At 71.7% G+C, this 55,660-nt stretch carries 53 protein-coding genes, 4 tRNA genes and 2 pseudogenes (2 of these 59 running past the window's edge); 26 read left to right on the top strand and 33 right to left on the bottom strand.

Annotated features, from left to right (window positions below; all coding sequences use genetic code 11):
* The 5 genes from rplA to E4N62_RS29830 all read right to left on the bottom strand — a co-directional run.
* On the bottom strand, positions 1–104 hold the beginning of the coding sequence (gene rplA / locus E4N62_RS29850; RefSeq protein WP_184904681.1) for a 50S ribosomal protein L1. It extends 622 nt beyond the left edge of the window; only the first 104 of its 726 coding nucleotides appear in the window; its start codon is at positions 102–104; its stop codon lies off the left edge, out of view.
* A gap of 99 nt (positions 105–203) precedes the next feature.
* On the bottom strand, positions 204–638 hold the full coding sequence (gene rplK / locus E4N62_RS29845) for a 50S ribosomal protein L11 (RefSeq protein ID WP_033528316.1): 435 nt from the start codon (positions 636–638) through the stop codon (positions 204–206).
* Positions 639–823: 185 nt separating this feature from the next.
* Positions 824–1,687 carry a transcription termination/antitermination protein NusG gene (nusG, locus tag E4N62_RS29840; RefSeq protein ID WP_230219549.1) on the bottom strand — a complete coding sequence of 288 codons (864 nt, stop codon included), beginning with the start codon at positions 1,685–1,687 and terminating at the stop codon, positions 824–826.
* A gap of 76 nt (positions 1,688–1,763) precedes the next feature.
* The gene (gene secE / locus E4N62_RS29835; protein WP_230219548.1) at positions 1,764–2,051 is read right to left on the bottom strand and encodes a preprotein translocase subunit SecE; all 288 of its coding nucleotides are present in this window, start codon (positions 2,049–2,051) and stop codon (positions 1,764–1,766) included.
* A gap of 114 nt (positions 2,052–2,165) precedes the next feature.
* Positions 2,166–2,238, bottom strand: a tRNA-Trp gene (locus tag E4N62_RS29830).
* A gap of 251 nt (positions 2,239–2,489) precedes the next feature.
* Between E4N62_RS29830 and E4N62_RS29825 the strand changes: the two genes are divergently transcribed.
* Entirely contained in the window at positions 2,490–3,716 is a 1,227-nt protein-coding gene (locus tag E4N62_RS29825; protein WP_215448512.1) for a pyridoxal phosphate-dependent aminotransferase, read from the top strand.
* 132 nt (positions 3,717–3,848) lie between these two features.
* Entirely contained in the window at positions 3,849–4,928 is a 1,080-nt protein-coding gene (locus E4N62_RS29820; protein WP_230219546.1) for an adenosine deaminase, read from the top strand.
* An 85-nt stretch (positions 4,929–5,013) separates the two neighbouring features.
* Here the strand turns inward: E4N62_RS29820 and E4N62_RS29815 are convergent, their stop codons facing one another.
* From E4N62_RS29815 to E4N62_RS29785, 7 genes are all read right to left on the bottom strand, one after another.
* Complete coding sequence (locus E4N62_RS29815) at positions 5,014–6,291, bottom strand: IS701 family transposase (RefSeq protein WP_230213368.1); 1,278 nt, start codon at positions 6,289–6,291, stop codon at positions 5,014–5,016.
* A gap of 52 nt (positions 6,292–6,343) precedes the next feature.
* Positions 6,344–7,399, bottom strand: a complete 1,056-nt coding sequence (locus E4N62_RS29810; protein ID WP_230219544.1) for a UDP-N-acetylmuramate dehydrogenase — start codon at positions 7,397–7,399, stop codon at positions 6,344–6,346.
* A gap of 70 nt (positions 7,400–7,469) precedes the next feature.
* Positions 7,470–7,898: a MaoC family dehydratase gene (locus E4N62_RS29805; RefSeq protein WP_230219542.1), complete on the bottom strand. Its 429-nt coding sequence runs from the start codon at positions 7,896–7,898 to the stop codon at positions 7,470–7,472.
* A 7-nt stretch (positions 7,899–7,905) separates the two neighbouring features.
* Positions 7,906–8,358 (bottom strand): MaoC family dehydratase N-terminal domain-containing protein, encoded by a 453-nt coding sequence (locus tag E4N62_RS29800; RefSeq protein WP_230219540.1) that lies wholly within the window; start codon positions 8,356–8,358, stop codon positions 7,906–7,908.
* 133 nt (positions 8,359–8,491) lie between these two features.
* Complete coding sequence (gene rpmG / locus E4N62_RS29795) at positions 8,492–8,656, bottom strand: 50S ribosomal protein L33 (RefSeq protein WP_003948671.1); 165 nt, start codon at positions 8,654–8,656, stop codon at positions 8,492–8,494.
* A 90-nt stretch (positions 8,657–8,746) separates the two neighbouring features.
* Positions 8,747–8,819: transfer RNA gene (locus tag E4N62_RS29790), tRNA-Met, on the bottom strand.
* 46 nt (positions 8,820–8,865) lie between these two features.
* Positions 8,866–8,938 (bottom strand) — tRNA-Thr (locus E4N62_RS29785).
* A 336-nt stretch (positions 8,939–9,274) separates the two neighbouring features.
* Here E4N62_RS29785 and E4N62_RS29780 point away from each other — a divergent pair.
* The gene (locus E4N62_RS29780; RefSeq protein ID WP_230219539.1) at positions 9,275–10,552 is read left to right on the top strand and encodes an amidohydrolase family protein; all 1,278 of its coding nucleotides are present in this window, start codon (positions 9,275–9,277) and stop codon (positions 10,550–10,552) included.
* Positions 10,553–10,637: 85 nt separating this feature from the next.
* On the opposite strand, the gene E4N62_RS29775 is transcribed toward E4N62_RS29780, so the two are convergent.
* Positions 10,638–11,726: a hypothetical protein gene (locus E4N62_RS29775; protein WP_230219538.1), complete on the bottom strand. Its 1,089-nt coding sequence runs from the start codon at positions 11,724–11,726 to the stop codon at positions 10,638–10,640.
* Between the two features lie 121 nt (positions 11,727–11,847).
* Between E4N62_RS29775 and E4N62_RS29770 the strand changes: the two genes are divergently transcribed.
* Positions 11,848–12,504, top strand: coding sequence for an SDR family oxidoreductase (locus E4N62_RS29770; protein WP_230219537.1), 657 nt, complete (start codon positions 11,848–11,850; stop codon positions 12,502–12,504).
* A gap of 64 nt (positions 12,505–12,568) precedes the next feature.
* Here the strand turns inward: E4N62_RS29770 and E4N62_RS29765 are convergent, their stop codons facing one another.
* On the bottom strand, positions 12,569–12,775 hold the full coding sequence (locus E4N62_RS29765) for a hypothetical protein (protein WP_230219536.1): 207 nt from the start codon (positions 12,773–12,775) through the stop codon (positions 12,569–12,571).
* A 117-nt stretch (positions 12,776–12,892) separates the two neighbouring features.
* A tRNA-Tyr gene (locus E4N62_RS29760) sits at positions 12,893–12,974 on the bottom strand.
* Positions 12,975–13,140: 166 nt separating this feature from the next.
* Between E4N62_RS29760 and E4N62_RS29755 the strand changes: the two genes are divergently transcribed.
* Complete coding sequence (locus E4N62_RS29755) at positions 13,141–13,629, top strand: YajQ family cyclic di-GMP-binding protein (RefSeq protein ID WP_215448505.1); 489 nt, start codon at positions 13,141–13,143, stop codon at positions 13,627–13,629.
* Between the two features lie 98 nt (positions 13,630–13,727).
* Here E4N62_RS29755 and E4N62_RS29750 read toward each other — a convergent pair whose 3' ends face one another.
* Positions 13,728–13,994: a GlsB/YeaQ/YmgE family stress response membrane protein gene (locus E4N62_RS29750; RefSeq protein WP_060883639.1), complete on the bottom strand. Its 267-nt coding sequence runs from the start codon at positions 13,992–13,994 to the stop codon at positions 13,728–13,730.
* A gap of 159 nt (positions 13,995–14,153) precedes the next feature.
* Here E4N62_RS29750 and E4N62_RS29745 point away from each other — a divergent pair, with 159 nt between their 5' ends.
* Positions 14,154–15,395, top strand: a complete 1,242-nt coding sequence (locus E4N62_RS29745; protein WP_230219535.1) for an APC family permease — start codon at positions 14,154–14,156, stop codon at positions 15,393–15,395.
* A gap of 27 nt (positions 15,396–15,422) precedes the next feature.
* Here E4N62_RS29745 and E4N62_RS29740 read toward each other — a convergent pair whose 3' ends face one another.
* The 12 genes from E4N62_RS29740 to E4N62_RS29685 form a co-directional block, all read right to left on the bottom strand.
* The gene (locus tag E4N62_RS29740; protein WP_230219534.1) at positions 15,423–15,821 is read right to left on the bottom strand and encodes a YccF domain-containing protein; all 399 of its coding nucleotides are present in this window, start codon (positions 15,819–15,821) and stop codon (positions 15,423–15,425) included.
* Positions 15,818–16,681 (bottom strand): zinc metalloprotease HtpX, encoded by an 864-nt coding sequence (gene htpX / locus E4N62_RS29735; protein WP_230219533.1) that lies wholly within the window; start codon positions 16,679–16,681, stop codon positions 15,818–15,820. Before htpX ends, E4N62_RS29740 begins: the two co-directional genes overlap by 4 nt.
* A 213-nt stretch (positions 16,682–16,894) precedes the next feature.
* Entirely contained in the window at positions 16,895–18,466 is a 1,572-nt protein-coding gene (locus E4N62_RS29730; RefSeq protein WP_230220254.1) for an NADH-quinone oxidoreductase subunit N, read from the bottom strand.
* A gap of 11 nt (positions 18,467–18,477) precedes the next feature.
* The gene (locus tag E4N62_RS29725) at positions 18,478–20,109 is read right to left on the bottom strand and encodes a NuoM family protein (protein ID WP_230219531.1); all 1,632 of its coding nucleotides are present in this window, start codon (positions 20,107–20,109) and stop codon (positions 18,478–18,480) included.
* 6 nt (positions 20,110–20,115) lie between these two features.
* Positions 20,116–22,122, bottom strand: a complete 2,007-nt coding sequence (locus E4N62_RS29720; RefSeq protein ID WP_230219529.1) for an NADH-quinone oxidoreductase subunit L — start codon at positions 22,120–22,122, stop codon at positions 20,116–20,118.
* Positions 22,119–22,541 (bottom strand): NADH-quinone oxidoreductase subunit NuoK, encoded by a 423-nt coding sequence (gene nuoK, locus E4N62_RS29715; protein ID WP_230219527.1) that lies wholly within the window; start codon positions 22,539–22,541, stop codon positions 22,119–22,121. The genes E4N62_RS29720 and nuoK overlap by 4 nt, the downstream gene beginning before the upstream one ends.
* Positions 22,541–23,182 carry an NADH-quinone oxidoreductase subunit J gene (locus E4N62_RS29710; RefSeq protein WP_230219525.1) on the bottom strand — a complete coding sequence of 214 codons (642 nt, stop codon included), beginning with the start codon at positions 23,180–23,182 and terminating at the stop codon, positions 22,541–22,543. Before E4N62_RS29710 ends, nuoK begins: the two co-directional genes overlap by 1 nt.
* Complete coding sequence (locus E4N62_RS29705) at positions 23,179–23,739, bottom strand: NADH-quinone oxidoreductase subunit I (RefSeq protein ID WP_184904716.1); 561 nt, start codon at positions 23,737–23,739, stop codon at positions 23,179–23,181. The genes E4N62_RS29710 and E4N62_RS29705 overlap by 4 nt, the downstream gene beginning before the upstream one ends.
* Positions 23,739–24,707 (bottom strand): complex I subunit 1 family protein, encoded by a 969-nt coding sequence (locus E4N62_RS29700; RefSeq protein WP_230219524.1) that lies wholly within the window; start codon positions 24,705–24,707, stop codon positions 23,739–23,741. Before E4N62_RS29700 ends, E4N62_RS29705 begins: the two co-directional genes overlap by 1 nt.
* Positions 24,704–26,101 carry an NADH-quinone oxidoreductase subunit C gene (locus E4N62_RS29695; RefSeq protein WP_230219522.1) on the bottom strand — a complete coding sequence of 466 codons (1,398 nt, stop codon included), beginning with the start codon at positions 26,099–26,101 and terminating at the stop codon, positions 24,704–24,706. The genes E4N62_RS29700 and E4N62_RS29695 overlap by 4 nt, the downstream gene beginning before the upstream one ends.
* The gene (locus E4N62_RS29690) at positions 26,098–26,736 is read right to left on the bottom strand and encodes an NADH-quinone oxidoreductase subunit B (protein ID WP_230219520.1); all 639 of its coding nucleotides are present in this window, start codon (positions 26,734–26,736) and stop codon (positions 26,098–26,100) included. Before E4N62_RS29690 ends, E4N62_RS29695 begins: the two co-directional genes overlap by 4 nt.
* Entirely contained in the window at positions 26,727–27,146 is a 420-nt protein-coding gene (locus tag E4N62_RS29685) for an NADH-quinone oxidoreductase subunit A (RefSeq protein WP_230219518.1), read from the bottom strand. The genes E4N62_RS29690 and E4N62_RS29685 overlap by 10 nt, the downstream gene beginning before the upstream one ends.
* 262 nt (positions 27,147–27,408) lie before the next feature.
* Between E4N62_RS29685 and E4N62_RS29680 the strand changes: the two genes are divergently transcribed.
* The 5 genes and pseudogenes from E4N62_RS29680 (at position 27,409) to E4N62_RS29660 (ending at position 34,554) form a co-directional block, all read left to right on the top strand.
* Positions 27,409–28,635, top strand: coding sequence for a sensor domain-containing protein (locus E4N62_RS29680; RefSeq protein ID WP_230219516.1), 1,227 nt, complete (start codon positions 27,409–27,411; stop codon positions 28,633–28,635).
* Positions 28,636–28,867: 232 nt separating this feature from the next.
* Positions 28,868–30,198 (top strand): annotated as a pseudogene (locus E4N62_RS29675) (sensor histidine kinase).
* Positions 30,199–30,644: 446 nt separating this feature from the next.
* A pseudogene (locus tag E4N62_RS29670) lies at positions 30,645–31,356 on the top strand (LuxR C-terminal-related transcriptional regulator).
* Positions 31,357–31,526: 170 nt separating this feature from the next.
* Positions 31,527–33,464, top strand: a complete 1,938-nt coding sequence (locus E4N62_RS29665; protein ID WP_184904732.1) for a 2-oxoacid:acceptor oxidoreductase subunit alpha — start codon at positions 31,527–31,529, stop codon at positions 33,462–33,464.
* Positions 33,457–34,554, top strand: a complete 1,098-nt coding sequence (locus E4N62_RS29660) for a 2-oxoacid:ferredoxin oxidoreductase subunit beta (protein ID WP_230219514.1) — start codon at positions 33,457–33,459, stop codon at positions 34,552–34,554. Before E4N62_RS29665 ends, E4N62_RS29660 begins: the two co-directional genes overlap by 8 nt.
* Before the next feature lie 95 nt (positions 34,555–34,649).
* Here E4N62_RS29660 and E4N62_RS29655 read toward each other — a convergent pair whose 3' ends face one another.
* On the bottom strand, positions 34,650–35,048 hold the full coding sequence (locus tag E4N62_RS29655; RefSeq protein ID WP_230219512.1) for a helix-turn-helix domain-containing protein: 399 nt from the start codon (positions 35,046–35,048) through the stop codon (positions 34,650–34,652).
* 91 nt (positions 35,049–35,139) lie between these two features.
* Between E4N62_RS29655 and E4N62_RS29650 the strand changes: the two genes are divergently transcribed.
* From E4N62_RS29650 to E4N62_RS29640, 3 genes are all read left to right on the top strand, one after another.
* Positions 35,140–35,994 (top strand): SDR family oxidoreductase, encoded by an 855-nt coding sequence (locus tag E4N62_RS29650; protein WP_230219510.1) that lies wholly within the window; start codon positions 35,140–35,142, stop codon positions 35,992–35,994.
* Between the two features lie 627 nt (positions 35,995–36,621).
* Positions 36,622–37,581 carry an EamA family transporter RarD gene (rarD, locus tag E4N62_RS29645; protein WP_230219508.1) on the top strand — a complete coding sequence of 320 codons (960 nt, stop codon included), beginning with the start codon at positions 36,622–36,624 and terminating at the stop codon, positions 37,579–37,581.
* A 119-nt stretch (positions 37,582–37,700) separates the two neighbouring features.
* The gene (locus E4N62_RS29640; RefSeq protein ID WP_230219507.1) at positions 37,701–38,678 is read left to right on the top strand and encodes a M28 family metallopeptidase; all 978 of its coding nucleotides are present in this window, start codon (positions 37,701–37,703) and stop codon (positions 38,676–38,678) included.
* 805 nt (positions 38,679–39,483) lie between these two features.
* Here the strand turns inward: E4N62_RS29640 and E4N62_RS29635 are convergent.
* The 4 genes from E4N62_RS29635 to E4N62_RS29620 form a co-directional block, all read right to left on the bottom strand.
* Positions 39,484–40,671, bottom strand: a complete 1,188-nt coding sequence (locus E4N62_RS29635; RefSeq protein ID WP_230219506.1) for a tetratricopeptide repeat protein — start codon at positions 40,669–40,671, stop codon at positions 39,484–39,486.
* A gap of 92 nt (positions 40,672–40,763) precedes the next feature.
* Positions 40,764–41,678, bottom strand: coding sequence for a hypothetical protein (locus tag E4N62_RS29630; protein WP_230219505.1), 915 nt, complete (start codon positions 41,676–41,678; stop codon positions 40,764–40,766).
* A 7-nt stretch (positions 41,679–41,685) separates the two neighbouring features.
* Positions 41,686–42,447 (bottom strand): hypothetical protein, encoded by a 762-nt coding sequence (locus E4N62_RS29625; RefSeq protein ID WP_230219504.1) that lies wholly within the window; start codon positions 42,445–42,447, stop codon positions 41,686–41,688.
* Between the two features lie 110 nt (positions 42,448–42,557).
* A complete protein-coding gene (locus E4N62_RS29620) occupies positions 42,558–43,592 on the bottom strand; it encodes a peptidoglycan DD-metalloendopeptidase family protein (protein WP_230219503.1) in 1,035 nt (344 codons plus the stop codon).
* A 388-nt stretch (positions 43,593–43,980) separates the two neighbouring features.
* Between E4N62_RS29620 and E4N62_RS29615 the strand changes: the two genes are divergently transcribed.
* The 12 genes from E4N62_RS29615 to E4N62_RS29560 all read left to right on the top strand — a co-directional run.
* Complete coding sequence (locus tag E4N62_RS29615) at positions 43,981–44,523, top strand: DUF6668 family protein (protein ID WP_230219502.1); 543 nt, start codon at positions 43,981–43,983, stop codon at positions 44,521–44,523.
* Positions 44,520–44,780, top strand: a complete 261-nt coding sequence (locus E4N62_RS29610) for a hypothetical protein (RefSeq protein WP_230219500.1) — start codon at positions 44,520–44,522, stop codon at positions 44,778–44,780. The genes E4N62_RS29615 and E4N62_RS29610 overlap by 4 nt, the downstream gene beginning before the upstream one ends.
* A 624-nt stretch (positions 44,781–45,404) precedes the next feature.
* A complete protein-coding gene (locus E4N62_RS29605; protein ID WP_045559387.1) occupies positions 45,405–45,701 on the top strand; it encodes a hypothetical protein in 297 nt (98 codons plus the stop codon).
* A gap of 31 nt (positions 45,702–45,732) precedes the next feature.
* Complete coding sequence (locus E4N62_RS29600; RefSeq protein WP_230219498.1) at positions 45,733–46,533, top strand: hypothetical protein; 801 nt, start codon at positions 45,733–45,735, stop codon at positions 46,531–46,533.
* Position 46,534: 1 nt separating this feature from the next.
* A complete protein-coding gene (locus E4N62_RS29595) occupies positions 46,535–47,728 on the top strand; it encodes a hypothetical protein (protein WP_230219496.1) in 1,194 nt (397 codons plus the stop codon).
* 204 nt (positions 47,729–47,932) lie between these two features.
* Complete coding sequence (locus E4N62_RS29590; RefSeq protein ID WP_184904757.1) at positions 47,933–49,426, top strand: SCO6880 family protein; 1,494 nt, start codon at positions 47,933–47,935, stop codon at positions 49,424–49,426.
* On the top strand, positions 49,423–50,931 hold the full coding sequence (locus E4N62_RS29585) for an ATP/GTP-binding protein (RefSeq protein ID WP_230219495.1): 1,509 nt from the start codon (positions 49,423–49,425) through the stop codon (positions 50,929–50,931). Before E4N62_RS29590 ends, E4N62_RS29585 begins: the two co-directional genes overlap by 4 nt.
* 257 nt (positions 50,932–51,188) lie before the next feature.
* Positions 51,189–52,940, top strand: coding sequence for a type IV secretory system conjugative DNA transfer family protein (locus E4N62_RS29580; protein WP_230219494.1), 1,752 nt, complete (start codon positions 51,189–51,191; stop codon positions 52,938–52,940).
* Positions 52,937–53,353: a DUF4913 domain-containing protein gene (locus E4N62_RS29575; protein WP_230219493.1), complete on the top strand. Its 417-nt coding sequence runs from the start codon at positions 52,937–52,939 to the stop codon at positions 53,351–53,353. Before E4N62_RS29580 ends, E4N62_RS29575 begins: the two co-directional genes overlap by 4 nt.
* A 133-nt stretch (positions 53,354–53,486) precedes the next feature.
* Positions 53,487–53,945, top strand: coding sequence for a hypothetical protein (locus E4N62_RS29570; RefSeq protein ID WP_184904763.1), 459 nt, complete (start codon positions 53,487–53,489; stop codon positions 53,943–53,945).
* 8 nt (positions 53,946–53,953) lie between these two features.
* A complete protein-coding gene (locus tag E4N62_RS29565; RefSeq protein WP_230219492.1) occupies positions 53,954–55,285 on the top strand; it encodes a tetrahydrofolate dehydrogenase/cyclohydrolase catalytic domain-containing protein in 1,332 nt (443 codons plus the stop codon).
* 250 nt (positions 55,286–55,535) lie between these two features.
* On the top strand, positions 55,536–55,660 hold the start of the coding sequence (locus tag E4N62_RS29560) for an amidase (RefSeq protein ID WP_230219491.1). It continues 1,249 nt past the right edge of the window; only the first 125 of its 1,374 coding nucleotides appear in the window; the start codon lies at positions 55,536–55,538; its stop codon lies off the right edge, out of view.

The following is a 55,660-nucleotide window of genomic DNA, read 5'->3' as shown; positions in this document are numbered from 1 at the left end:
GTGGAGGTCTCCTTGGCGAGACGGACGGCCTCGAGCGGGGCGTAGAGCTTGTCCCGGTCGACCTTGGCGTCCGCAGCGCGGAGAGCCTTGCTGCGCTTGCTCACAACTGCTCCTGTGTGTTCTGAAAGGAGTCGTGGTGTACGGGCCGAGCAGGCCCTACCACGTGCGGCTCCGTGAGCCGCATGGTTCTACGAAGGTGGGGTTCAGCCCTCGACCGTGACGCCCATGGAACGCGCGGTACCGGCGATGATCTTCGCGGCGGCGTCCAGGTCGTTGGCGTTGAGGTCGGGCATCTTCGTCGTGGCGATCTCGCGGACCTGCGCCTCGGTGATCTTGGCGACCTTGGTCTTGTGCGGCTCGCCGGAGCCCTTCTCGATACCCGCGGCCTTGAGGATCATCTTGGCGGCCGGGGGCGTCTTGGTGACGAAGGTGAAGGAGCGGTCCTCGTAGACCGTGATCTCCACCGGGATGACCCACCCGCGCTGCGACTCGGTCGCGGCGTTGTAGGCCTTGCAGAACTCCATGATGTTGACGCCGTGCTGACCGAGCGCGGGGCCGACCGGCGGAGCCGGGTTGGCCGCGCCGGCCTGGATCTGGAGCTTGATGAGCCCCGTGACCTTCTTCTTCTTGGGAGGCATTACTCTCCGGGTCCTTTCGGTTCGAGTGCGCCCTCATCCGGTTCGCGGCCAGATGAAGGCATACCGCACAACGATAGCGGGTACAGATGCGCGGCCAAAAACCGAGCAGGTCAGACAAGCTGCGGACAGCTCGCCTGACCTGGTCGGAAGCGTGGGTTGCTGCGCTCCGAAGAACTCAGCGGAACTCAGTTCTTCTGGATCTGGTCGAACGACAGCTCGACCGGAGTCTCGCGGCCGAAGATCTCCACGAGACCCTTGACCTTCTTCGAGTCCGCGTTGATCTCGTTGATCGTCGCCTGCAGCGTGGCGAACGGGCCGTCCGTGACGGTGACCGAGTCGCCGACCTCGAAGTCCAGCACCTGGACCTCGACCTTGCGGGCGGGCGCCGGCTTGCCCTCGGCCTCGGCCGCCTCACGGGCGGCCTTCTCCTCGGCCTCCGGCGCGAGCATCTTGACGATCTCGTCCAGGGTCAGCGGGTACGGGTCGTAGGCGTTGCCCACGAAGCCTGTGACGCCGGGGGTGTTGCGGACGACGCCCCAGGACTCGTTCGTCAGGTCCATGCGGACCAGGACGTATCCGGGAAGCTTGTTCTGGCGGATCGTCTTGCGCTCGCCGTTCTTGATCTGCGCGACCTCTTCCTGCGGCACCTCGGCCTGGAAGATGAAGTCCTCGACGTTCAGCGAGACGGCACGCTGTTCGAGGTTGGTCTTCACGCGGTTCTCGTAACCGGCGTACGTGTGGATGACGTACCACTCGCCGGGCAGGGTCCGCAGTTCCTCGCGGAGGGCCTCGACGGGGTCGACCGGCTCGGGCTCCTCCTCGGCGACCTCCTCGGTCGCCTCGTCCTCGTCGGCCTCCGCGTCGGCGGAGTCGTCCTCGACGTGCAGGGCTTCTTCCTCGGCCGGCTCCCCCGCCTCGGCCTCGGCAGCCTCGAACTCGTCGACGCCGTCCTCGGAGTCTGCTCCCTCGACGATGTCGAGTTCGTCGTCCACGGACTCGGCACCTTCACCGCGAGGCTCCATGGCGTCCTTCAGGTTCGGGTCAGACACGTGGCTGCTTCTTCCTGGATCATGGGGGTGGAACACGCGAAAGGGGCGCCAGGTAACGGCGCCCTTCGCTCTCGGCTCAGCCGAAGACGTACTTGGCGGCCTTGTCGAGGCCGAAGTCAATCACGGTGACAAAACCGATCATGATGACGACGAAGACGATGACCACCATGGTGTAGGTCGTCAGCTGGGAGCGGGTCGGCCAGACGACCTTCCGCAGCTCCGCGACGATCTGGCGGTAGAAGAGCGCGAGGCGCTTCAGCGGGCCCTTCTTGGCACGCTTGCCGCCCTTGCGGGTCTTCTTCTTGTCCTCGGGCACCTCGTCCTGGGCATCAGGCGTGTCGATGGAGCCCACGGCGTCCGTCATTCATCCTCACCTGATTCCGGTCCGGGTCGTGGCCGTGCCGCGCCCGGTCTGAGCCGCACGGCGGAACATTGCTGTACGTACATGCGCACACATCCTGGCGTGAGGAGTGTGTAGCAGGGCCGGAGGGACTTGAACCCCCAACCGCTGGTTTTGGAGACCAGTGCTCTACCAATTGAGCTACGACCCTTTGCGGTTCTCCCCCAACGTACCGCATCCGACCGAGTGCTCGGTGTGCACCTGGTGGGCGCGGCCGGTGAAGGCCAACGAGGAGAGAGCATACGTGGTCCGAGGCCTGTCGTCGAACAGAAAGCGTCCGCAGGGGCGTTGCTCGTCGAAGATCGACTGTTTCCGGCCGCGGATACGGACGGTTGTTCCGTGCCTGTTCAGTCTGTGAAACCCGCGTGCCCGGCGCGTTTCCTGTCTGAAACGATGGGGTCCATGAGCCCTGCAACCCCTCCCACCGAGCGCCGGGTCTCCGCGCGCATCGGCGCGATCTCCGAGTCCGCCACCCTCGCCGTGGACGCCAAGGCCAAGGCACTCAAGGCCGCCGGGCGCCCGGTGATCGGCTTCGGCGCCGGTGAGCCCGACTTCCCGACCCCGGACTACATCGTCGAGGCGGCCGTCGAGGCCTGCAAGAACCCGAAGTACCACCGCTACACGCCGGCGGGTGGTCTGCCGGAGCTGAAGGCCGCGATCGCCGCGAAGACCCTGCGCGACTCCGGCTACGAGGTCGACGCCTCGCAGGTCCTCGTCACCAACGGCGGCAAGCAGGCCATCTACGAGGCGTTCGCCGCGATCCTCGACCCGGGCGACGAGGTCATCGTCCCCGCGCCGTACTGGACGACGTACCCGGAGTCCATCCGTCTCGCCGGCGGTGTCCCGGTCGAGGTCGTCGCCGACGAGACCACGGGTTACCGGGTCTCGGTCGAGCAGTTGGAGGCGGCCCGCACGGAGAACACGAAGGTCCTCCTCTTCGTCTCCCCGTCCAACCCGACCGGCGCGGTCTACACGCGCGCGCAGGTCGAGGAGATCGGCCGCTGGGCCGCCGAGAAGGGCCTGTGGGTCCTGACCGACGAGATCTACGAGCACCTGGTCTACGGCGACGCGGAGTTCCACTCGCTGCCGGTGGTCGTGCCCGAGCTGGCCGACAAGACCATCGTGGTCAACGGTGTCGCGAAGACGTACGCGATGACGGGCTGGCGCGTGGGCTGGGTCATCGGCCCGAAGGACGTCGTCAAGGCCGCGACCAACCTCCAGTCGCACGCCACGTCGAACGTCTCCAACGTGGCGCAGGTGGCCGCGCTGGCCGCCGTCTCCGGCGACCTGTCGGCCGTGGAGAAGATGAAGGAGGCCTTCGACCGCCGCCGCAAGACGATCGTGCGGATGCTCAACGAGATCGACGGCGTGTTCTGCCCGGAGCCCGAGGGCGCGTTCTACGCCTACCCGTCGGTGAAGGAGCTGATCGGCAAGGAGATCCGCGGCAAGCGCCCCCAGGACACGGTCGAGCTGGCCGCGCTGATCCTGGAGGAGGCCGAGGTCGCGGTCGTCCCCGGTGAGGCCTTCGGCACTCCCGGCTATCTGCGTCTGTCGTACGCCCTGGGTGACGAGGATCTCGTCGAGGGCGTCTCCCGCGTGCAGAAGCTGCTGGCGGAGGCGACGGACTGACGTCCTGAGCTGAGATTCCTTGGGGACCACATACGGATTTCCGTATGTGGTCCTCTCTTTCATGTGTGCGAGCCAGACCACGTTCGAGGATTCCGCTTCCGGGACGGCGTGGGCGTACGGCAGGATCGGGCGATGGAGCGTGTACGTGATCTCTCTGAACTGCCCAAGGCCCATCTGCATCTGCACTTCACCGGATCGATGCGGCCCACGACCGTGCTGGAACTGGCCGACAAGTACGGGGTCCGGCTCCCCGAGGCGCTGACGGAGGCGCTGACCAGCGGGGAACCGCCGAGACTGCGGGCGACGGACGAGCGTGGGTGGTTCCGTTTCCAGCGGCTGTACGACGCGGCGCGCTCGTGCGTCAGGGAGCCCGAGGACATCCAGCGGCTGGTGCGGGAGGCCGCGGAGGAGGATGTCCGGGACGGTTCGGGCTGGCTGGAGATCCAGGTGGACCCGACGTCGTACGCGCCCCGGCTGGGCGGGCTGATCCCGGCGCTGGAGGTGATCCTGGACGCGGTCGACACGACGGCGCGGGAGACCGGGCTCGGGATGCGGGTGCTGGTGGCGGCGAACCGTATGAAGCACCCGTTGGACGCGCGCACGCTGGCCCGGCTCGCGGTGCGGTACGCCGACCGGGGTGTGGTCGGGTTCGGGCTCTCCAACGACGAACGCCGGGGGATGGCGCGGGACTTCGACCGGGCGTTCGCGATCGCCCGGGAGGGGGGCCTGCTGTCGGCGCCGCACGGTGGTGAGCTGACCGGTCCGTCGTCGGTGCGGGACTGTCTGGACGACCTGAACGCGAACCGGGTGGGTCACGGGGTGCGGGCGGCGGAGCACCCGCGCCTGTTGCAGCGGCTGGCCGAGCAGCAGATCACCTGTGAGGTCTGCCCGGCCTCGAACGTGGCGCTCGGCGTCTACGAGAAACCCGAGGACGTCCCCCTGCGGACGCTGTTCGACGCCGGGGTGCCGATGGCGCTCGGCGCGGACGACCCGCTGCTGTTCGGTTCGCGTCTCGCGGCCCAGTACGAGATCGCCCGCCGGCACCACGACTTCACGGACGAGGAGTTGGCGGAGCTGGCCCGGCAGTCGATCCGGGGTTCGGCGGCCCCGGAGGAGGAGCGGAAGAAGCTGCTGGCCGGCGTGGACGACTGGCTCGCCGGGCCGGGCCGGGCGCGGGGGCGGGGCGGGGGTGTCCTAGTAGGGCTCCGTTAGGTTGCTCTGGCTCTTGTGCTTGGGCTGGTGGTGGATGTTCTGGGCAGGGGGCGGTGGCAGGTGGTGCAGGTGCCGGTCCAGCAGTTCAGCAGGTCCTGGATGGCGTCGAGGATCTGGTAGAGGGTGAGTCCGCTGTATCGGCTTTTGGGGACAGGCGCTGTTCGGTGAGGAAGGCGTGGGCGGCGGTGACCAGGGTGACGTGGTGGTGCCAGCCGTTCCAGGAGCGGCCCTCGAAGTGGTCCAGGCCGAGGCCGTGCTTGAGTTCCCGGTAATCGTGCTCGATGCGCCAGCGGATCTTGGACAGGCGGACCAGTTCGGTGATCGGTGTGTCGGCGGGCAGGTTGGACAGCCAGTAGTCGGTGGGTGCTTCGGCGTCCTGGGGCCATTCGACCAGCAGCGTCACCTCGGGCAGGACACCGTCCCAGTGGCCGTGCTCGGCAGTGGCGGCGGCTTGGGCCAGACGGCGGGCCCTCACCCCGGCCGGCCGCACCCGCAGCGCCAGAAAGCGTGAGTGCATCGGCCCGCGGGAGCCTTCACGCCAGGTCACCTCGGTGAACGCCTGCCGTCCGTGCTCCTGAGCCAGCGCTGCCACCGAGGACGGCTTGTCCCGGTAGCGGGGCTGCGGCCTGCGACCGTTCCCGGACCAGGCCGGGGCGGTGGGCCGCACGTCGTGCGGGTGGACCGTCACGTCCGAACGGACCGCCACGACATAGCCGATGCCCCGCTCGCTCAGACCGTCGCGGAAGTCGGCGTTCTGCCCGTAGCCGGCGTCGGCCACCACCACCGGCGGCACCAGACCCCACCCGGCCAGCTCATCGAGGATGTCCAGGGCCAGACGCCACTTCTCCCGGTGCCCGACCTCCTGCGGTATCCCGGTCTTCTGCCGCCGCACCGCATCGTCCGCCCACTCCTCGGGCACGAACATCCGCCACTGCAGCGGACAGGACGCGGTGTCGGAGACCGCGTGCACACTCACCGCGACCTGGCAGTTGGCCCGCTTGCCCAGCGCCCCGCAGTACTGGCGCGCGACCGCCACCGACATCTTCCCGTCCTTGGGGAACGACACGTCATCGACCGCCCACGCCTCCGGGCCGATTCTCGGCACCATCCGCTGGGCGATCCGCCGCCGCACCGGCACCGGATCCCACGTCGACTGGTTCACGAACTGCTGCAGGTTCTGCTCGTTGCCGTCGGGCAGCCGTTCCGCCATCGGCTGGATCGACTTCCGCCGTCCGTCCAGCATCAGTCCCCGCAGGTAGCAGTCGCCCTTCGCCCGCTGATCCTTGCGCGGCACCGACGCGAACACGTCAGCGACGAATAACGCCAACGTCGCCCGAGCACGGTTCACTTCATGTGCGTCCACACCTTCAGCGTTCCCCCAAACAGGACCGACAGACAGACGTAACGGAGCCCTACTAGAGGCTGACGCCGACCGTCACCGGCTCGTTGACCAGGGTGATGCCGAAGGCGTCCCGGACTCCGGTGACGACCTCGCGGGCCAGGGCGAGCAGGTCCTCGGTGGTGGCGGCGCCCCGGTTGGTGAGGGCCAGGGTGTGCTTGGTGGAGATCCGGGCGGGCCCGGTGCCGTATCCCTTGGTGAAGCCGGCCTTGTCGATCAGCCAGGCGGCGGAGGTCTTGGTGTGGCCGTCGCCGGCGGCGTAGGCGGGCGGGGTGACGTCGTCCCCGAGGCGCTCGCGCACGCGCGCGTGGAAGGCGGCGTACTGCTCGTCGGTGAGGATCGGGTTGGTGAAGAACGATCCGGCGGACCAGGTGTCGTGGTCCTCGGGGTCGAGCACCATGCCCTTCCCGGCGCGCAGCTTCAGCACGGTCTCGCGGGCCTCGGCGAGGGGCACCCGGTCGCCGGGTTCGACGCCGAGCGTGCGGGCCGTCTCGACGTACTTGATCGGACCCGACAGGCCGCCCGCGTCCTCCAGTTCGAACCGGACCCGCAGGACGACATAGCGCTCCGGCTCGTCCTTGAAGCGGCTGTGGCGGTAGGAGAAGGCGCACTCGGTGTTCGGGACGGTGACGGTCTCGCGGGTGCGGCGGTCGTAGGCGACGACCTCGGTGATGGTGGAGGCGACCTCCTGGCCGTACGCGCCCACGTTCTGGATCGGTGTGGCGCCCGCGGAGCCGGGGATGCCGGCCAGGCACTCGATCCCGGCGAGCCCGGCCTCGACGGCGCGGGCGACCGCGTCGGTCCACACCTCGCCGGCGGCCAGCTCCAGCCGTGTCCCGTCGAGCACGAAGCCCTTGGTGGCGATGACCAGCGCGGTTCCGGCGAAGCCCTGGTCCCCGATCACCAGGTTGGAGCCACCGCCGATGAGCAGCAGCGGCGTACCGGTGTCGTCGGCCTCGCGGACGGCGGCGACGACCTCGTCGTCGGTGGTCGCGGTGATCAGCCGGCGCGCGGGCCCGCCCAGCCGGAAGGTGGTCAGCGGGGCGAGGGGGGCGTCGTGGAGTTCCTGCACGGGCTCAAGAGTACGAGACCCCGCACCGGGAGGGGCGGGGACCGTGGGGTGCGGCCGTGCGGCGGGGCCGTCAGGCCAGTCGGACGACCGCGCGGGACATGCCCAGGACCTTCTGGCCGCCGCTCATGGCCGTCAGGTCGACGCGGACGGTGTTGTCGTCGAGCTTGGCGCCGATCTTGGCGCTGACCTCGATGGTGGCGCCCTCGTCGTCGTTGGGGACGACCACGGGCTTGGTGAAGCGGACGCCGTACTCGAGGACCGAGCCCGGGTCGCCGGTCCAGTCGGTGACGACACGGATCGCCTCGGCCATGGTGAACATGCCATGCGCGATGACGTCCGGGAGGCCGACCTCCTTGGCGAACCTCTCGTTCCAGTGGATCGGGTTGAAGTCGCCGGAGGCACCCGCGTACCGGACGAGGGTGGCGCGGGTCACGCCGAAGCTCTGGGCGGGCAGTTCGGTGCCGACCTCGACGTCGTCGTAGGAGATCTTCGCGGTCATCGGGTTCTCACGCCTCCTCGGCCGCGCGGGCCACGAGCTTGGTCCAGGCGGTCACGACGTGCTCGCCGGACTCGTCGTGGACCTCGCCGCGGATGTCCAGGATGTCGTTGCCCGCGAGGGACTTGATCGCCTCGATGGTCGAGGTGACGGTGAGGCGGTCACCGGCGCGCACCGGGCGCTTGTAGGCGAACTTCTGGTCGCCGTGCACGACGCGGCTGTAGTCGAGGCCGAGCTGCGGGTCCTGGACGACCTGGTCGGCCGCCTTGAAAGTGATCGAGAACACGAAGGTCGGCGGGGCGATCACATCGGCGTACCCGAGCGCCTTGGCCGCCTCGGGGTCCGTGTAGGCAGGGTTGGTGTCCCCCACGGCCTCCGCGAACTCGCGGATCTTCTCCCGGCCGACCTCGTAGGGGTCGGTGGGCGGGTAGGTACGCCCCACGAAGGACTGGTCGAGCGCCATGGGCTCGGCACCTCCTGGTTGCTGCGGATACGGCGGTACTGACCGGCACCGGCGGTACTGACCGGTACTGGTCGGTGTAACGACGCGAGGCCGCCCCCGATCACTCGGGGACGGCCTCGTGTACGAGCCTGATTTATCGCGTTTCGCGGTGCGCGGTGTGCGCGTTGCAACGCGGGCAGTGCTTCTTCATCTCCAGTCGGTCCGGGTTGTTACGCCGGTTCTTCTTGGTGATGTAGTTCCGCTCCTTGCACTCCACGCAGGCCAGCGTGATCTTCGGGCGGACGTCGGTGGCAGCCACGTGAGTGCTCCTTGACGAACGGATGGGATTGGTTTAACGCAAGAAAGAGTAGCCGATCGAAGGACCGACCCCGCAATCGGCTACTGTCAGTAGCGGTGACCGGACTTGAACCGGTGACACAGCGATTATGAGCCGCTTGCTCTACCGACTGAGCTACACCGCTGTGATGCGATCGGATCCCGCCTTGCGACGGGAACCTTTCACACCAGAGCCCCAATACGGAATCGAACCGTAGACCTTCTCCTTACCATGGAGACGCTCTGCCGACTGAGCTATTGGGGCGAGCGATGAAGACATTACACGCCCCACCGCCGATCGCCCAAATCCGTTTCCCGTCCCGCATCCATGGGTCGCCCGGGCGCCGTCCGCGGGTCGTCCACGGAGGTTCCCGGAGCCGCCGGGGAGCTGTCGCCCGTCCCGTTTCCGCAGGCCGCGCGGGCCCCACGCACACCACCGCCCCCGGCTCTCCCGGCAGTCCCCGCCTCCCACCGGCCGTCGCCGTCACCTCTCCCGGCAGGTGAACCGCTCCGGTACGACTATTGCGCTCCTCCGCGACGAGGGCGGGTGGCCCGCCTAGGCTCGACTCACTCTGCGTGATCTTGTAGCCCCAGGAGCGCGATGCCCGACAGCCAGCCGCAGCCGTCCCCCTCCTCCTCCGGCCCGCCCTCGGGCCCGGACGAGACCGGCGCCCTGCTGCTGTGCGGGGCGCGACTGACCGACGGCCGGATGGTGGACGTCCGCCTGGGCGGCGGGCGGATCGAGGCGGTCGGCACGGCGGGCAGTCTGGGCCCCGGGCCCGCCCCGTCCGGGGTGTCCGCCACCCGGGTGGACCTCCGCGGCCATCTGCTCCTGCCGGCCCCCGTCGAGCCGCACGCGCACGGCGACACGGCCCTGTCGGCCGATTTCGCGGGGCCCGTCCCGTACGACGCCCTGGATGTCCAGCGGCGGGCCACCGAGGCCGCGCTGCTGCAACTCGGGCACGGGGCCACGGCGTTGCGCTCGCACGTCCACGTGGGCGGTGTGCAGGGTCTGGGGGCGCTGGCGGCGGTGCACGCCGCGCGGCAGGCACTGCGCGGCCTCGTCGAGGTGCGGACGGTGGCGATGCCCCGGGTGCTGACCGGGGTGGCGGGGGCGGACGGGCTCGCGATCCTGCGGGACGCGGTGAAGATGGGCGCCTCCGTGGTCGGCGGCTGCCCGGACCTGGACCCCGATCCCACCGGGTACGTGGAGGCGGTCCTGGAGATCGCCTCCGAGCACGACTGCCCGGTCGACCTGCACACCGACGGCGACGACCCCGCCCGGCTCGCGCGGCTCGCGGCCATGGCGGGCGGTCTGCGGCCCGGTGTGACGCTCGGCCCGTGCGGCGGTCTCGCCCGCCTTCCCTCCCAGGCCGCCGCCCGCGCCGCCGACCAGCTCGCGGCGGCCGGGGTGACCGTCGTCTGTCTCCCGCAGGGCGGCTGCGGCACCGTGGACCGCCGGGGCACGGCGCCCGTACGGCTGCTGCGCGCGGCCGGTGTGCGTGTCGCGGCGGGCAGCGGGGCGCTGCGGGACGTGTCGAACCCGGTCGGCCGCGGGGACCCCCTGGAAGCGGCGTTCCTGCTGGCGTCCCGGTACGGACTGCGGCCCGAGGAGGCGTACGACGCCGTCAGCGGGGCGGCGCGTGCCGCCCTGGGGCTGCCCGAGGTGCGCGTCGAGGCCGGTTTCCCCGCCGAGCTGCTCGCGGTGCGAGGCACGCGGCTCTCGGGGGTCCTGTCGCTGGCGTACAGCCGGATCGTCGTGCACCGGGGGCGTGTGGTGGCGCGCACCAGCGCGGTACGCGAGTACTGCGGCACGGCGACGAGCACGGCGCCGGAACTGCCTCGGCAGGGGCGGCAAGGGCGGGGGGAGCCGTCGTGATCCGGGGTCGCGGCACGCGCGCGTGGGGCGATTTCGTGCTCCACGCGCGCGTGCTCGGTCCGGAGAGCGGGCGCCCCCGTGTCGGTCAGACGGGGAACATCCCGCTGCCCAGCGGGCCGCCGAACTCCTCGACCGGGATCTCGGACGCGCCCTTGGGGGCGCTGATGTCGCCGGCCTTGCCGAAGGTGAGGACGAGCGGGGCCTTGACGCCCTTCGCGTCGTCGGCGAGGACCGCGAGGTCGGTCTCGATGCGGGTGAGATCGCCGTTCTTGAGGGTGAAGTCGACCGCGACCTTCTTGTTCGGGGCGTCCTTCATGTCCTCGCCCGTGGGGAGTTCGGCCCCCGCCGGGAGGTCGCCCTCGATGGGCTGGAGCTTGTCGACGATCCCGGTGAGCAGGTCGCGGAAGTTGGCCTTGGCGGTGATGACCTCGGTGCCGTCCCCGCCGTTCTTGGTCTTGAAGTCGACCTCGCGGGCGACGACTCCGCGGACGGCGGAGAGGATCTTCTTCTGGGTCTTGGCGTCGAGTTCGTCGGAGCCGCCCGAGTCGGCGCCGGCGCCCGCGTCCTCGGCGGCGTCCTGCAGGTCGGCCGTGTTGACCTTGACCCAGTCGCCCTCCAGGAGCGGCCGCATGTGCTGCTCCTCCTCGGGGAGTTCGTCGAGCTCGTCGGCCGTCGGGAAGGGCATGCCCATCGCGTCGCCCATGGCCTGCATGTCGGCGCGGTAGTACGTGTAGTCGCCGACGAGCCGGTACTCGGCGAACACGCCCTCCTCGCCCGAGATCTTCATGCCCATGCCGGTGACGTCCTTCTCACCGGACGCGGCGAGCGGCTTCTTCGAGGTGACCGACACGTCGACGCGCAGCCCGGTGAAGAACTCCGCCATCTCCGGCGGCACTTCCTCGCTGTCCTCGCCCATCAGCGCGACGAGGTCGTCCGGGTCGGCGTCGAGCCGGATCCCGAAGGCCAGCGACTTCTGCTCGCCCAGCCGCTCGACGGCGTTGTCGACCTTCTGGCCCGCGGTCAGATTCTGCACGGTCCCGCAGGCGGCCACCGTGACGAGGACGGCCGCGGCGCAGCCGACCCCGGTGAAGGCCCGGCGGGCCACGGGCGCCCCCGCAGCGGATGCGCGCTTCATGGACGTACGTACGACGGTCGTGGACATGGCGTTACGCATGACGGTGATGGGTCCCCCCGTGAATTCCTGCGCTCGCCGGTACGGCGAACATGATGGAGACCCTCGGGACGGCCGAATGGTTGCGCGGCAAACGCGTCGGGTCGGGCGTACGGTCGGAAACATGCGCATTGTCATCGCTGGAGGTCATGGTCAGATCGCGCTGCGGCTGGAGCGGTTGCTCGCCGCGCGCGGTGACGAGGCGGCGGGGATCGTCCGCCGGCCCGAACAGGCGGACGATCTGCGCGCGGCCGGTGCCGAACCGGTGCTGTGCGATCTGGAGTCGGCGTCGGTGGAGGAGGTCGCCGCGCATCTGCAGGGCGCGGACGCGGCCGTGTTCGCGGCGGGCGCGGGTCCGGGCAGTGGAACGGCACGCAAGGACACGGTCGACCGCGGGGCGGCGGTCCTGTTCGCGGACGCCGCGGTGCGCACGGGCGTACGACGTCACCTGGTCGTCTCGTCCATGGGGGCGGATCCGGACCACGAGGGCGACGACGTCTTCGACGTGTACCTTCGGGCCAAGGGCCAGGCCGACGCCTATGTGCGCGGCCTGGACGCGCTGGACTGGACGATCCTGCGGCCCGGCATGCTGACCGACGACGCCGGCACGGGCCTCGTCCGTCTGGAGGCGTCCACCGGGCGCGGTCCGGTCCCCCGTGACGACGTGGCCGCGACGCTCTTCGAACTCCTCGACACCCCTGCGACGGCCGGTCTCACCCTGGAGCTGATCAGCGGTTCGACGCCGGTGTCGGTGGCGGTGAAGTCGGTGGCGGGCAACTGAGGGGCGGGCAGTTGAGGGCGGGGCGCCCGCCGACCGCTGACTGGCCCCTGGAGTCCCCCTGGAGTCAGAAGAGGGGCAGCTGACCGGGGAACTCGGGGACGACGAAACCGTCGAGCGCGGGCTGGGCCGCCCCCAGCTGGGCCGGCCTGCGCGACCCGGGACACGACACGAGTTCCCCGCTCGCCCCCGGCGGATCGTGCCGCGCGAACCGCCCCGCCACGACGGCGATCTCACGACGGCACTCGGGGCAGTTCCTGCGACGCGATGACATGCAGTCAGTGTGCCTGGCCACTTGGAGCCCTGACCGGATCCGCACACGCACCCACACCGTGCACACGAAAAAGCCCCTCCACACTGCTTGCACAGTACGGAGGGGCTTCTCTCCACGTGGCGGCGCCAGGATTCGAACCTGGGTAGGCTAAGCCGACGGATTTACAGTCCGCTCCCATTGGCCACTCGGGCACACCGCCTGGGATTTGTCGTCCTTGGAACCGCTTTTCGGCGGCGCTCCGTGGCGACGTCGTAAACGATACCTGATGCTCGGGGGTGCTTCGCCACCCGATTGATCAGTGCGCGCGGGGGCGGGGTGGCTAGGCTTGTCGCCTCCCGTTTCACCGATGCAAGGAGCCACAGGACATGGCCGACTCCAGTTTCGACATCGTCTCGAAGGTCGAGCGGCAGGAGGTCGACAACGCCCTCAACCAGGCCGCCAAGGAGATCTCCCAGCGCTACGACTTCAAGGGCGTCGGCGCCTCGATCTCGTGGTCCGGCGAGAAGATCCTCATGGAGGCGAACTCCGAGGACCGGGTGAAGGCCATCCTCGACGTCTTCCAGTCCAAGCTGATCAAGCGCGGGATCTCCCTGAAGTCGCTGGACGCGGGTGAGCCCCAGCTGTCCGGCAAGGAGTACAAGATCTTCGCCTCGATCGAGGAGGGCATCTCCCAGGAGAACGCCAAGAAGGTGGCGAAGATCATTCGCGACGAGGGTCCCAAGGGCGTCAAGGCCCAGGTCCAGGGTGACGAACTCCGCGTCAGCTCCAAGAGCCGCGACGACCTCCAGGCCGTGATCGCCCTGCTCAAGGGCAAGGACTTCGACTTCGCGGTGCAGTTCGTCAACTACCGGTGACGAGCGGCGCGTAGCGCCCGTAGGTACGAGGAAGGGCGGGCTGCACGGTTCGCCGTGCAGCCCGCCCTTTCGTGTGTGTCCCCGGCGTGGTCGCGCGGTCAGCGGCGGGAGTGGCCGAACAGGATGCGGTAGGCGATCAGCAGGACCAGGGAGCCGCCGATCGCCGCCGCCCAGGTCGCGCCGTCGTAGAAGTTCTCGGAGATCGGGTGGTCCAGCCAGCGGGCGGAGATCCAGCCGCCGATGAAGGCGCCCGCGACGCCGATGAGGGTCGTGCCGATGAAGCCGCCCGGGTCGCGGCCCGGCAGCAGGAACTTGGCGATGGCTCCGGCCAACAGCCCCAAGACGATCCAGCCGATGATGCTCATGCCGTGCACCTGCCCTTTCGTGCCGTACCTGTGCGGTACCCGTGCTGTGTTTCCCCCCACAGCGGCCGGCGCCCGGCCGCTCCTGGTGTCCTGCCCTTGTTGTCCGGGAGGACGCCTCCCCGGCATCCCGTGGTTGCGCTGGTCAGTAGGGTGCGGCACATGACACAAGCCGGATCGGGCGCTGAGCTGCGCCGCACGCTCGGCGTCGGGGACGCGGTGGTCGTCGGGCTCGGGGCGATGGTCGGCGCGGGGATCTTCGCCGCGCTGGGGCCGGCGGCGCGCGCCGCCGGGTCGGGGCTGCTGCTCGGGCTCGGGATCGCGGCGGTGGTCGCGTACTGCAACGCCATGTCGTCGGCGCGGCTGGCGGCCCTGTACCCGGAGTCGGGCGGCACTTATGTGTACGGGCGGGAGCGGCTCGGGGAGTTCTGGGGGTACCTGGCCGGCTGGTCGTTCGTCGTCGGCAAGACGGCCTCGTGCGCGGCGATGGCGCTGACCGTGGGCGCGTACGTGTGGCCGGGGCAGGCGCACGCCGTCGCGGTGGCGGCCGTGGTGGCGCTGACGGCCGTGAACTACGGCGGGGTGCAGAAGTCGGCCTGGCTGACGCGGGCGATCGTGGCGGTGGTGCTGGCGGTCCTCGCCGCCGTGGTGGTCGTGTGCCTGGGGTCCGGCGCGGCCGACGCCGGGCGGCTGGACATCGGGGCGTCGGGGGGCGTGGGCGGCGTGCTCCAGGCGGCCGGGCTGCTGTTCTTCGCGTTCGCCGGGTACGCCCGGATCGCGACCCTGGGTGAGGAGGTACGGGATCCGGCGCGCACCATCCCGCGCGCGATCCCGCTCGCGCTGGGTGTCGCGCTGGTCGTGTACGCGGCCGTGGCGGTCGCCGCGCTCGCCGTGCTGGGCTCCGGTGGGCTGGCGCAGGCCTCGGCTCCGCTGGCCGACGCGGTGCGGGCGGCCGGGGTGCCGGGGCTGGTGCCCGTGGTGCGGGTGGGGGCCGCCGTGGCCGCGCTCGGGTCGCTGCTGGCGCTCATCCTGGGGGTCTCGCGCACGACCCTGGCGATGGCCCGGGACCGGCACCTGCCCGGGGCGCTCGCCGCCGTGCACCCCCGTTTCCAGGTGCCGCACCGGGCCGAGCTGGCCGTCGGAGCCGTGGTCGCGGTGCTGGCCGCCACGGTCGACGTGCGCGGCGCGATCGGGTTCTCGTCGTTCGGGGTCCTCGCGTACTACGCGGTCGCCAACGCGTCCGCCTGGACGCTGAGCTCGGCGCCCCTGTCCCGGGTGGTGCCGGTGGTCGGCCTCGTCGGGTGCACCGTACTGGCGTTCTCGCTGCCCTCGTCGTCGGTGGCCGTGGGCGCGGTCGTGCTGGGCGTGGGGGCGGCCGTGTACGGCCTGCGGCGGCGCCGCTGAGGCGTGCGTACGGGCCGCCCCGTCACGTCACCAGCGCTGCTGGGCGAACGGCTGGTCGGAGCGGACGATCTCGCGGCCCAGGGGCATCAGCGAGACCGGGACGAGCTTGAAGTTGGCGATGCCGAAGGGGATGCCGATGATCGTCACGCACAGGACGAGGCCGGTGAAGATGTGGGTCAACGCCAGCCACCAGCCCGCCAGGAGCAGCCACAGGATGTTGCCCAGGCAGGAGGGCGCGCCCGCGTCACGGCGCTCCACGGCGCTGTACCCGAAGGGCCACAGGGCGTAGATCCCGATGCGGAACGACGCGATGCCGAACGGGATACCGATGATGGTGATGCACAGAAGCAACCCTGCGAACAGGTAGCCGAGGAAGAGCCAGAAGCCGCTGAGGATCAGCCAGATGATGTTCAGTACGGTCTTCACTGCGGGGGACCTGCCATCTTCTCGAGTCGGGCGATGCGTTCCGCCATGGGCGGGTGTGTCGAGAACATCTTGGAGAATCCCCGGCCCGGCCGGAAGGGGTTCGCGATCATCATGTGGCTCGCGGTCTCGATCCGGGGCTCTGGGGGCAGCGGGAGCTGCTTGGTACCCGTTTCCAGTTTGCGAAGGGCACTGGCGAGAGCAAGTGGATCACCGGTGAGCTGGGCGCCGGAGGCGTCCGCCTCGTACTCGCGGGAGCGGCTGATCGCGAGCTGGATGAGGGACGCGGCGAGCGGCCCCAGGATCATGATCAGCAGCATGCCGAGGAGGCCGGGGCCGTCGTCGTCGTCCGAGCGGCCGATGGGGATCAGCCAGGCGAAGTTGACCAGGAACATGATCACGGAGGCGAGGGCGCCGGCGACCGACGAGATGAGGATGTCGCGGTTGTAGACATGGCTCAGCTCGTGGCCGATGACACCGCGCAGCTCGCGCTCGTCGAGCAGACGGAGGATGCCGTCGGTGCAGCACACGGCCGCGTTGCGCGGGTTCCGGCCGGTCGCGAACGCGTTCGGGGCGTCCGTCGGGGAGATGTACAGGCGCGGCATCGGCTGGCGGGCCTGCATGGAGAGCTCGCGGACCATGCGGTAGAGCGCCGGGGCCTCGAACTCGCTGACCGGGCGGGCGCGCATCGCGCGTAGAGCCAGCTTGTCGCTGTTCCAGTACGCGTACGCGTTCGTGCCGAGGGCGACGACGATCGCGATGATCAGGCCCGTACGGCCGAAGAGGCTTCCGATGACGATGATGAGTGCGGACAGTCCCCCGAGGAGAACGGCGGTCCTGAGCCCGTTGTGCCGGCGGTGCACGGTACGCCCTCCAGGTCGTGCGGCAGGGGAACCCTTTGCTCGCTGTAGCTGTTGATTCCACTTCTCAGTGGACCCTCCCGAACTGGTCAACGCCAGGCGGGGATGACGAGTTCCCTGGTGCGCGCGGCCCGGCCGGTGGGCCGGGCGGGTGAGGGCGGGCCGCCGCCTCGCCGAGGGGGTCGCGGATTCGGCGACGGCGGGACGGCGGCTTCGTCAGAAGAGGCCGATGTCGGCGAAGCGCAGGACGAGCTGGGGTGCGCCGGACAGGGCGACGCCGATGATTCCGGTGAGGGCGAGGGCCAGGGTGAGCGGGGCGGGCACGCGGTGCGGCCGGGGCGCGGCCGCGGTGTCGCCCTCGGGGGCGCGGAACAGCAGGGCCGTCCACTGGAGGTAGTAGAAGAGGGCGATCACCACGTTGACGGCCATCACGACGGCGAGCCAGCCGAGGCCCGCGTCGACGGCCGCCGAGAAGACGGTGACCTTGGCGAACAGGCCGATGATGCCCGGCGGCAGTCCGGCGAGGCAGAGCAGGAAGAAGGCCAGGAGCAGGGCGGAGAGGGGGCTGGAGGCGTAGAGGCCCCGGTAGTCGCTGAGGCGGTTCAGGGGCTTCGTGCGGCCGACGAGGGCGGCCACGGCGAAGGCGCCGAGGTTCACGGCGGCGTACATCAGGGCGTAGGCGACGGTGGAGCCGACCGCCTTCTCGGCGTCTGCGGTGTCGTCGGCGTAGGCGGCCGCCGCGATCGGGACGAGGAGGTAGCCGGCCTGGCCGACGGAGGACCAGGCGAGCAGCCGGACCGCGCTGTACGCGCGCGTGGCGCCCTGTCTCAGGGCGCCGAGGTTGCCGACGGTCATGGTGAGGGCGGCCAGCACGGCGAGGGCGGGGCCCCAGACGTCGGCGTACGACGGGAGCGCGACGACGGTGACGAGGATCAGGCCGGAGAAGCCGACCGCCTTGCCGACCACGGAGAGGTAGGCGGCGACGGGCAGGGGGGCGCCCGCGTAGGTGTCCGGGACCCAGAAGTGGAAGGGGACGGCGGCCGTCTTGAAGGCGAAGCCGATGAGGGTGAGGACGACGCCGGCCTGGGTGAGGGTGTGCAGCTGGCCGTCGACGTTCTCGACGCGGTCGGCGATCTGGGTGAGGTAGAGGGTGCCTGTCGTGGCGTAGACGAAGCTGATGCCCAGGAGGCTGACGGCGGTCGCGGTGACGGACGACAGGAAGAACTTCAGGGCCGCCTCGGAGGACCGTCGGTCGCCGTGCCGGATGCCGACGAGGGCGAAGGCGGGCAGGGAGGCGACCTCCAGGGCGACGACGAGGGTCGCGAGGTCACGGGCGGCGGGCAGGAGGGCGGCGCCGGCGGCGGACGACAGCAGCAGGAACCAGAACTCCCCTTCGGGGAGGTTCTTCCGGTCGTCCTTGAGGGCCGTCATGGACAGCAGGGCGGCGAGGAGGGCACCGCCGAGGACGAGGAACTGGATGACGAGGGTGAACCGGTCGGCGGTGTAGCTGCAGACGTCCGGGGCGCCGGTCAGGCAGAAGGTGGCGCGGTCGGCGTCCAGGAGGGGCAGTAGGGCCAGCAGGGAGACGGCGAGGCCCGTGACGGAGACCCAGCCGAGCAGGGCCTTCCTGCGGTCGTCCGTGAAGAGGTCGGCGACGAGCACGGCGAGGCCGACGACCGCGGCGACGGTGGGTGGCGCGATCGCGAGCCAGTCCACGGACTGGACGACCGACTCGGCCAGGGTCTGGGCGGCCTGGGCGGACTGGGCCGGGACCGGCGGCTGGGCCAGGGTGCTCGGGCTCAACGGGTGCCTCCTGCGAGGAGCTGCTGCACGGCCGGGTCGGTCAGACCGAGGAGGGCCGCGGGCCAGAGGCCGGCGAGGACGGTGAGGGCCACGAGCGGGGTCCAGGCCGCGAACTCGTACGTCTGCACGTCCGCGAGGGCGTACGTCTGTTCGTCCGTGCGGCGTGGTCCCTCCGCCTGTTCCTTCGGGACGGCGCCCATGCACACGCGGCGGACCACGATCAGCAGGTAGGCGGCGGTGAGGAGCGTGCCGAAGGCGGCGATCGTCATGAAGGTGAGGAAGGCCGGGCGGCTGAGACCCTCGGCGGGCTCGAACGCGCCGAACAGGGCCAGCATCTCGCCCCAGAACCCGGCGAGTCCGGGCAGGCCCAGGGATGCGACGGCGGCGAAGGCGAGGAGGCCGCCGAGGCGGGGGGCCCTGCCGTAGAGGGCGGCGCCGGTCTCCTGCGCGAGGGTGTCGAGGTCGGTGGTGCCGGTGCGGTCCTTCAGGGCGCCGACCAGGAAGAACAGCAGGCCGGTGATGAGGCCGTGGGCGATGTTGGCGAAGAGCGCGCCGTTCACGCCGGTCGGGGTCATCGTGGCGATCCCGAGGAGCACGAAGCCCATGTGGCCCACGGAGGAGTAGGCGATCAGGCGTTTGAGGTCGCCCTTGGCGCCCTGTCGGGCGAGCGCGAGGCAGGCGAGGGAGCCGTAGATGATGCCGACGACCGCGAAGGCGGCGAGGTACGGCGCGAAGACGCGGAACCCGTCGGGGGTGATCGGCAGCAGGATGCGCACGAACCCGTAGGTGCCCATCTTCAGCAGGACGCCGGCCAGCAGGACCGAGCCGACGGTCGGGGCGGCGGTGTGGGCGTCCGGCAGCCAGCTGTGCAGCGGCCACATCGGGGTCTTGACCGCGAGCCCGATCCCGATCGACAAAGCGGCGATGACCTGCACGGATGCGGTCAGTTCGGGGTGACTGTCAGTGGCGAGTGCCACCATGTCGAATGTGCCCGCCCTGATTCCGATCAGGAGCAGGCCCAGCAGCATGACCACGGAACCGAGCAGGGTGTAGAGGATGAACTTCCAAGCGGCTTGCGTGCGTTGCTCACCGCCCCAGCGGGCGATGAGGAAGTACATCGGGATGAGCACCATCTCGAACGCGAGGAAGAACAGCAGCAGGTCGAGCACGGCGAACGTGGCGAGGGTGCCGGACTCCAGGACGAGCAGGAGAGCGACGAACGCCTTCGGGGAGGGCCCCGTGGCCCGCGGCGTCAGCCGCTGATGTTGCTGCTTGAAGTAGGAGTAGAGCGCGCAGAGGAAGGTCAGCAGCGCGGTCAGGACCAGAAGGGGGAGGGAGATGCCGTCGATGCCGAGGTGGATGCGTACGTCGAGTGCCGGGATCCAGCTGATGTCCGTGCTGGCCTGCATCTTCGACGGCTGGTCGTGGTCGAAGCCGAGCGCGAGGACGATCGCGGCGACGAGGACCGCGCCGGTCACGGTGATCCCGTGGCGGAGCACGGCCTGCTCGGGTGACTTCCCCTTCAGCCCGGGCGGGGCCGGGAGGAGAGCGGCGGCGGCGCCGAGGAGCGGGCCGACGACGATCAACGCCAGAAGGACCTGCATCACGGACTCGTTGATATCGATCACGCCTGCTCACGCTCCCGTGGCGACGACGAGGGCGGCCACCACCAGGACGACGGTGCCGGCGAGCAGCGCGCTCACATAGGTCTGGACGTTGCCGGTCTGGGCCTTGCGGACGGCCGCGCCCAGCAGGCGGGGCAGGGCGCCCGCGCCGCTCACATAGGTGTCGACGACCTCGCGGTCGAGGAACCGGACGAGGCTCGCGCCGGCCCGGACCGGGCGGACGAAGAGTGCCGAGTACACGGCGTCGAGGTGGAAGCCGACGGCGGCGTGACGGTGCAGCGGGCCGAGCAGGAGGCGGCCCGGGTCGGCCGGGTCGGGTGCCGAGGCCACGTCCCCGTAGGCGGGGGTGTGGCTGGCGATGGCCTCCGCCTCGACGGTGCCGGGGTCCGCGTCGGGGTGGGCCGCGACCGCGCCCAGCGGCGGGTGGGCCACGGCCGTGGTGTACCGCCAGGCCGCGTACATCGCCAGGGCGCCGATCAGGGCGGCGCCCGTGCCGAGGACGGACGTGGTGAGGGTGGGGGCCAGGTCGTCGCCGTCGAACCAGTCGGGGAGCCTGCCGTAGGCGAGTCCGCCGAGGGCGAGGGACGGGACGGCCAGCACCCACAGCACCACGGTCATCGCGTGGGGCTGACGGCCGTGGTCGGGCGCCTCGGTGCCCTGGCCGCGGAAGGCGAGCAGCCACAGTCGGGCGGCGTACGCGGCGGTGAGCAGGGCCGTGAGGACACCGGCGACCAGGACGGTCCAGCCGGCGGCGGCCGGGACGTGCTCGACGGGGCCGGTGAGGGTGTGGCCGGTGGCGGCGTGCTCGGCGGCGCCGAGGACGGACTCCTTGGAGAAGAAGCCGCTGAAGGGCGGGATCGCGGCCAGGGCGAGCAGCGCCACGGTCATCGTCCAGAAGGCGTCGGGCACGCGGGCGCGCAGATGGCTCATGCGGGACATGGCGGCCAGGGAGTTGGTGCCGGACGCGTGGATGATCACGCCGGCGGCGAGGAACAGCAGCGCCTTGAAGGCACCGTGCGAGAGGAGGTGGAAGACGGCGGCGCCGCGGTCGCCGACGGCGAGGGCGCCGGTCATGTAGCCGAGCTGGCCGATCGTCGAGTAGGCGAGGACGCGCTTGATGTCGTCCTGGGCGAGGGCGGCGAGCCCCGAACCGGCCATGGTGAGCGCGGCCATTGCGGCGAGGACGACCAGCGCCGCCGAGGAGGCGGCGAAGACCGGGAGGAGACGGGCGACGAAGTAGACACCGGCGGCGACCATCGTCGCCGCGTGGATCAGGGCGGAGACGGGCGTGGGGCCCGCCATCGCGTCGGGGAGCCAGGTGTGGAGGGGGAACTGGGCCGACTTGCCGGCGACTCCGGCGAGGAGCAGGAGCGCGACGAGGGTGGGATGGTCGAGGCCGCCGTCGGCGACGGTGGCGAGGATCCGCGTGATGCGGAACGACCCGGCGTCCGTGGCGAGGGCGAACAGACCGATCAGGAAGGGGACGTCGCCGAGCTTGGTGACCAGGAAGGCCTTCAAGGAGGCGGCGCGGGCCTCCGGGGTCTCCCAGTAGTGGCCGACCAGGAAGTACGAGCAGATGCCCATGATCTCCCAGCCGACCAGGAGCACCATCAGGTCGCCGGAGTAGACGACGAGCAGCATCGCGGAGGTGAAGAGGGAGACGAGGGCGGCGTAGGAGGGGTAGCGCGGGTCGTCGCGGAGGTAGCCGGTCGAGTAGATCTGCACACAGGTGGCGACGAGGCCGACCAGGACGGCGACGAGGGCGGCGAAGCCGTCGATGTGCAGGGCGAGGTCGATCGGGACCGAGCCGGTCGGGGTGAGCTGGGTGGCCGCGTCGAGGGTCCGCTCGCCGCCCTGGCGTACGGCGACCAGGACGGCCAGGGCGAAGGCCGTCAGGGTGGGCAGTACGGCGAGAGGGCGGACGAAGCCGGGGGCGGTGCGGCCGAGGAGCAGGCCTGCGGCGGCGCCGAGGAACGGGAGGAGGGGGACGAGGACGGCGAGGGTGGTCGTGGTCACGCGGTGGCCTCAGCCTTCTCGCTCCGCTCGGGGCGGCCGGGCAGGCCGGGCTCGCGGGTGTCGTCGACGTCGGGGCCGGGAGCTTCGTCGGGGTCGTCGGGGTGCTCGGCGGTGTCGCGGAGCTTGTCGATGTCGGCGGTGCCCCGGTTGCGGTGGACCGCGAGGACGATCGCCAGGCCGATGCCGATCTCGGCAGCGGCGATGGTGATCGTGAACAGGGTCAGGGCCTGGCCGGAGTGCAGGGTCTCCTCGGCGGTCCTGCTGAGCCAGACGTCGAAGGCGACGAGGTTGAGGTTGACCGCGTTGAGCATCAGCTCGACGGACATCAGGACGAGGATCGCGTTGCGGCGGGCGAGGACGCCGTACAGGCCCGTGCAGAAGAGGAGGGCGGAGAGCACGACGGGATAGGCGAGGTGCATCAGCGGGCACCTCCCTCGGCGGAGTCGGCCGACTCGGCCGACTCGGGTCCGGTGGGGGCCTTCGGCTGGGCCTGCTGGGTCCTGGGCGCAGTGGGGGGCGCGTCCGCTTTCGCCTTGCGGGAGAGGACGATCGCGCCGACCAGGGCGGCCAGCAGGAGGACGGATAGGGCCTCGAAGGGGAGGACCCAGTTCTGGAAGAGGCTCTCGCCGGTGGCCTCGGTGGAGCCGGCGGCCGGGCCGTCGAGGTCGATCCAGGTGGTGCGGAAGGCGTCGACGACGACCCAGACGAGGGCGGCGGCGGAGGCGACGGCCACGGTGAGGGCGGCCCAGCGGTTGCCGGAGTCGGCGTCCGGGGAGCGGCCGATGGGGGCCTTGGTGAGCATCAGTCCGAAGAGGAGGAGGACGACGACGGAGCCGACGTAGATCAGGACCTGCACCCAGGCGATGAACTCGGCGGTGAGCAGGAGGTATTCGACGGCGAGACCGCCGAGCGCCACGACCAGCCACAGGGCGGCGTGCACCAGCTGCCGGGTGGTGACGGAGACGATCGCGGCGCCGAAGGTGACGAGGCCGACGAGCACGAAGGCGATCTCCACACCCGTCGGGGAGAGGAAGCCCTGCGGTGCCTGGGTGAGGGTCATGTGGGTTCTCCCTCGGTGCCGGCCGGCTCGGCCCGGGAGGCCGCCAGTTTCTCGGCGGTCTTGCGGGCGGCGGCCAGTTCCTTGGGTTCCTCGGCGGCGGGGTCGAGGGCCGGGGGCGAGGGGACGGTCCACATCCACTCGCGGAGCTTGTCGCGCTCGTGGGTGAGTTCGTGGATGTCGGTCTCCGCGTACTCGAACTCCGGGGACCAGAAGAGGGCGTCGAAGGGGCAGACCTCGATGCAGATACCGCAGTACATGCAGAGGGCGAAGTCGATGGCGAAGCGGTCCAGGACGTTGCGGCTGCGCTCGCGGCCGCCGGGGGCGGCGGGCGGGACCGTCTCCTTGTGGGAGTCGATGTAGATGCACCAGTCCGGGCACTCGCGGGCGCACAGCATGCAGACCGTGCAGTTCTCCTCGAAGAGCCCGATGACACCACGGGTGCGGGGCGGCAGCTCCGGCTGGACGTCCGGGTACTGCTCGGTGACGGTCCTGCGCGTCATCGTGCGAAGGGTGACGGCCAGGCCCTTGGCGAGGCCCGAGCCGGGGATGGGGGCCATTAGAGGAACACCACCTTGATGGTGCCGGTGAGGGCGATCTGGACGAGGGAGAGGGGGACGAGGAGGGTCCAGGAGAGTTTCTGGAGCTGGTCCTCGCGCAGGCGGGGGTAGGTCACGCGGAGCCAGATGACGACGAAGGCGAGGACGGCGGTCTTCAGGAGGGTCCAGACCCAGCCCAGGCCTTCGTCGCCCCACGGGCCGTGCCAGCCTCCGAGGAAGAGGACGGTCGTCAGACCGCACAGGACGACGATGCCGGCGTACTCGGCGAGGAGGAACAGGGCGAAGCGGAGGCCGGTGTACTCGGTGTAGGCACCGAAGATGATCTCGGAGTCGGCGACGGGCATGTCGAAGGGCGGGCGCTGGAGTTCGGCGAGGCCGGCGACGAAGAAGACGATCGCGCCGACGATCTGCCAGGGCAGCCACCACCACTCGAAGGCGTCGAGGATGCCGACGAGGGAGACCGTGCCGGCCGCCATCGCGACGGAGGCCGCCGTGAGCAGCATCGGGAGTTCGTAGGCGAGGAGCTGGGCGGCGGTGCGCAGACCGCCGAGGAGGGAGAACTTGTTGGCGGAGGCCCAGCCCGCCATCAGCGAGCCGAGGACGCCCACGCCCATCACGGCGAGGACGAAGAAGACGCCCGCGTCGATGACCTCGCCGACGGCGCCCTCGCCCGGGCCGATCGGGATGGCGAGGAGGACGAGGAGGTACGGGAGGAGGGCGACGGCCGGGGCGAGTTGGAAGACCCGGCGGTCCGCGCCGGCCGGGACGATGTCTTCCTTCTGGGCGAACTTGACGCCGTCGGCGACGAGTTGGGCCCAGCCGTGGAAGCCGCCGGCGTACATGGGGCCGAGGCGGCCCTGCATGTGGGCCATGACCTTGTGTTCGGTCTGGCCGATGATCAAGGGGAACGTCAGGAAGACGACGAAGACGATGAGGAGTCGCAGGGCGACGTCCAGAGCGTCGTTCACTGCGCGCCTCCTGTGGGGGTTCCGGGGGGTGTCGTCGGGGGCGGGGTGCCGGGGCCCTGTCGGGGTCGGTGGGGTCCCGTTGTCGTCGGGGTCGCTGGGCGGCGTGGGCGCGGCTTCGGGCTCCGCACCCGCCTCCGGCTCGGGCGTCGGCTTCGGCGCGGGCTCGGGCGTCGGCCCCGCTTCCGGCTCGGGCTTCGGCTGCGGCTGCGGCTCCGGATCAGGCTGCGGCTGCGGCTGCGGCTCCGGATCAGGCTGAGGCTCGGTCGGCGGGTGTCGAAAGCCGGGCGGGCGTGGTGCCAGGGGCGTCCGGGCTGCCTGCGGTGCGGTGCGGCTGGGGCGAGTCGGCGGGGTGGCGCGCTGACTGGCCGAGCCCGCGACGCGGTGCGGGAGCGGCGCGGTGGCGCGGATGCGGGCGGGCCGCCGGGAGCCTCCCGGGCCGGGCCGGTGGCCGTCTGGCTCGCCGAGCCTTCCGATGCCGAGCGCGAGCGGCGCGGAGGTGTGGACGTGGGCGGGCCGCCGGGAGCCTCCCGGGCCGGGCCGGTGGCCGTCTGGCTCGCCGAGCCTTCCGATGCCGAGCGCGAGCGGCGCGGAGGTGTGGACGTGGGCGGGCCGCCGGGAGCCTCCGGGGCCGGGCCGGTGGCCGTCTGGCTCGCCGAGCCTTCCGATGCCGAGAGCGGCGCGGGGTGTGGACGTGGGCGGGGCGGCCGGTGCCTCGGGGGCGGGGTCTGGCTTGCCGAGCCCTCGGTGGTCGAGCGGGTTCGGCGGGGCGGGCGGTCGGCCGGGGTGCGGGGCGCCGTGGCTCGGGCGGGCGGGACGGGGCCGGGGAGCTGGCCCTTGAGGGGCCCCATTCGTTGGGGTCGGGGACCGGGCGGGAGCATCTGGCGGCGCTTCGGGGCGCCGTGTGCACCGGTCGCGGACTCCCCCGGCTCCTTCGCGCCGGGCCAGGCCTTGGCCACCCGGGCGGCCAGGACGAAGTCCTTGCGCAGGGGGTGGCCCTCGAAGTTCTCCGGGAGGAGGAGGTGGTCCAGGCCGGGGTGGCCCTCGAAGCGGACGCCGAACATCTCGTGCGTCTCGCGCTCGTGCCAGGCCGCGCCTGCGTAGATGTCGACGGCGGTCGGCAGGAGCGGGGCGACGTGGGGGACCGTCGTGCGCAGCAGGAGGCGTCGGACGGGGGCCAGGGCCACCACGTGGGCCGAGACGCGGAACCCGGTGCCCGGCTCGTCGACCGCGCTCAGCCAGTCGAAGTACGTGCAGCCCAGGGTGGTGCGGGCCGTGCGCAGCGCCTCGGTCCAGGAGGCGGGCGGGACGTCCACGGTGAGGACGTCGTAGGACTCCTCGGCCGTGGCCTCGGGGCCGAAGAGCTCCTCGACGGGGGTGGGCAGCCAGCCGGTCACTTGTCCCCCGATTCGGCCGGTCCGGCCTCGGTCGTCGGCGGCTTCACCAGCGTGCTCTGCAGCGCCGCCGCCGACGGGCGAGGGGTGGTGCCGTAGCGCTCGCCCAGGGATTCGCGGGCGATCTTCTCCTGGAGTTTCAGGATGCCCTGGAGGAGGGCCTCGGGACGGGGCGGGCAGCCGGGGACGTAGACGTCGACCGGGATGATCTGGTCGACGCCCTTGGTGACGGAGTAGGAGTCCCAGTAGGGGCCGCCGCAGTTGGAGCAGGCGCCGAAGGAGATGACGTACTTCGGCTCGGGCATCTGCTCGTACAGGCGCTTCACGGCCGGGGCCATCTTGTCCGTCACCGTGCCGGAGACGACCATGAGGTCGGCCTGCCGGGGGCCGGGCGCGAACGGGATGACGCCGAGGCGGATGAAGTCGTGGCGGGCCATGGACGCGGCGATGAACTCGATCGCGCAGCAGGCGAGGCCGAAGTTGAAGACCCAGAGCGAGTAGCGGCGGCCCCAGTTCAGGATGACCTTCATCGGCTCGGGGGCGAGGCGGGCGAGCGCGCCCAGCCGTTTGGGCTCCGGGAGGAGGACGGGCTGCGCGGCCCCCGGCTCCGGCGGGTTCACTTCTGGCGTCACGTCCATGCCAGGACGCCCTTCTTGTATGCGTAGAGCAGGCCCACGGCGAGGAATCCGAGGAAGACGAACATCTCGACGAGGGTGGTGGCCCCGTAGCCGGGATCGGCGAAGACCGTCGCCCAGGGGAAGAGGAAGATCGAGTCGATGGCGAAGATGACGTAGAGGAAGGCGTAGACGTAGTAGCGGACCTGGGTGTGGGCCCAGCCCTCGCCGACGGGGTCGACGCCGCACTCGTACGTCAGGAGCTTCTCCTGGGTGGGGACCTCGGGGCGCAGCAGCCGTCCCGCGCCGAAGGCGACGGCCACGAAGAGCACGCCCACGGCGGCGAGCAGTCCGACCACCGAGTAGGACTGGAAGTAGTCCGCCGCGACGACGACGCTCGGCTGCGCCGCTGCGGCGACGGTCGGTTCCGGCACGTCCGTCCCTCGCTCCCTGGCCTGGCGATACGTACGTACGGGATGCGGACGCCGTACGTACGTCGCTGTTCGACGATCTGTACGCACGGGAGTCTAGGCCCTGCTAAAGAGAGCGTAAGCAGCCCGTCACAGGTCGGCATGCCCGAGTGCCGCCGTGATCGGGCCGGGAGGGGAGGTATGGGACGGGGTGGGGTTTTCCCCAGGGTGGCCGGGGCGGTCCGCCTCATGGCGCGGGCCGGGAGGGGCGGGCAGGCTGGTGGGCATGACCGAACCCCTCTCCTCCCCGACCGGCTCCGGGCGGCCGTACGGTCGTCCGCTGCCGTCCAGTCACACACCCTCGGACCCGCTGCCGCCCGCGACGTTCGCGTTCGGGGGGCAGACCTGGCGGGAGATCGCGCATCTGCTGGCCAATCTGCCGTTCGCGTTGCTCGGGTTCGTGTATGTGACGACGGTGCTGTTCACCAGCGCGTTCCTGACGTTGACGGTGATCGGCTTTCCGCTGCTGGCCGCCGCGCTGATGGGGGCGCGCCAGTTGGCGCGGCTGGAGCGGATGCGGGCGCGGGCGCTACTGCGGGTGCGGGTGGACGAACCGAGTCCGCTGCCGTTCCGCGGGAACGGGCGGCGGGCGGACGAGGGCTTCTTCGCGCAGGTGTGGATGAGCGTGAAGGATCCGGTCGGCTGGCGGTCGATGCTGTACGAGCTGATCCGGATGCCGTGGGCCGTCACGACGTTCGTCATCACCCTGACGGGGTTGTTCGTGGCGTGGCCGGTGCTGCCGTACATCGTGCGGGGGCTGACGAACGTGGACCGGGTGATGGTGCGGTCGCTGTTGTCGCCGTCCGACGAGTTGGAGCGGCGGATCGCCGAACTGGAGTCCGACCGGGGGATCGTCGTCGACACTGCCGCGGCCGATCTGCGGCGGATCGAGCGGGACCTGCACGACGGGGCGCAGGCCCGGCTGGTGAATCTGGCGATGGGGCTCGGGCTCGCCAAGGAGAAGTTGCTGGAGGATCCCGACGCGGCCGCCACGATGGTGGAGGAGGCGCACGGTGAGGTGAAGCTGGCGCTCCAGGAGCTGCGGGATCTGGCGCGGGGGATCCATCCGGCGGTGCTGACCGACCGAGGGCTGGACGCGGCGCTGTCGGCGGTGGCCTCTCGGTGCACGGCGCCGGTGAAGGTGACCGTGGATCTGGCCGTGCGGCCCGCCGCGGCGATCGAGGGGATCGCGTACTTCACGGTCTCCGAGCTGCTGCAGAACATCAGCAAGCACAGTGGGGCGAAGGCGGCGTCGGTGGATGTGTGGCGGTCCGACGACCGGCTGCTGATCCAGGTGTGGGACGACGGGTGTGGGGGTGCGCGGCTCGACGGGGGGAGCGGGATCGCCGGGCTGGCGGAGCGGCTGGACGCGGTGGACGGGTTGTTCGTGATCGAGTCGCCGGTGGGTGGGCCTACGACGGTGACTGCGGAGTTGCCCTGGCGAGGGCGGTAGGTCCACTGCGGGGGTGTGAGGGGCGCCTGCTCGGTGTGGGCGCCCCTTCTGCGTGTGCGAGTGCGGGTCCGGTGGAGCTTCTCGCGCAGTTCCCCGCGCCCCTTCGGGGCGCGGGTGGTGGGGAAAACCCCCCTCTCCAGACGCCGACCCGCTCCATGGTTCCGGCAGCCGGGGGACAGCAAGGTGGAGGTACGACATCGGGAGTGCGGGACAGCGGAGGCGGGCGACGGTGATGGCCATGGAGTACGGGGACGAGTACGGGAGTTGGGGCGAGGAGCGGCGGCGTCGGGTGCCGGCCGGGTTGCGGGCGCCGTTCGAGGCGCGCAGCTGGCGGGAGTTCGGGTACGTGCTGCTGGGGCTGCCGATCGGGATCCTGCTCTTCACGTACGCCATCACGATGGTGTCCGTCGGTGCCGGGCTGCTGATCACGTTCCTCGGGGTGCCGGTGCTGGCGGCGGGGCTGGCCGGGTGCCGGGCGTTCGGCGCGCTGGAGCGGGCGCGGGCGCGCGTGCTGCTCGGGGTGGACGTGGCCGCGCCGGAGCCGCTGCGGATGCGGGGGCGCGGGGCGATGGCGTGGATGGGCGCGGTGCTGCGCAGCGGCTCGTCGTGGCGGCAGCTGTTGTACGCGTTCGTGCAGTTCCCGTGGTCGGTGTTCTCGTTCGTGGTGGCCGTGACCTTCTGGACGTACGGGTGGGCGCTGCTGACGTATCCGCTGTGGTTCTGGGTGTTCCCCGTGTGGGCCGGGCAGGACGGGTTGCAGCTGTACGGGGACGAGACGCACTCCGTGTATCTGGACAACCCGTTCGAGGTGACCGTGACCGCGCTGGTCGGGCTGCTCTTCACGATGGCCACGCCGTGGATCGTGCGGGGTCTGACGATGGTCGACCGGGGCATGGTGGTGACGCTGCTGGGGCCGTCGCGGCTGGGTGCGCGGGTCGTCGAGCTGGAGTCGGACCGGGGGGTCGTGGTCGACACGGCGGCGGCCGATCTGCGGCGGATCGAGCGGGATCTGCACGACGGTGCGCAGGCCCGGCTGGTGGCGCTGGCGATGGATCTGGGGCTGGCGAAGGAGAAGCTGGCGGAGGACCCCCGGGCGGCTGCGGTGATGGTCGACTCGGCGCACGGTGAGGTGAAGACCGCGCTGCAGGAGCTGCGGGATCTGGCGCGGGGGATCCATCCTGCGGTGCTGACCGACCGGGGGCTCGACGCGGCGCTGTCTGCGGTGGCCTCGCGGTGTGCGGCGCCGGTGGTGGTGGAGGTGGACCTGCCGGCGCGGCCGGTGCCGGCGATCGAGGGGATCGCGTACTTCACGGTGTCCGAGCTGCTGCAGAACGTCAGCAAGCATGCGAGGGCGTCTCGGGTGACCGTGGATGTGTGGAAGGTCGAGGACCGGTTGATGTTGCAGGTGATCGATGACGGGGTGGGTGGGGCGGATACGAGGGCCGGGTCCGGGTTGGCGGGGCTTGTCGAGCGGATCGGGGCGGTCGATGGGGTGCTGGTGGTCGACTCGCCGGTCGGGGGCCGACTCGGGTGACGGCGGAGTTGCCCTGGCGGGCGGCCTGAGGGGCCCTGCGGGCGGCTGGGGTGGGGGCGCCTTTCACCGGGGGCGCCCTCTGTTGTGGGTGCCTTGCGTTGTGGGTGCGTTGGTGTTGTGGGTGGGTGCGGGTTCGTGGGGGTTGTTCGCTCAGTTCCCCGCGCCCCTGTGGGGTGGGCGCCTCGGCCTTGGGGGTACGTGCCGGCTCGTGGGGGTTGTTCGCTCAGTTCCCCGCGCCCCTGAGGGGTGGGCGCCTCGGCCTTGGGGGTACGTGCCGGCTCGTCGGGGTATTTCGCGCAGTTCCCCGCGCCCCTCAAAAGATCGCGCAGTTCCCCGCGCCCCTTAAGAGGGCGCGGGTGAGCGTGTTCGGGGTTTGTCGGGACTGAGTGCGCTCGTGCGGTTTTGGGGGGTGGGCGCGACCCTGTTGCACCCCTGTTTCCTTGGCTGTGTGGGGACTGGGCGGCCGGATGCTGGGATGCTGGGGGTGTCGCGGTACGGGGTGCAGTGGGGAACAGGCGTGGAGGACAGGGTGCGGGTGGTCATCGCCGAGGATTCGGTGCTGTTGCGGGAGGGCTCACGCGGCTGCTGACCGACCGGGGCACGACGTCGTCGCGGGGGTCGGGGACGGGAACGCCCTGATCAAGACGATCACCGAGTTCGCGGCGCAGGGCGACCTCCCGGACGTCGTCGTCGCCGATGTGCGGATGCCGCCGACCCATACCGACGAGGGCGTGCGGGCCGCCGTACAGCTGCGGAAGTCGCATCCGGAGCTGGGCGTGCTCGTGCTGTCGCAGTACGTCGAGGAGCGGTACGCCACCGAGCTGCTCGCGGGGTCCAGCCGTGGCGTCGGGTATCTGCTGAAGGACCGGGTCGCCGAGGTCCGGGAGTTCGTCGACGCCGTGGTGCGGGTGGCGCGGGGCGGTACGGCGCTGGACCCGGAGGTGGTCGCGCAGCTGCTCGGGCGGAGCCGGAAGCAGGACGTGCTCGCGGGGCTCACCCCTCGGGAGCGTGAGGTGCTGGGGCTGATGGCGGAGGGGCGGACCAACTCGGCGATCGCCCGGCAGCTGGTCGTCAGCGACGGGGCCGTCGAGAAGCACGTCAGCAACATCTTCCTGAAGCTCGGGCTGTCCCAGAGCGACGGGGACCACCGGCGGGTCCTGGCAGTCCTCACCTATCTGAATTCATGATTATCTGACACCGTGCCAGACGAGGGCTCCCGATTCCTCCTCTTCCGTCGCCCGTCCGGCCTCCGGGTGGACTTCGAGGCTTTCGTCGGCCTCGCCGACGTAGGGTTGGTCCTGGGAGGGCCGTCGGGTCGGCCGTTCCCGGACAGCCGCCTCAAGGGAGGTCCAGTTCAGTGACCAGCCAGGTCAGCAGCCCAGCGGAGCAGGCCGACGAGTCCGCTCTGGGAGAACTGAGGGAACAGCGCAATCCGGCGGGGCCGAAGGACGTCAGGCGACTCGATAGGGTGATCATTCGGTTCGCCGGGGACTCCGGTGACGGTATGCAGCTCACCGGCGACCGCTTCACCTCCGAGACCGCCACCTTCGGCAACGACCTCTCCACCCTGCCGAACTTCCCCGCCGAGATCCGTGCCCCCGCCGGCACCCTGCCGGGCGTCTCCAGCTTCCAGCTGCACTTCGCCGACCACGACATCCTCACCCCGGGTGACGCGCCCAACGTGCTCGTCGCGATGAACCCGGCCGCTCTCAAGGCGAACATCGGGGACGTGCCGCGCGGCGCGGAGATCATCGTCAACACGGACGAGTTCACCAAGCGGGCGATGCAGAAGGTGGGGTACGCGACCAGTCCGCTGGAGGACGGGTCGCTGGACGGGTACAGCCTCCATCCGGTGCCGCTGACCACCCTCACCGTCGAGGCACTCAAGGAGTTCGACCTCAGCCGCAAGGAGGCCGAGCGCAGCAAGAACATGTTCGCGCTCGGCCTGCTGTCCTGGATGTACCACCGGCCGACCGAGGGCACCGAGCGGTTCCTGGCGGCCAAGTTCGCCAAGAAGCCGGAGATCGCGGCCGCCAACCTGGCCGCCTTCCGCGCGGGCTGGAACTTCGGGGAGACCACCGAGGACTTCGCGGTCAGCTACGAGATCGCCCCGGCGACCCATGCCTTCCCGGTGGGGACGTACCGGAACATCTCCGGGAACCTGGCCCTGTCGTACGGGCTGATCGCCGCCTCGCGGCAGGCGGATCTGCCGCTGTACCTGGGCTCGTACCCGATCACGCCGGCCTCGGACATCCTGCACGAGCTGAGCCGGCACAAGAACTTCGGGGTGCGGACCTTCCAGGCGGAGGACGAGATCGCGGGCATCGGGGCCGCGCTGGGGGCCGCCTTCGGGGGTTCTCTCGCGGTCACGACGACCTCCGGGCCCGGTGTGGCGCTGAAGTCGGAGACCATCGGGCTCGCCGTCTCGCTCGAACTGCCGCTGCTCGTCGTCGACATCCAGCGCGGCGGGCCGTCGACCGGGCTGCCGACCAAGACCGAGCAGGCCGATCTGCTCCAGGCCATGTACGGGCGCAACGGCGAGGCCCCGGTGCCGGTGGTCGCGCCGCGCACCCCGGCCGACTGTTTCGACGCGGCCCTCGAGGCGGCCCGGATCGCGCTGACGTACCGCACGCCCGTGTTCCTGCTGTCGGACGGCTACCTGGCCAACGGCAGCGAGCCCTGGCGCATCCCCGAGCTCGACGAACTGCCGGATCTGACCGTGCAGTTCACCCAGGGGCCCAACCACACCCTGGAGGACGGCACCGAGGTCTTCTGGCCGTACAAGCGCGACCCGCAGACCCTCGCCCGGCCGTGGGCCGTGCCGGGTACGCCGGGGCTGGAGCACCGGATCGGCGGCATCGAGAAGCAGGACGGCACGGGCAACATCTCCTACGACCCGGCCAACCACGACTTCATGGTGCGCACCCGGCAGGCGAAGATCGACGGGATCGACGTCCCCGACATCGAGGTCGACGATCCGCACGAGGCGCGCACGCTGGTGCTGGGCTGGGGGTCGACGTACGGGCCGATCACCGCGGCGGTACGGCGGCTGCGGACGGCCGGGGAGTCCATCGCGCAGGCCCATCTGCGCCACCTCAACCCCTTCCCGCGCAACCTCGGCGCGGTGCTGCGGCGTTACGACAAGGTGGTGATCCCCGAGATGAACCTCGGGCAGCTCGCCACGCTCGTACGGGCGAAGTACCTGGTCGACGCCCACTCGTACAACCAGGTGAACGGCATGCCGTTCAAGGCGGAGCAGCTGGCCACGGCTCTCAAGGAGGCCATCGATGGCTGAGAGGTCCACGTCCACGGAGAGCGCCGCGGGCACGGGCGGCACGATCGAGGCGCTCTCCCTCGTGCCCAAGGCCACGGCCCGGCAGTCCATGAAGGACTTCAAATCCGACCAGGAGGTGCGTTGGTGCCCGGGCTGCGGTGACTACGCGATCCTCGCCGCCGTTCAGGGCTTCATGCCCGAACTGGGGCTGGCCCGGGAGAACATCGTCTTCGTCTCGGGCATCGGCTGCTCCTCCCGCTTCCCGTACTACATGGACACGTACGGGATGCACTCCATCCACGGGCGTGCGCCGGCGATCGCGACCGGGCTCGCCACCTCGCGGCGCGACCTGTCCGTCTGGGTGGTGACCGGTGACGGGGACGCGCTGTCGATCGGCGGCAACCATCTGATCCACGCCCTGCGGCGCAATGTGAACCTGAAGATCCTGCTCTTCAACAACCGGATCTACGGTCTGACGAAGGGGCAGTACTCCCCCACCTCGGAGGTCGGCAAGATCACCAAGTCGACGCCGATGGGATCGCTGGACGCGCCCTTCAACCCGGTGTCGCTGGCGATCGGGGCGGAGGCGTCGTTCGTGGCGCGGACGGTGGACTCCGACCGCAAGCACCTGACGGAGGTGCTGCGGCAGGCCGCCGCCCACCCGGGCACGGCGCTCGTGGAGATCTACCAGAACTGCAACATCTTCAACGACGGCGCCTTCGAGGTTCTCAAGGACCGGCAGCAGGCCGAGGAGGCCGTGATCCGGCTGGAGCACGGCCGGCCGATCCGGTTCGGCACGGACGGCGGGCGTGGTGTCGTACGGGACGAGGTCACCGGTGACCTGAAGGTGGTCACCGTGACCCCGGAGAACGAGGCCCGGATCCTGGTCCACGACGCGCACGCGGAGTCGCCCACCACGGCGTTCGCGCTGTCACGGCTGGCCGATCCGGACACCCTGCACCACACGCCGATCGGTGTCCTGCGGTCCGTCGAACGACCCGTCTACGACACGCAGATGGCCGACCAGCTGGACTCCGCCGTCGACCGGTTCGGCAAGGGCGACCTCTCGGCGCTGCTGGCCGGCGGGGACACCTGGACGGTGGTCGGCTGAGCGGCGGCCGACCGGAGAAGACAGAAGACGAACAATGCGGCGAGGCCCGGGGCGGTTCAGCCCCAAGCCTCGCCGTACGTCCGCCCGGCCTCGTCCTACGTCTGCCGGGCCTCGTCGTACGTCCGCCGGGCTTCCTCCACGGCGTCCATGCGGTCCCTCGTCCAGACCGCGAGGGCGCGCACCTGTTCGGCGGCCTCGCGCCCGAGGTCGGTGAGGGAGTAGTCGACGCGGGGCGGGATGACGGGCTTGGCGTCGCGGTGGACGAGGCCGTCGCGCTCCAGGGTCTGGAGGGTCTGGGTGAGCATCTTCTCGCTGACCCGTCCGATGGCCCGGCGCAGCTCGCTGAAGCGGTACGACCGCTCCAGCAGCTCGATCAGGACGAGGACGCCCCAGCGGCTGGTGACGTGCTCCAGGACGAGGCGGTACGGGCACATCCCCTCGGGGCCCATCTCGTACTTGCTCGCGGGCGGCGGCGACACCTTGCTTACGGCCATGCCAGTAGCTTACTTCAAAGTGGGTACTTTCGAAGAGTTAGTGCACCCCCTAGGGTGAGTGTCGCATCCGCCCCCCTGGAGGAGTTCCACCATGAGCATCGTCGTCACCGGAGCCACCGGCCACCTCGGCACGTTCGTCATCGAGGGCCTGCTGGAGAAGGTACCGGCCGAACAGATCACGGCCGTCGTCCGCAGCGAGGAGAAGGCCGCCGGGTTCGCGGCGCGCGGCGTGAAGATCGCCGTCGCCGACTACAGCGCCCCCGAGACCTTCGACGGTGTCCTCGCCGCCGGCGACAAGGTGCTGCTGATCTCCGGCAGCGAGATCGGCGCCGACCGGGTGGGCCAGCACAAGGTCGTGATCGACGCCGCCAAGGCCGCGGGCGTGGCGCTCCTCGCGTACACCAGCGCGCCGGGCAGCCTGACGGCCGCGCTCGCGGACGACCACCGGGGCACGGAGGAGGTGCTGCTCGCGTCCGGGCTGCCGTACACCCTGCTGCGCAACGGCTGGTACCACGAGAACTACACCGAGCAGCTCGCGCCGGTGCTGGAGTACAACGCCGTCACCCACGCCGCCGGTGAGGGCCGGGTCTCCTCCGCGGCCCGCGCGGACTACGCGGCCGCCGCCGTCGCCGTGCTGACCGGCGAGGGCCACGAGAACCAGACGTACGAGCTGGGCGGCGACACCGCGTGGAGCTTCGGCGAGTACGCGGCCGAGCTGAGCGCGCAGACCGGCAAGGAGATAGCGAACAACCCGGTCCCCGTCGAGGTGCTCACCGGCATCCTGACCGGCGTCGGACTCCCCCCGTTCCTCGCCGAGATCCTCGCGGGCGTCGACGCGTGCGTCGCCAAGGGTGAGCTGGTCGTCTCCTCCGGCGACCTCTCCCGACTCATCGGCCGCCCGACCACGCCGATCGCCGAGTCGATCGCGGCGGCGCTGAAGGCGTGACCGGACGGGACTGAGCACCTCGGTCCCGGAGTCGAGCCGTCGCGCCGCCCCCGGGACCGAGCCACCCTCCGCCGACCCCGAGGCCGAGCCACCCTCCGCCACCCCGGGGCCGAGCCACCCTCCGCCGACCCCGGGGCCGAGCCACCCTCCGCCGACCCCGGGGCCGAGCCACCCTCCGCCACCCCGGGGCCGAGCCACCCTCCGCCACCCGGGGCCGAGCCGCCTTCCGGCGCTGGGACTGAGCCGCCTCGGCTCTTGGGGCCGCGCCGGCTCTGGGGCTGAGCGCCCCGGCTTGGCGTCCATATCCTCAGGGAGGCGCCCCAAACACCTCTGGCCTGTACCCCGCACTCCCGGTGCCGCGCCGGGCTTCCCCGGGCCCCGTGGCAGCACCCCGACCCACCTTGCGCCGCACCTCCCGACGGACGCCCGAAGACCCCGGTCGGCACCCCGCCCCGGCCGACGCATGGAGCAACCCTCAGGTCGGCGCCCCGGACTCCCCTCTGCCCCACCCCGGCTGTCATGACCGTATGCCGATACGGGCATGACAGGCGGGGGTGCTCGGCGTTACCTTCGGGAGGGTCGAGGGGTCGGGGTCGCGGCGGTGCGGCCGGGCGAGGAGGAGGGGCCGTGGCGGCGCAGTCGAGGGGCGAACACCGGATAGGGCTGCTGAACGGCTTCGCGGCGTACGGGATGTGGGGGCTCGTCCCCCTCTTCTGGCCCCTGCTGAAGCCCTCCGGCGCGGTGGAGATCCTCGCCCACCGCATGGTCTGGTCCCTCGCGGTCGTCGCGGTCCTGCTGCTGGTGCTGCGCCGCTGGTCCTGGGCCGGTGAGCTGCTGCGACAGCCGCGCAGGCTCGCCCTGATCACCGTCGCGGCGTCGGTGATCACCGTGAACTGGGGCGTGTACATCTGGGCCGTCAACACCCACCAGGTGGTCGAGGCCTCCCTCGGGTACTTCATCAACCCGCTCGTCACCATCGCCATCGGCGTCCTGCTGCTGAAGGAACGGCTGCGGCCCGTCCAGTGGACGGCGGTCGGCGTCGGCTTCGCGGCCGTCCTCGTCCTCACGATCGGCTACGGACGGCCGCCGTGGATCTCCCTCTGCCTCGCCTTCTCCTTCGCCACGTACGGACTGGTGAAGAAGAAGGTCAACCTGGGCGGCGTGGAGTCGCTCGCCGCCGAGACCGTGATCCAGTTCCTGCCCGCCCTGGCCTATCTGCTGTGGCTGGGTTCGCGCGGGGACGCCACCTTCGGCTCCGAGGGGACCGCGCACGCGCTGCTGCTCGCCGCGACGGGGCTGGTGACCGCCCTGCCGCTGGTCTGCTTCGGCGCGGCCGCGATCCGGGTGCCGCTGTCCACGCTGGGGCTGCTGCAGTATCTGGCGCCGGTGTTCCAGTTCCTGCTGGGTGTCCTGTACTTCGGAGAGGCCATGCCACCCGAGCGGTGGGCGGGCTTCGCGCTGGTGTGGCTGGCGCTGTCCCTGCTGACGTGGGACGCGCTGCGGACGGCGCGGGTGGCGCGCAAGCGGCTGGAGGAACTGAGCGTCGTCGTGGGCCCCGTCGAGGCGCGAACCCCGCTGGCCAAATAGCACCCTTGACGGAGAGTCAGTCCCGCCCGCACCATCCAGGCACCTCATTCACCGGGTTCGCCATGGACACATCAATAGTGTCGTCCGGGGCGGACCCATGGAATTCGGAGCCCCCCACCATGCAGCTCTCTGTTCCAGTCACGGGCCGCACCGCCGTCGCCGCCGCCGTCACGGTGGCCACACTGTTCACCACCGGTTCCATAGCGGGGGCGGCCCCCGCCCCCGACCGTGCGACCGCCGCTCCGGCCGCGACGATCGCCGCGGCGCCCGACCTGCCCGTGGCCAACGTCAAGGCCCACCTGACCCAGTTCCAGTCCATCGCCGCCGCCAACGGCGGCAACAGAGCCCACGGCCGCGCCGGCTACCTCGCGTCGCTCAACTACGTGAAGGGCAAGCTCGACGCGGTCGGCTTCACCACGACCGTGCAGTCCTTCACGTCCGGCGGACGCACCGGCTACAACCTGATCGCGGACTGGCCGGGCGGCGACACGAACCAGGTTGTCATGGCCGGTTCACACCTGGACAGTGTCTCCTCGGGCGCGGGCATCAACGACAACGGCAGCGGGTCCGCAGCCGTGCTGGAGGCCGCGCTGACCGTGGCCCGCACCGGCTACCAGCCCACGAAGCACCTCCGGTTCGCCTGGTGGGGCGCCGAGGAGCTGGGTCTCGTCGGGTCCCGCTACTACGTCAACAACCTCTCCTCCGCGAACCGCGCCCGCATCAGCGGCTACCTCAACTTCGACATGATCGGCTCGCCGAACCCCGGGTACTTCGTCTACGACGACAACCCCGTCATCGAGCAGACCTTCAAGGACTACTTCGCGGGCATCGGCGTCCCGACCGAGATCGAGACCGAGGGCGACGGCCGCTCCGACCACGCGCCGTTCAAGAGCGCCGGCGTTCCCGTCGGCGGGCTCTTCACGGGGGCGAGCCGGACGAAGACCGCCGCACAGGTCGCCAAGTGGGGCGGTACGTCCGGCCAGGCCTTCGACCGCTGCTACCACTCGTCCTGCGACACCACGGCCAACATCAACGACACGGCGCTCGACCGGAACGGGGACGCGCTGGCGTACGCGGTGTGGGAGCTGTCGGAGTGAGGCACCCGGCGCGGGGCGTTCCGGGTGGTGACGCCCGGTAGGTAGGCCCGGGGGGTTGTCGTTCCGGGGTCGGCCGGCGGTGGGGAGCGCCGCGGTCGGCCCCGTTTGTGTGCGTGGGGCGTAGGAGAGCGGATGGCGGGTCAGAGTGACCGGCGGTGGGTGGGAGCGGGGTGGGGGTCGACGGGGGGTCACGGCTGAGGCGGGACGCGACCGCGGTGGGCATGCCGTGGTGGGCGAGATCGGCGGCCACGGCGGAGCGCGCCCGAGCCGGGCCAGTTGGCTGGTGCGCCGCTCGGGGTGAGCGCTCCGACGTCGACGCTCAGCGCGGCCCGGACGGCTCCGGGTGCGTCGGGATGGGCGGCGCCCTTCGCGGGGTGCGGGAGGGTCGAGACCGGCGGAGCGCAGGGCAGCGGCGCGGGCGCTCAGGGGCGAGCGCTTGGGGCGCGGGCGTACGGCGGTGAGGGGTGCCGGGCGCGCGGTGGGCACCGGGGCTCCGGGGGTGCCGTGCTGGGTGGGCGGTGCTTGGGTCGACCGGTCGAGGGTGCGCCAACTCAGGGTGCCGGTCAGCTCGTTGACGGTCACCTCGACCCGGGGACGGAGGGTGGGGCGGTGTTCGGGGGCGCCGCGGAGGAGGAGTCGCGGGCCGCTCGGGAAAGGTCGGTGGGGCGGCCGGGTGCGGGGTGGGCCGGTCGGGTCTGCCGGTGGGGCGCTCGGGTCCAGAGGTGTGGCCGTCGGGGTTGTCGGTGGGCGGTGAGGTGGGCCGTCGAGTGCGTGGCCGGGGAGGCGGCGGTGGCTTCGGGTGGGGTCACTGGCCATGGGCGTAGGGGGCGGAGTCGAGGGCGCGGGCCCGGTCGGTGAGGCGGGTCATGCGGGTGCGGGCCTTCTCCAGCTGCTCCAGGTCGTCGGCCGCGGGGCCGGCGTCCGCGGCGAGGTCGGTCCAGACGGCGATCAGGTCGCGGCCCAGGTGCAGCCCCTGGAGCGGGTCGCGGACCGCGCGCCAGGCGGCCGCCGCGCTCTGGATGTTGCCGTACGCGGCCCGCTGGTCGCGCATGCGGTGGCGGAGACCTGCGAGATCGAGCGACAGATGGAACGAACGAAGGGCGTCACCGGCCAAGTAGGCGATGTAGGCGGTGAGTTCGCGGAGCTTCAGGACCTCGGGGTGCTGGGGGCCCAGCGCCACCGTCGCTTGTGCGACCGTCTGCTCGGCCATCTCCGCGGCTTCCTGGATGCGGCCCAGCTTCACGGCCTCGTTGATGCGCGAGACGGCCTCCGCGAACGGTGACGGGGTGCCGCCGTCCTCCTCCGGGTCCAGCACCGCCTCGGCCACCGCGTCGAACTCCCGTACCGGCGCGGGTTTCGGCGCGTCGTCCTCCTCCAGCACCTTCCACTCGGGGGCGGAGTAGGCGTCGGACGCGGACTCCTCCACAGGGGCCGGCGTGGAGAGGGGTGCGAGTTCCGGGGTGGGCGTGGTGGGGGCGGCGTCTGGAGCGGCATCGGGGCCGGAGTCGGAGTGGGGGCCAGGGCTGGGGCTCCAGCGAGACGGGCCCGGACTCCGGGCGGGCCCCGAGGACGGGATGTGCGCCACTCCGGGACGTGCGGGTGCGTCGATGCCGGGACGTGCGGGTGCGCCGGCCCGGGTGGGGACGTCGGCCGGGGCCGCGGGCCACGGCTGCGGGTCCAGGGAGGCCGGGGCCGTGAGCGGGCCGAACTCGCCGGTCGGGGGTGAGACCGTGCCGACGGCCGGAGCGGGGTCCTGGGCGGGCTCGGGAGCCGAGGTTCGGGCGTCCGGGGCCACCGGGACGCCGGGGAGGGTGAGGGGCAGGTTCGGGGTGCGCGGCGGCTGCGCCAAGGGGCCCTCCGTCGGTTCCGGCACCGCGCGCAGCACGAACGTCGACGGAACGACCCCGCCCGACGCCTGCTGCGACGCGTCGCCCTGCGCGCCCTGCTTCTCCTTCGCCGCCGTGAGCGGCATCGTCCGCGGCTCGCGCTTCACGGGCGGCGCCGACTCGGAGGGGCGGGTGCGGCCGACTTGCGGTCGGGGGCGTGCGCGGGTTCGGAGGCGTGCGCGGGTGCGGGTGCGAGGGCCTACGGGGCGTGCGCGGGTTCCGCCGGGGGCGCGGGCTTCGCCGCCGTCAGAGGAAGGGTGCTCGGCTCCCGCTTCGGGCGCTCGGGCTGGGGTGTGGGGGTGAGCGGCTCCGCCGTGGGCGCCGGTTCGCTCGCCGCCAACCGCATCGTGCTGGGCTCCCGCCTCGGCTGCCCCTGCGGGTGCGACTGCGACTCCGGCCGCGCGTCCGGCCGTACATCCGCCTGGACGGACGGCTGCGGCTGCGGCTGCGGCTGCGGCTGCGGCTGCGGGCGATGCTCGGGGGCGCCGGTGCCTCCGAGCTCGCCTGCGGCTGCCACGGCTGCTGGGCCTCGGCCTGGGGCGGGACCTGGGCAGGGGCCTGCGCGACCGACTGCCAGTTCGGGTCCTGGTGAGGGTGTGGCGCGGAGGGGTCTGCGGGGTGTGCGGAACGCCCTGCTCGGCCGGGAGTCCGCCCGTGGCCGCCGACTCCGGAACCGCGCGCAGGACATGCGTCGACCTGTCGCGGCGCGGGACCGGGGACGGGGCCGGTGCCGACGCCGGGGCCGGGGCCGAGGTGGGCGGTTCCGGGCTGTCCCGCTCCCCGTCCGCGCCACGAACCCCTGCGGCTCGCCCACCCGTACCGGCTCGCCGGCGTAGTGGCTGGAGCCGTCGACGTGGATCTGCAGCGGGACGACATAGCCGATGCGTTCGTCGTGGACCGTGGCGAGGACGGGGTGACCGGTGGCCAGGGCCAGCCGGTGGAGGTAGTCGAGGGCTGCGCTCTGGAGGGATTCCCCGGCGGCCGGCGGCACCGGCATGCCGCCGACCGTCGCACCGGCCTCGGCCGAGACCCGTACGTCGATCGGGGTGAGCCCGGCCGGCACGCGTCCCGCGCGCTTGAGTTCCCGCTTCTGTTCGCGGCTGAGTCGAGTCATCGTTCCCTCACTCGGGTCGGGCAGAAGGAGAAGGAGAAAGAGGAGTTGCGGGGTTGGCGGTTGCGGCCGACGTGGACGGGTCCGGTGTCGGTATCGCTGCCTCCACCGTACGCACCTCGTCCACCCGCCACGGCTCGCCCTTGCCCGAGCGCACCAGCTTCACGTACACCGTGGCCTGAGGGCCGGTTCCCGTCCAGCCGTCGCGGCCGTGTGCGGTGCCGTCGACGAAGAGGGCGCGGTAGGCGTCCCTGGCCGAGTCGGAGGGCGCGTCCCCGTCGTCGTCCGGTTCCACCTCGACCGTGGTCCACGCCTGGTGCGCGGCCCAGGAGTTCCACTGTTCGCCGGCGCCGCTCGCGGGACGGTACGAGCGCTCGGCCTTCGCCTTGGCGGCGGTGAACCAGCGCGCGGAGCGCAGTACGGCGTCGTGCGGGCCGGTGTCGTACTTGGTGTCGTGGCCGTACGCGACCTCGGTCCAGGCCTCGGCGACGGCGGTCGCGTCCGTCTCGTCGACGCCGGTGGGCTTCGGGACGTGGGCGTCCGGGCCGAGTGACCTCCCCGAAGGGAGGGGGGCCTTGGGGGTGAAGGGCGGTTCGGACGTGGCCGTGGAGCCGCCCGCCGTCTCGCGGTGGTCCTCCAGACCGCAGGCGGTGAGGACCGCGACGCCGGTCACGGTCGCGAGCACCATCACGCCCGCCCGACGGACGACCCCGCCGGAGCGGCCGGACCCGCGCGCGGCCCGTTCCTCGCGCCCACCGCGCGCATCACGCATCACGTTCACCCTGGTTCCCCTCCTCACCTCAGTGTCCTGCCCCGTCGAACCCGTCGAACCCGTCGAACCCGTCGAACCCGTCGCACCCGTCGCACCCGTCGTCATCCTCACTACAGCCCCAGCCACGGCGCCGGATTCACGTACGCCCCGTTCTGCTGCACCTCGAAGTGGAGGTGGGCGCCGGTCGAGTAGCCGGTCGAGCCGACCAGGCCGACGCGTTGGCCGACCTTGACCTTGTCGCCGACGCCGACGCTGAGGCCGGACAGCATGTGGTTGTAGGTGGTGGAGATGGTGTCGCCGTTGATGGTTCCGTGGGAGATGACGACACGGTTGCCGTAGCCGTTGCTCCAGCCGGCGAAGGTCACCTCGCCGTCGCGGGCGGCGAGCACGGGCGTGCCGGACGCCGCGCCGAAGTCGATGCCCGTGTGCAGTTTGCGGACCCCGAGCGTGGGGTGCATGCGCCAGCCGTACGGCGAGGTCACGGGCGGGTTGCCGGAGAGCGGCATCGCCATCTCCCGGCCGGCCGGGAGCTTGCCCGGCGGGTCGTCGACCGACTCGTACTTGGAGATCAGGGACTTGATGCGGGCGACGTAGTTCTGGGTCTCGGTGTAGGGCGGGATGCCGCCGTACTTCTGCACCGCGCCCGGACCGGCGTTGTACGCGGCGAGCGCCAGGTCGAGGGTTTCGCCGGTCGCCTGGCCGCGGTCCTTGTAGCCCTGGACCTGCTTGGCGAGGGCGCAGTCGTAGCGGCCCTGGGCCATGATCGCGTCGCCGGGGTCGTACGGGGAGACACGGCCGTTGCCGTCGTCGTCCTTGCCCCAGCTCGGCCAGGTGCCGGGCATGAACTGGCTCAACCCCTCGGCGCCGACCGGGGACTTGGCGTTCGGGTTCCAGCCCGACTCGGCCTCGATCTGCGCGGCGATCACCGCGGGCTTGATGACGTCGCACATGGCGCCCGCCTTGAGCACCCACGGCACGTACTCGGCCGGTACCTGGCCCGACTTGAGTCCTCCCCCGACACCCTGCTCCTCGGCCTCGGCTTCGCCGCCGCCGCTCACCGCGACCATCATGACCACCGGCATCAGCACGGCCGCCACGCAGCCGCCGACGACCCAGGTCGTGACGGACCCTCCCCCGTTGGACATCTGCTCCCCTCAGCGTCGAAGTGGCGGGACGGGATGGGACGGGATGGGACGAGATGCGGTGACGCGGTTCCGTCATGCTCCTCGTGACGTCGTTCCGTCATGCATCCGGACTTCGTTCCGTCATGTTCCTGCCACTTGGGTCCAGTCAGACGAGTCTCTCCGCTCACCCCCGCTCCGCGCGTCACCGGTGCGTCACAGGCTCGTCGCAGGAACTCACGTCCCGATTCCCAAGCCGCCCGTACGCCGTGAAGATCGGTGATGGGCGTCGCGCCGGGCACGCAACGGCGGCTGGCACCCCGCCGGGTGCGACGGGCGCCACGGGCTCAGGAAGACTGCGACGGGCGGACCGCGCCGAGCGGGCCGCTGTGATCAGCGTCGGAAACGGGGAGTGGTGGAGAGCGGTGATGCGGTGATGCGGCCGGAGACGGGACAGGCGGCGGCCGGGCCGGAGATCTGGGTGCGGGGTCCGGTGACGGAGCCGGAGGCACGGCCGCCGGACCCGGCGCCCCTGGCGAGCGCGCGGCGGTTCTCCTGGGTCGCCACGCACGGCGGCGCCGGGTCCACCACCCTCGCGACGGTCTTCGGCGGGCATGACGCGGGCCGCAACTGGCCGCGTCCCGACCAGGGCGAGCCGGGGTCGGTGCTCCTGGTGGGGCGCACGCACGCCGCCGGGCTCGACGCGGTCTCGCACACCCTGGACATCTTCCGGCGGGGCGACGCGCCGCCGGGGCTCGACCTCGACGCGATCGTGCTGGTCGCGGACGCGCCCGGCCGGCTGCCCCGGCAACTGGTGCAGCGCGTGAAAGTGATCGGTTCCGTCATAGACGTCTACCGCGTGCCGTGGGTGCCCGCCTGGCGCACCGGCGATCTCTCCGGCCCGCCGCCCCGGGAGAGCGCGGCGCTGGCCCGTCTGACCGGGAGGACCCCATGAGCAGCACCCTGTACGCCGTCACCTCGACGCTGGCCGCGCCTCCGGCCGTGGTCACCAACGAGCTCAACTACGTGCTGAACATCCTCGCCTGGCTGGTCACGGCGGCCGGCGTGTGCGGGCTGATGATCGTGGGCACGCGGATGGCCATCTCGCTGCGGGCCGGGGAGGGCGACGAGCACCTCAGCCAGTTCGCGGTGGTCATGGGCGCCTGCATCATCGGCGCGACGGCCGGACCGATCGTGGGGTTCGTGCTGTAGGAGGACGCCGAGCGGGACACCGAGCGTAGGACAGGGCGACGGCCACTAGGGGGCGGGGAACCGACGGGCCGTCGCCGTGCCTTCAGACGGCTTCGGCCACGCCTGACGGCTTCCACCGCGGCTTCGGACGGCCTCCTCCGCGGCTTCGGACAGCCTCCGCCGCATCTTCCGGCGGCCTCCGCCGCGGCTTCGGGCGGCTTCTCGTAACGCGCTGGTACGCGCCCGTCGTGCGCCGAGTCACAGCCCCGGCGCACGGCCCCGACACGCAAGGACACATGACTCCCGCCGCGCGAGGACGCGCGGCCCGTCGCACATGAACACATCACCCTCTTCGCACGTCGGTGCGACACCCTCCACTTAGCCGCAGGTCCCGACGTTTCTGACGGCTCGTCACTGTCCCGGACATGACGAGGAGTTCCCGTCTGTCACGAGCACGTCACCGACAGGTGCTGGATCACTACATCGCTTGGTTTCGGCTCACAGCAGTCGCCAAGCTCACAGAGCGACCGGGAACCCGGGCACGTCACGCCGGCCCCGAAAGCAACCAATGTCCCATCCGCTCACATCGGTCGACACCGTCCCGCCGCCCACGACGGGACGGCCGAGACCACGGGGAGAAACCACATGCTGCACGCGATAGCCGCCAAGGCTCATCAGTCCGTTCTCCTGGCCGACGGCACGGTCCCCAACCCCAACCGCGACGCCCCCGCCGAACTCACCGGCAAGGTCGACACCGTGCTCGGCATCGTCGCCTGGGCCGGCACCGCCGCCGGTGTCGCGGGTGTGCTGATCTGCGGCGCCATGATGGCGATCTCCATGCGCCGCGGCGAGGGTTCGGAGCACATGGGCCGACTCGGCATGGTCCTCGGCGGCTGTGTCCTGGTCGCCACCGCCGGCCCGCTCGTGAACTTCGTCTTCTAGTCGTCCGAGCACGTCGAAAGGGGGAGCGACGATGCCGAACTCCGGCCGGGCCCACGGGGGCAGCGGAGAGTGGGAGCAGCCGTTCTGGCAGCAGCGGGGCTGGATCCTGTCGGCCGGGTTCCTGGCGGTCCTGCTCGTCCTCGCGGTGCTCTTCGCGATCACGGGCAACGGCGGCGAGGGGTCGGCCGACGAGTCCGGCGGTCCCGACCCGGCGCCGACCTCGTCCTCGGAAGCGGGCTCGGACCCGGGCTCGGACTCCGGTGGCGGTGAGGGCGGTTCGGACAAGCGGCCCGCCGGCTGCCGCACCGACGACCGCGACCAGGACAAGCCCACCGAGGCGCCGCGCGACTTCCACTGGAAGGCCAACGGCACCGGCCTGGTCCCGGTCTCCAGGGCGGCGGGCCCGCGCACGTACGACGGTCCGGTCTGGTCCTGCTTCGCCCACACCCCGCTGGGCGCCGTCATGGCGGTCCACTCCATCACCGACCACCTCAGCTACGACGGCTGGCGCGAGGTCGTCGACCAGCAGGTCGTGCCGGGCGCCGGCCGCGACGCGCTGATCGCGAGCCGCTCCCAGGAGGCGAACAAGTCGACCACGGGCTCGCCGGACGCCGGTGGCTACGCCGGCTTCACGGTCCTGTCGTACGACGAGACGCAGGCGACCGTGATGGTCCTGGTGCGCGGCATGGGCGAGGGCGGCTTCGGCTCCGCCTCGGTCACCGTGCGCTGGCGGGACGGCGACTGGAAGCTCGCCCCGGACCGGGACGGCACGGTCTACAGCGGGGTGTCTCAGGTCAGCGGCACAGACGGCTTCGTCACGTGGGAGGCGTGAGATGGCCTGCTCCTGGAAGCTCTACGACTGTGTGATCGAAGAGGGCGGCAAGCAGTTCACCGAGGGTGCCGTGGTCGTCTTCGCCAAGGCGATCGGCGACGGCGCGGCGGAGGTCCTCAAGGCGCTCAACGGCGTCTGGCTGAACATCGACGTGAAGGACCCGACGGGGAACGGCGGCGGCCACGGCCAGGCGACCGCCGCCAGTCCCATCGGTCAGATCACCGCGGAGGTCAACTGGATCGTCGCCTACGTCGCGGTGGCCTCGTTGCTGCTGGCCGCGATCCGGATGGCCGTGGACCGCAAGGGCCAGTCGATGCGGCAGGCGTTCATGGGGATGTGGAAGGTCATCCTCGTCGGCGCGGCCTCCGTACCCGTGGTCACCGCTTTGATGAAGGCGTCGGACGCGTACGCCAAGGACGTGTACGCGCGATCGGACCTCGGTGACAAGGCCAACGAGATGCTGGGCGTGCTGACGCTCAACCAGCCCGGTCTGGTGCTGATCTTCGGTCTGCTGGTGATGCTGTCGAGCTTCGTGCAGATCGTGCTGATGTACATCCGCATCGGAGTGCTGATCATGCTGGTCGGCACGCTGCCGCTGGCCGCCGCCTCCTCGATGACCGGGTGGGGCGAGGGCTGGTGGAAGAAGCACATCGGCTGGCTCGCGGCCTGGCTGCTGTACAAGCCGGCGGCGGCCCTGATCATCTACTCGGCCACCTCGATGACCAAGGACACCAAGGACCTGAACCAGGTCATCGCGGGCATGGGCATGCTGATCATGGCGGTGTTCGCGCTGCCCGCCCTGCTCAAACTGATCGTCCCTGCCACGGCCGCCCTCGGCGGCACCTCGGGCGGCACGGTCGCCCTCGGCGTCGCCAACAACATGGCCTCCGGCGCGGTCAGCATCGCCGGCAGTGCCGTCGGCGCGGCCGGACAGTCGGGCGGCGGCGGGGGCGGCGGTTCCGCCGGCCCCCAGGGCTCGCCGTCCTCGGGTGCGGGCTCGTCGGCGGGCGGCGCCGCGGGCGGTGCCGGTGGCGCCGGCGCGGCGGCCGGTACCGCCGCCGCGGGTGCGGCCACGGCGGGCGCGGCCGTCGCGGTCCAGGCCGCCGCCGTGGTCGTCCAGACCGGCATGCAGGCGGCCTCCGAGGTCGCGGGCTCCCTGGACGACAACGACGGGATGAAGGGCCACAACCAGTAGGCCCCCGCCCTTGGAATGGGGCCGCAGGCCCTCATTCCAGGGGCGCGGGGAACTGCGCGAGCAACCACGCACCACCCGCAGCCGCCATCCGACCCCAGCGCCCCGAGTTCGTAGGCACCCAGCACCCAACACGCGGCACCCAGCACCCCGCACCCAGCGACGGCACTCGGAAACCAGCGACCTCAGCCGGAAGAAGGAACCCCCATGTCCACCGACGCCCTCACGCGTCCCACCTACGGAAACTGGCGCCGCCCCCGCCGCCCCGGTCTCGGCCCCCTGGGCCTCCTCGGCACCGTCGTGGCCTTCGGCGGACTCCTGGTCGCTCTGCTCGCCTCGCTGGTCTCGCTGCTGGCCGCTGTCCTCGTCCTCATCCCTCTCGGCCTCTTCCTCGCGCCGCTCGCGCTGCGCACGGTGGACGGCCGCAACATCTACCAGGTGGTCGCGGTGCGTATCGGTTGGCTCAGGCGCAAGGCGAACGGCTCCACGACGTACGTCTCCGGCCCGCTCTCCAAGCGTCCCGGCGGCCGCTTCCAGCCGCCGGGCCTGCTGGCCCGCACCAAGATGTACGAGGGCCGGGACGCCTACAACCGCGCCTTCGGGGTGATCCACCACCCCGGCCGCAACCTCTGCACGGTGGTCCTGGCCTGCGAGCCGGACGGCGGTTCGCTGGTCGACCCCGAGCAGGTCGACATCTGGGTGGCGTCCTGGGGCGACTGGCTCTCCCGGCTCTCGCACGAGCCGGGCCTGCGTGGCGCCCAGGTCGTCGTGGAGACCGCGCCGGACACCGGGACGCGGCTGGCGGCCGAGGTGCTGCCGCGTATCTCGCCGGACGCCCCGGCGGCGGCCCGCGCGGTGATGGAGGAAGTCGTCGCGCGCTACCCGTCCGCCTCCTCCGAGATGCACACCTACATCGCGCTCACCTACGGCCCCACGGGCGGCCCCAAGCGGGACGTCCAGGATGTCGTCACCGACCTGTCCATGCGGCTGCCCGGCCTGCTGTCGGGCCTGGTCGCGGCCGGCGGCGGCTCCGCGTACCCGCTCTCCGCCGACCGGCTCGCGGAGATCGTACGGGTGGCGTACGACCCCGCCGTGGCCCCCGACGTGCTGAGCGCGCGGGCCGAGCAGTCCACCACCGGCCTCGACTGGGCGGACGCGGGTCCGGCGGCGGCCGTGGAGACGGTGCAGTCGTACAAGCACGACTCGGGGGTCTCGCGGACCTGGATGCTGACGCTGGCGCCGCGCGGCACGGTCCGGTCCAGCGTGCTGCGGGGCCTGCTGGAGCCGGCGTCGGGCACCCGCCGCAAGCGGGTCTCGCTGGTCTACCGCCCGATCGACCCGGCGACCTCCGCCCGTATCGTCGAGGCCGACCGGCGTGCCGCGCACTTCATGGCCGGCTCCAAGCGGGGGCTGGTCCAGGCGCGGGCCAGTTCCGAGATGCAGGCGGCCGAGCAGACGGCGGCCGAGGAGGCGGCGGGCGCCGGGCTCGTGGAGTTCTCGCTGATGGTGACGGTCACCGTCGACGACGAGGAGCAGCTGCCGGACGCGGCGATCACCGTACGCAACCTCCAGGCGTCCTCGCGCATCCTGATGCGCCCCGCCGACCGTATGCAGGCCTCCGCGTTCACCTGCACGCTCCCCGTCGGCCTGCTGCCGTGGGAGCACACCCTCGTTCCGTACCAGATCCGGGAGGCGCTGTGAGCGAGCGCGCTGCTGAAGGTTCCGCAGGTCAGACACGTCCCACCCGTCCCGTACGGCCCCAAGTAGCGCCCCCGCGTGGGTGGTTCGGCCCCGGCGGCGGTCAGGTCGGGCATGTCGACCCGCCCGCGCTGTGGCGGGCCACGACGGTCCAGGCGTGCGGGTTGTGGCCCTTCGCGGCGGGTTCCGGCGCCCCGATGACGGGTGTGCCGCTCGGCCAGCACCTGCACACGGGTGCCACGGTCTGCGGCGACCCCATCTCCTGGTTCACCCGTGCCCGTTACATCTCCAACCCGTCCCTGTTCATGCTGGGCATGCCGGGCCTCGGCAAGTCCACGCTGGTCAACCGCATGCTGATCGGCATGGCGGCCACGGGCATCACCCCGCTGGTCCTCGGCGACCTCAAGCCCGACTACGCCGACACCGTCCGGGCGCTCGGCGGCCAGGTGATCTCCATCGGGCGCGGGGTGGGCGGCATCAACGTCCTCGACCCGGGCGCGATGGGCGAGGCGGCGCTGCGGATCGGCGGCGAACGGGGCCGGATCCTGGCGGCGGAGGCGCACGGCCGGGTGCTGAACATGGTCGCGGCGCTGATCACGATCGTCCGGGGCCGCCCCATGGACGACCACGAGCAGTCCGTCCTCTCGGCCTGCCTGCACCATCTGACGGAACGTACGAAGCCGGGCCGGGCGCCGCTCCTCCCGGACCTGCTGAAGGTCCTGGACGAGGGCCCGGACCGGGTGCGCGCGGTGACCCTCGACCGGGGCGACGTGGCGCGCTACCAGGAGGCGGTGGACCCGCTGCACCGCTCGCTGCTGGGTGTGCTGGACGGGCCGCTCGGCGACACCTTCGCCGCCGAGACCTCCACCCGGATCGACCCGGCCTCGCCCGCCGTCTGCGTCGACATCTCCCGCATCGGCGAGGCGGACACGCAGCTCACGGCGGCGGCGATGCTGGCGGCGTGGTCGGACGGCCTCGGCACGGTCGCGGCGGCCCATGCGCTCGCCGACGCGGGTCTGGCACCGCAGCGCTGGTTCTTCACGGTGCTGGACGAGTTGTGGCGCCCGCTGCGGGCCGCCTCCGGCATCGTCGAACGCATCGACGCGCTCACCCGGCTCAACCGGTCCCTCGGCCTCGGCGACGCGAAGATCACGCACACGCTGAAGGACGCGGAGGCGCTGGGCAGCGAGGCGGACCGGGCGAAGGCGCGCGGGTTCGTGGAGCGGGCCGGGATGGTGGTGTGCGCGGGGCTTCCCCGTACGGAGATGAGGGAGCTCGGGGAGATCGTCGGTCTGTCGGAGCGGGAGATCGACCTCGTGTCGTCGTGGTCGTCACCGCCGGGGTGGGCCAGCACGGGGGGCAACGAGGAACCGCCGGGGCGCGGCCGCTTCCTGATCAAGGTGGGTGGTCGGCCCGGGATCCCGATCAAGGTGTCGATCACGGACACGGAGCGGGAACTCCACAACACGAACACGCGGTGGACTCCGTCACTGGTGAAGGGCGCCTAGTGGGGTGGGGGTGCCGGTTCGTGGGCGGGTGCGGGTTCGGTGTGGCTTCTCGCGCAGTTCCCGCGCCCCTGAAAAGCAGGGGCTGCGCCCGTGCTTTCGCCCCTGAGTGGCCGTAGGCCCTCAAGGGGCGCGGGGAACTGCGCGACCAGCCCCCACCGGACGGACGTCTGGGGGTCCAAGGGCGCAGCCCCTGGTGACGGGACGGGTAGGGGCGGCGGGGGCGAAGAAAAGTCCGATCAGCTGACGGGGGAACAGAGATGGCCACACGCAAGCACCAGCACACCACCACCGACGACCTACTGCCCTGGATCATCCCCGGCGCCGCCCTGCTCATCGGCACCCTCTTCCTCACCGCCTGGCTGGGCGGCACCCTCGCCGCCGCCCTCACCGGCGCCGGCTGGCACCCACCCCCCTTCACCGTGACCACCCTCAAGACCCTCGTCACGGACGGCCCCACGCCCCTGTGGCCCACGACCTCGCCCGGCACCCTCACCGCCGGCATGGGCACGGTCTTCGGCGCCACCCTCACCCTGCTCATCACCCCCGTCGTCCTCATCGCCCGCCGAGGCGGAAAGCCCACCGGCCTCGCGGGCCGCCGCGAACTCGCCACCCTCCTCCCGAAGGGTGCCGCCGCCCGCGCCCGCCAACTCCGCCCGTCCCTGCCGAAGTCCGGCAGGCTCCCCGCCGACGACACGGGCAACCTGCTCGGCAACCTGGAACCCGGCGGTCCCGAACTCCGCAGCAGCTACGAGGACGTGGAGCTGGACCTGATGGCACCGAGGGCCGGCAAGTCCACCGGCATCGCCGTCCCCCGCGTCCTGCGCGCCCGCGGCAGCGTCCTGCTGACGTCCAACAAGGCGGACGTGTACAGCGTGACCCGCGCGGAACGCGAACGCACGGGCAGGGTCTGGACGTTCGACCCGCAGGGCATCGCCCACACCCCGCGCGGCCTGTGGTGGGACATGCTCGCCGACGCGGCCACCATCGAGGGCGCCCGCCGGCTGGCCGGCCACTTCGTCGGCGCGGTCAACGACGACGCCTCCAAGCGGGACTTCTGGATCTCGGCGGCCCAGAACACGCTCACCGCGCTCTTCCACGCGGCCAACCGGGGCGGACGCCAGGTCGGCGAGGTGCTGGCCTGGCTCGCGGACCCGGCCGACCGCACACCCGTCGACCTGCTGCGCGACGCGGGCATGGCGGCCCTCGCCGACCAGCTCCAGGGCACCGTCCAGGGCGCGGTGGAGACCCGCGACGGCATCTACGAGACAGCCCGCCAGTGCGTGGCGTGCCTGCTCGACCCGACGATCGCCGCCTGGGTGAGCCCGGACCCGGAGCTGCCGCAGTTCCTGCCCGAACGGCATGTGCTGTCCTCCGACACCCTCTACCTGCTCTCCAAGGACGGTGGCGGCTCGGCCGCCGGTGTCATCGCCGCCTGCGCGGACTCCGTCCTGCGTGCCGGAGTCGTGGCGGCGGAGCGGATGGGCGGCCGCCTGGACCCGCCGATGACGGCGGTACTGGACGAGGCGGCCAACGTCTGCCGGATCTCCGACCTGCCCGACCTCTACTCCCACTTCGGCTCGCGCGGCATCAACGTCGTGACCCTGCTCCAGAGTTACCGCCAGGGCAGCCGGGTGTGGGGCGAGGCGGGGATGGACGCGCTGTGGAGCGCCGCCACCATCAAGCTGCTCGGCGCGGGCCTCGACGACGCGGACTTCGTCGAGAAGGTCTCGCGGCTGGTCGGCGAGCACGACGTGTCGACGGTCAGCTACTCCCGCGGCAAGGACGGGCGTTCCCGCTCGACGTCGTACCGCCTGGAACGCGTCCTGCCCGCCGACCGTATCCGCGCCCTCCCCAAGGGCACCGCCCTCCTCCTCGCCACCGGCGTCAGACCCGCGCTGGTCCGCCTCCGCCCCTGGTACGCCGAGCCCGGCGCCGACCGCATCGCGCTGGCCGCGCAGGCCGAGGTCAAGGCGATCACGGCGCGAGCCACAGAGAGGATCCTCCGATGACCACCACCGTCGAACAGCCCGGCCCGCAGCAGCCGCTGCCCGCCGTGGGCCCGCCGTTCATCCTCTACCTCGACGGCGCCGAATACGCCGAGGAGATGCACGGCCTGGCCGTCTGGGTCGGGGACCTGCTGCTCCCGGTCTACGGCCGCGAGGTCAGCTCGCAGCAGCCCTGGTGCCCGCGCTGGTGGGAGCACCTGGAGGCGGTGGCCCGGCTGCACGCCCTGTGGCTGGCCTGGCAGGAACTCACCGACCCCACGGCGGGTCCGTCGGGTCCGGCGGTGTGGCACCGCGACCACCTCGGGCCCGTCCTGGCCGAACTCCGCTCCCCCGGCGGCCCGTTCGCGGGCTGCAAGACGGGCGCCCACCGCGCGAAGCAACCGCCGACCGTGGAGCCGTACGGGACGGGGTACTGAGCGGCGGCGGGCTCCTACCGGACCCGCCGGGCAACACCCCTACCCTGAACCGACGCGCAGCCGATCACAAGGCGGCCACCAGCGGAAACGGACCGAGAGCGGTCGTCGTCCGCGGCCAACGGGAGAGACAACCATGGACAACCCGACCCTGGAGTACTTCGAGGACGTCGTCGACTGGCGCCACCGCCGGGCGGGGCGCGCGCACACGCTGGTGCGGGCGGTGCGCTCCACCGTCACCGGCCGGGTGGTCGCGGTGGTGTCGGAGCTGGCGAGCAACCCCGACGACCGGGGCGTCACCGACGACTTCGGCAGCGTCGCGGACGCCGTACTGCCCGCCCTGCGGCGGGCGTTCGGCGCGGAGCCGGTCGAGGTCTTCTGGATCGCCCACTTCGGGGCGTTCTCGTACCACGACCCGACCGGGCCGGAGTCCTTCACCCAGATCGTCCTCACGGCGGGCCCGGAGGGACACGTCGACGACCTGTCCGGGGACCGTACGTTCACCGCGCGGGACGTGGAGGAACTCCTGGGCCACGGGCTCGAACCCGTCCCCCAGGTGCTCGCCCGCATCGACCACGAAGCGACCCGGGGGTGAGCTGACGGATGACCGAGCGTGTGTCGGGGCGTGACGTACTGCGCCAGGCGAAGGACTTGTACGCCCGCTACCGGGACGACGTGGCCCCGACGGGGCAGCGGGTGACGATCATCCGCTTCCAGCCCGCGGAGAACGATCCGCCGGAGTGGAAGGTGAAGCTGGAGGCGTCGAAGGTCTCCGCCGAGCAGAAGGTGAAGAGCTTCGAGCACCTGGGCTTCGAGGCGAACCACGTGGTGATGCCGCCCGGCACCACGCGTGCGCAGTTCGCGGCGGTGCTGGAGCAGGCGAACCAGGACGCGGCGACCCGGGCGATCATCGTGCAGTTCCCGCCGCCGGCCCACCTCCAGCCGCTCGTCCAGCGCATGGATCCCGCGAAGGACATCGACGCGCTCACCAAGGGCCGTTCCCCGTACGCCGCGTGCGCCACGGCCGAGGGCATCTGCCGGGTCGTGGAACCCTTCGCCAAGGACGACCCGGTGATCGCGGTCGTCGGCAGCAAGGGGTTCGTCGGACAGGGCGTCGTCACCACCCTGCGCGAGCAGGGCCACCGGCTGATGGAGCTCGACGCCGGGGACGACCTCCGGCGGGTACGCGACGCCGACATCGTCGTCTCCGTCACCGGCAATCCCGGCATCCTCGGCCCCGACCACCTCCGTCCCCACCACCGGCTCGTCGTCGACTCCGGGTTCGTCCCGCAGGCGGACGGCACCGTGAAGGGCGACGTCCAGCGGGCGGCGTACGACATCCCGCAGCACCTCACGCCCGTCCCCGGCGGCATCGGCCCGGTCGAGATGGCCACCCTCATGGAACGCGTCGTGCGCCGCGAGGTGGACCCGAACGCCCCGTCCTGGAAGGTCGAACCCCGCCCGTACCTGACGAAGGACCAGCTGACCGCCCAGCAGGCGCCGAAGCCGGAGGTGCCGGTGGCGTCGGCCGTGGCCGGGCCGAAGGCAGGCCCCGGGCAGGGGTCGGCGAGTCTCCGGGCGGCGGCCGGGCAGCGGTCGCCGACCGGTCAGGGGATCACGGGGCAGCAGGGTCCGGCGACGGGGCCGCACGGTCCCGCCTCCGGCAACCCGGTCGCGGAGGCGGCCAAGCGCCGTACGGGTGGGGCGAGCGGTGGAGCCGGCGGGCTCGGCCCCGGCCCGGCGACACCCCACCGGCCCGTCCGCCCCGGCCCGCCCCACCTCCCACCCCACCGAAGCCACCGACCCCACCCACACCGGGCGGCCCGGGCCGCTGAGGAAACGTGGAGCAGTCAGCCGACCGAAGGCGAGGGTTGGCGGGGAGGGACGAGCGGAGAAGGGAGAGGGCAAGGGGCAAGCGGGCAAGCCGAGGGATAGGCGGGGCCCGAGCTGCGAGCCAGGAACCGCGAGACGCGATGCCCGAGCAGGGAGCCGCGAGTCTCGAGTCGCCGGCGGCCGTGACCCGCGAGGCGCGAGACTCCAACCGCGCATCGCGAGGCCCGAGTCGCGAACCACGAGATCCCCAGCGAGAGCGAGCGGCCCCACGATCCTGACCCACTCGCCAGCTCACCAGCCCACCAGCCCGAGCAGCCAACCCGCCCGAGCAGATCGAACACCCCGGAAGGTCATGGACCCGCACACCTCCCCGCACCGTTGCTCACCACAGCCGCCCGGCGGCCTCGCCGGCGGTGGCCTCGCCGGCGACGGGCTCGCGGCACTCCCGGCCGTGCGGATCGCCGACGGCGTACGCAC

The sequence above is a fragment of the Streptomyces sp. MNU76 genome (assembly GCF_020982545.1).
Lineage (GTDB): Bacteria > Actinomycetota > Actinomycetes > Streptomycetales > Streptomycetaceae > Streptomyces.
Note: the sequence above shows the minus strand (reverse complement) of the source record. Positions and strands in the feature narration are given on the sequence as shown.

What these genes read in the sequence shown, in the direction of transcription:
- E4N62_RS29750 (WP_060883639.1), bottom strand. Translation starts at nt 13,994, where the DNA reads ATGAGCATCATCGGCTGGATCGTCTTGGGGCTGTTGGCCGGAGCCATC.
- nuoK (WP_230219527.1), bottom strand. Translation starts at nt 22,541, where the DNA reads ATGCACCTCGCCTATCCCGTCGTGCTCTCCGCCCTCCTCTTCTGCACG.
- E4N62_RS29765 (WP_230219536.1), bottom strand. Translation starts at nt 12,775, where the DNA reads ATGTCATCGCGTCGCAGGAACTGCCCCGAGTGCCGTCGTGAGATCGCC.
- E4N62_RS29770 (WP_230219537.1), top strand. Translation starts at nt 11,848, where the DNA reads ATGCGCATTGTCATCGCTGGAGGTCATGGTCAGATCGCGCTGCGGCTG.
- E4N62_RS29690 (WP_230219520.1), bottom strand. Translation starts at nt 26,736, where the DNA reads ATGGACGTGACGCCAGAAGTGAACCCGCCGGAGCCGGGGGCCGCGCAG.
- E4N62_RS29575 (WP_230219493.1), top strand. Translation starts at nt 52,937, where the DNA reads ATGACCACCACCGTCGAACAGCCCGGCCCGCAGCAGCCGCTGCCCGCC.
- E4N62_RS29605 (WP_045559387.1), top strand. Translation starts at nt 45,405, where the DNA reads ATGCTGCACGCGATAGCCGCCAAGGCTCATCAGTCCGTTCTCCTGGCC.
- E4N62_RS29805 (WP_230219542.1), bottom strand. Translation starts at nt 7,898, where the DNA reads ATGACCGCGAAGATCTCCTACGACGACGTCGAGGTCGGCACCGAACTG.
- E4N62_RS29745 (WP_230219535.1), top strand. Translation starts at nt 14,154, where the DNA reads ATGACACAAGCCGGATCGGGCGCTGAGCTGCGCCGCACGCTCGGCGTC.
- E4N62_RS29755 (WP_215448505.1), top strand. Translation starts at nt 13,141, where the DNA reads ATGGCCGACTCCAGTTTCGACATCGTCTCGAAGGTCGAGCGGCAGGAG.
- E4N62_RS29620 (WP_230219503.1), bottom strand. Translation starts at nt 43,592, where the DNA reads ATGTCCAACGGGGGAGGGTCCGTCACGACCTGGGTCGTCGGCGGCTGC.
- E4N62_RS29800 (WP_230219540.1), bottom strand. Translation starts at nt 8,358, where the DNA reads ATGGCGCTCGACCAGTCCTTCGTGGGGCGTACCTACCCGCCCACCGAC.
- E4N62_RS29595 (WP_230219496.1), top strand. Translation starts at nt 46,535, where the DNA reads ATGGCCTGCTCCTGGAAGCTCTACGACTGTGTGATCGAAGAGGGCGGC.
- E4N62_RS29655 (WP_230219512.1), bottom strand. Translation starts at nt 35,048, where the DNA reads ATGGCCGTAAGCAAGGTGTCGCCGCCGCCCGCGAGCAAGTACGAGATG.
- E4N62_RS29640 (WP_230219507.1), top strand. Translation starts at nt 37,701, where the DNA reads ATGCAGCTCTCTGTTCCAGTCACGGGCCGCACCGCCGTCGCCGCCGCC.
- E4N62_RS29780 (WP_230219539.1), top strand. Translation starts at nt 9,275, where the DNA reads ATGCCCGACAGCCAGCCGCAGCCGTCCCCCTCCTCCTCCGGCCCGCCC.
- E4N62_RS29565 (WP_230219492.1), top strand. Translation starts at nt 53,954, where the DNA reads ATGACCGAGCGTGTGTCGGGGCGTGACGTACTGCGCCAGGCGAAGGAC.
- E4N62_RS29610 (WP_230219500.1), top strand. Translation starts at nt 44,520, where the DNA reads ATGAGCAGCACCCTGTACGCCGTCACCTCGACGCTGGCCGCGCCTCCG.
- E4N62_RS29660 (WP_230219514.1), top strand. Translation starts at nt 33,457, where the DNA reads ATGGCTGAGAGGTCCACGTCCACGGAGAGCGCCGCGGGCACGGGCGGC.
- E4N62_RS29570 (WP_184904763.1), top strand. Translation starts at nt 53,487, where the DNA reads ATGGACAACCCGACCCTGGAGTACTTCGAGGACGTCGTCGACTGGCGC.
- rplK (WP_033528316.1), bottom strand. Translation starts at nt 638, where the DNA reads ATGCCTCCCAAGAAGAAGAAGGTCACGGGGCTCATCAAGCTCCAGATC.
- E4N62_RS29600 (WP_230219498.1), top strand. Translation starts at nt 45,733, where the DNA reads ATGCCGAACTCCGGCCGGGCCCACGGGGGCAGCGGAGAGTGGGAGCAG.
- E4N62_RS29580 (WP_230219494.1), top strand. Translation starts at nt 51,189, where the DNA reads ATGGCCACACGCAAGCACCAGCACACCACCACCGACGACCTACTGCCC.
- E4N62_RS29680 (WP_230219516.1), top strand. Translation starts at nt 27,409, where the DNA reads ATGACCGAACCCCTCTCCTCCCCGACCGGCTCCGGGCGGCCGTACGGT.
- E4N62_RS29705 (WP_184904716.1), bottom strand. Translation starts at nt 23,739, where the DNA reads ATGGCCCCCATCCCCGGCTCGGGCCTCGCCAAGGGCCTGGCCGTCACC.
- E4N62_RS29710 (WP_230219525.1), bottom strand. Translation starts at nt 23,182, where the DNA reads ATGACCCTCACCCAGGCACCGCAGGGCTTCCTCTCCCCGACGGGTGTG.
- E4N62_RS29820 (WP_230219546.1), top strand. Translation starts at nt 3,849, where the DNA reads ATGGAGCGTGTACGTGATCTCTCTGAACTGCCCAAGGCCCATCTGCAT.
- E4N62_RS29590 (WP_184904757.1), top strand. Translation starts at nt 47,933, where the DNA reads ATGTCCACCGACGCCCTCACGCGTCCCACCTACGGAAACTGGCGCCGC.
- E4N62_RS29650 (WP_230219510.1), top strand. Translation starts at nt 35,140, where the DNA reads ATGAGCATCGTCGTCACCGGAGCCACCGGCCACCTCGGCACGTTCGTC.
- E4N62_RS29630 (WP_230219505.1), bottom strand. Translation starts at nt 41,678, where the DNA reads ATGACTCGACTCAGCCGCGAACAGAAGCGGGAACTCAAGCGCGCGGGA.
- E4N62_RS29825 (WP_215448512.1), top strand. Translation starts at nt 2,490, where the DNA reads ATGAGCCCTGCAACCCCTCCCACCGAGCGCCGGGTCTCCGCGCGCATC.
- secE (WP_230219548.1), bottom strand. Translation starts at nt 2,051, where the DNA reads ATGACGGACGCCGTGGGCTCCATCGACACGCCTGATGCCCAGGACGAG.
- E4N62_RS29775 (WP_230219538.1), bottom strand. Translation starts at nt 11,726, where the DNA reads ATGCGTAACGCCATGTCCACGACCGTCGTACGTACGTCCATGAAGCGC.
- E4N62_RS29625 (WP_230219504.1), bottom strand. Translation starts at nt 42,447, where the DNA reads ATGCGTGATGCGCGCGGTGGGCGCGAGGAACGGGCCGCGCGCGGGTCC.